The organism is Bifidobacterium rousetti (assembly GCF_008698235.1).
In the GTDB taxonomy this organism is placed as follows: domain Bacteria; phylum Actinomycetota; class Actinomycetes; order Actinomycetales; family Bifidobacteriaceae; genus Bifidobacterium; species Bifidobacterium rousetti.
The window spans coordinates 115,343-173,013 of sequence record NZ_PEBH01000002.1; the positions used below are offsets into that span (position 1 = coordinate 115,343).

Genomic DNA, 57,671 nt, shown 5'->3' on the forward strand with positions numbered 1-57,671 from the left:
TCGTTGATGCTCACCTGCTTGCCGTTGAGCTCGTAGGTGCCCGAATCCGGCTTGTCCGCTCCATAGAGCAGACGGCCGAGCTCGGTGCGGCCGGAACCCAGCAGGCCGGCGAAGCCGACGACCTCGCCCTTGTAGATGTCGAGGTCGACCGGGTTTATGGTGCCCTTCTTGCCGAGGCCCTTGACGTCGACGATCGGCTTCTCGCCCGGGGTGATCTCGCGGCGCGCCTTCTTGGCGCCGATCTGCGAGAGCTCCTCGGCGGACTTGCCGATCATCATGCCGATCAGCTCGTCGCGCGGAGTGTCCTTTGTCATGACCTCCTTGATGAAGTGGCCGTTGCGCAGGATGGTCAGACGGTCGGTGATCTCGTAGATCTGGTCGAGGAAGTGGGAGACGAACAGGATCGCGACGCCGGAGTCGCGCACCTTGCGCATGATGGCGAACAGGTCCTGCACCTCGTTGGCGTCGAGGGAGGAGGTCGGCTCGTCGAGGATCAGCACCTTGGCGTTGATGACCATGGCGCGGGCGATGGCGACCAGCTGCTGCATGGCGATGGAGATCGAGCTCAGCGGGGTGTGGGGGTCGATCTTCTCAAGACCCATCTGCGCGAGGTACTGCTTGGCGGCCTCGTGGGTCTTCTTCCAGTCGATGCCGAAGGGGCCGCGCTTCTCGTGGCCGAGCATCACGTTCTCGCCGACGGAGAGGTTGGTGCACAGGTTGACTTCCTGATACACGGTGGCGATGCCGGCGTTCTGCGCGTCCAGCGTGCCGTTGAACTGCTGCGGCTTGCCGTCGACGACGATGGAGCCGGAGTTGATCTTGTACACGCCCGTCAGCGCCTTGATCATCGTCGACTTGCCGGCGCCGTTCTCACCCATGAGGGCGTGGACCTCACCCGGGTAGAGGGTCAGATCGACACCGTCCAGAGCCTTCACGCCCGGGAACTCGATCGTGATGCCCTTCATCACGACGATAGGGGTTTTGTCTGTCATGTCTTTGCCTTTGGAGAAAGGGGATTGTTACCGTTTTGTGATATTTCGGCCCGACATGGATGATGGTGTGGAGGAAACCCTCGCACACCATCATTCATGTCTTGTCGTCTGTCACAGGTTCGGCCGGAGCCGAATCAGCAGATCGAAAATCCGTAAGGACGGATCAGTACTGGCGCTCGCCGGAGTCGAGAGCGGCCTGAGCCTCGTCCTTGGTGAAGGTCTTGGACTCGATCTCGATGTTCTTCTCGACGTCCTTGCCATCCAGGTAGTCCTTGACGGCCTGGGCGGTCTCCTTGCCGAAGATCGGGTTGTACTCGATGTCGAAGGCGAGGTCGCCGTCGGCGACGGCCTGCAGGGCGGCCTTGGTACCGTCGTTGCCGATGATCGTCACCTTGCCCTTGAGGCCGGCGGCGTCGACGGCCTGGGCGGCGCCGAGGGCCATCTCGTCGTTCTGGGCCCAGATCCAGGAGACACCCTGGGACTTGTACTTGTCGAGCAGGCCGGCGGTGACGGTCTTGGCCTCATCGGTGGACCAGTTGGCGGACTGGGACTCGAGGACCTTCTGCTTGGAGTCGATCTTGGAATCGAAGCCCTTCTGGCGGTCCTTGACGACGGACAGGCCGGCGGGGCCCTCGAGGACCAGACCGTTGGCGCCGTCCGGGTAGGTCTTGTTGAGGAACTCGGCGGCCTGCTGTCCGCACCACTCGTTGGACGGTCCGATGTGGGAGACGATGGCCTTCTTGGCCTCGGCGTCCTTGACGTCCACATTACGGTCGACGGTGAAGACCGGGATCTCGGCCTCGGCGGCCTTCTTCAGGGAGTCGTCCCAGCCGGAGTCCTCGGTGGAGGACAGGATGATGGCGTCGACCTCGTCGTTGACGAACTTGCTGAAGGCCTGGATCTGCTTCTGCTGATCGTTGTTCTGGGTCGGCGAGTAGATCAGGTCGAAGCCGGCCGCCTTGAAGGCGGACTTGATGTCGTTCTCGTTGGCGGTACGGAAGCCACCCTCCGGGCCGACGGCGACGAAGCCGACGGTCTTCTTGCCGGAATCGCTGCTGCCGGAGCCGGACGCGGAACCACAGGCGGCGACGCTGACCAGAGCCGCGGCGGACGCGACGAGCGCGACGGCCTTCTTCCAATTCTTCATGGTGTACTCCTCCTCGAGTGTTTTCGAGTGCGAGGTTCGTTCCTCGCTTTGTTTTCCTTGATGACGTTCTGTCATCGACAGTGACCAGTATGAACCAAACATCACGCCTGTTCAATCTATGGCGATAACGATTCGATAACAGCTTGATAACAAATTGATAACATCGTTTTGTGATCGCCTGATATCGGCGCGGTTATGCGGTTTTCGAGTGATAATGGGGGTGCCGTAACGAGGCGCCGAAGCCCCTACAACGTAAGGGCGATGGCGCCCGTCGAGTGGCGTGGTAACAGTCGGCGTCAGCCGCCGTTACCAGGCAGCATCCAACGCAACATGAAAGGAACCCTTCATGGATACCGTTTTCCTCATCCTCAAGCAGGTCGATGGCATCAAGCATCTGGCCGGCGTCGCCTCCACCATCGGCGACGCAGCCGATCTGCTGGCCAAGTGGGAGCCGGAGTGCCCGGACAACTTCAACTTCCTCGGCACCGAGGAGGTGTATGGCGTCAAGCGCCACCTCTTCAACATCCCGTTCAACATGCAGTACCTCATCTACGAGGTGCCGCTGAATTCCGAGGTTCCCCAGGAGCTCTTCAAGAGCGAGTACGGCGGCATCTGATCCGCCGGGCCGCTTCCGCAGCCCGCCTCCATCAAGCCCCGCACAAAGGCCCCGCGCGCCGTTCGTTCCGGACAGGACAAGCGATGCGCGGGGCTTCTACGTCTACGTCCGCGTCACTGCGCGCGTCACTGCGCGCCCAACGCCGTGACCTGGGAGTCGGCGATGGACCATGAACCGTCAAGCGAGCCGGACACGGAGCGTACGATCCCCAGATCGTCGAGCACGGCGAGACGGCGGTAGAGGGCGATCTGCCCGGAGGCCAGCGCGACCACCGTCGTGTCGGGCAACCGCTGGCTGGTGGCGGGCCCCGGCGCGATCTGCCGGAACGCCTTCTGCGTCCCCTGCCCGTCCGTCGTCGACTCCCGTCCGGCCCCGCGCTCCTGCGTCGCGCCATCGGACGAATCGGACGACGCGGACTGGGACGCCGAGGTCGCGTACACCAGATTGAGATCGTTGTAGAACGTCACCATCGTCACGTCCCCCTGCCCGCTGACCTTCGCCGATTGCGACGACAGGTCGGACGGCGTCTGATCGCCGTCACGCGACACCCCCGCCAGCCTCACGCCGCCATCCGTCGCCACCGCGAGGCGCGCGCCCTCCGGGGACACCGCGATGGCACGGATCGTCTCGTCTCCCAGCCATTGCGGCTTGAGCTCGCGGCTGACGCCGCCGCGCGAGACATGGAGGCTATGGCCGTCCGCCGACACGGCCCAGATCTCGCCGTCCAAGCCGGAGGCGATCGACGACATGGGCGCGCCGGAGAACATGACGCCGCACGACGAGGCGTCCGGTTTCAGACATTCGACGACGCCGTCGGCGCGCAGCACGGCGCCGCCGGACGCGGAGAACGCGAATCCCCTCGCATCGCCGAATCCCCTGGTCTCGCCCACACGCAGCGGGCTCGACGAGCCGAGCGAGACCACGCGGCCGTCGGTGAGCGTGTAGATGCCGATGCTGGGCTGCTGCGTATCGAGGTCGACGCCGCCGTCGATATCCGAGTAGTCGGCGCCGTCGACCGTGAGCGTCAACGGCGTGCTCGCGACCCCGTCCCCCAGGGTCAGCCTGATCAGGTGGACGATGAGGGCCCGCTCCCCCGAGGACAATCCCAGGAACCCGTCGTTCAGCTGCACCTGCGGCTCGTTGTCCGTCATCGGCACGGTGTCGACGGCGAGCGCGACCTTGTTCGTGTCGAGGTCCCTGACGGCGCCGCCAAGCCACGCGGGGCCGTCGGAGAGCACGGCGCGCACCGCCTGCGTGCGCCAGTTGCGCCAGCTGAACCATCTGACGTCGGGGACGAGATGCTTGCCGGAGGCGTCCACACGGTACACGGACACCTGACGGAACACCTGTTCGAAGTCGGCCGACGAGACGGCGACGCCGTCGTCGAGTCCGGAGATGCGCCACTGCCCCGACTCCTTGGTCATCGTGAACGACAGGACCATCGGGTCGCCCTCGGCGGCCGGCGTGAACAGCCCGTTCCTGTCCAACCGTCCGATGACGTTCATCTCGGCCTCGACGGCGAGGGCGGCCGATTCGGCGGAGCTGGTGCGCGGGATCGCCTTTCTGGTGTAGGTGGGCGTGCCGTCGTAGATGATGGCGGAGGCGTCGCCGTTCCATGTGTTCGCCGCCACGTCGGAGAGGTATTCGCGGGCGACCCGGTAGCCGTCCGACTGCACGCCGGCAGGCATGGCGCTGAAGAACCCCTCGACGATGCCTTCCGGCTGGTCGTCCTGCGAGGGGCCTTCGGGGCTGGTGTAGACGCGCCGCGTCTGCTTCTCCGCGGGCGCGCTGGCGTGGACGACACCGGCCGTGGGCAGGCCGATGGGGTTGGAGCAGGCGGTCTGGGCCGAGAGGGCGAGGACGGCGAGCATGGCGGCGAGCGTCCTGCGCGCCCATGTCCGGAAGCGTACGCGGTATGCGTCATGACGCTCATGGTTCCTGCGCATGGTGTTCCCCCTGCTCTTCGAGGTAGTCGGCGCTGCGGTTGTCGGCGACGCCGAATCCGCCGGTGACGACCATGTGGTCGGTGTCGTGCCGGAAGTCGACCGGCAGTTCGGCGTCGGGCACGGGCCCCTTGTCGGGGTCGCGCGGCAGGATCACGAGGAACCAGGTGCCCTCGTCGAGTTCGGAGCGCACGCGGATCGTGCCCTGATGCAGTCTGGCGTCGGTCATCGCGATCGACAGGCCCAGTCCGGTGCCGCCGGTGGTGCGGGCGCGCGAAGGGTCGCCGCGCCAGAAGCGGTCGAAGACGTGCGGCACCTGATCGGGCGACATGCCGACGCCGCGGTCGCGCACGGAGATGACGACGGCGCGTCGGTTGGCGGCGAGCTGCACCTCGATCGGATCGTCCTCGGCGAAGTCGATGGCGTTCGCGAGGAGGTTCCTGACGATGCGGATGATGCGGCGCGCGTCGATGCGGGCGAGGACCTGGATGTTGGGCAGGTACGTGTGGATCGGCACACGCTTGGCCGCGGCGAGTTCGGACACCTGATCCACGGCCTCGTTGATCGGATCGCGCACGTCGGTCTCGACGAGGTCGACGGCCGCGTATCCGGCGTCGTAGCGGGAGATCTCCAGCAGGTCGGCGAGCATGTCCTGAAAGCGGTTGATCTGTCCGCCGAGCAGTTCCACGGTGCGACGGGTCATCGGATCATAGTCGTCCTTGCGGCTGTCGAGCAGGTAGGAGGCCATGCGCATCGTCGTGACCGGGGTCCTCAGCTCGTGGCTCACGTCGGAGACGAACCGCCGCTGCATCGCTCCGGCCTCCTCCAGCTCGTCGATCTTCTGGTTCAGCGCGTCGGCCATCGAGTTGAACGAATGCTGCAGCGAACCGATCTCGTCGTTGCGGTCCTCGGGCACGCGCGCCTCGAGGTCGCCGGAGGCGAAGGTCTCGGCGGCGGCGGCCACTTCGGAGACGGGCCGGACGATGCCGCGCAGCGTGAACCACACCAGCAGTCCCATGAGCACGCTCAGTGCGAGGCAGATGACCAGCAGGTTGAGCTGGATCTGCAGCAGCGACGTCTGCTGCGTCTCGTAGGAGAACAGCGCGAACAGGGCGAGCCCGTCGGTCGCGCCGAAATCGAGGGACGTGCCGAGCACCGCGCCGGGCACCCTGCCGCCGCTGGATCCGGCGATGGAAACGGACTGGTAGAACACGCGGCCGGCGGTGTCGGAGGAGACGGCGACGCGGATGTCGTCGGACACGTCGGACTCGTAGGTCGGATCGGTGGAGACCGGCACGATGAGGCGGTTCGACATGTCCCGGCTCCACAGGTAGACGCCGATGAGGTTGGAGGAGCCCTCGTTCTGCAGGGACGAGGCGATGTCGTTGACCAGCTGCTGGTACTGCACCGAGTCGGACACATCGGCGGAGTCGAGCGAGGTCTGCGCCTGGGAGACCATGTCGGAGAAGTCGGAATGGGCCTGATTGGTGACCTGGTCGAGCATCGAGGAGCGTACGGACAGCATCGAGACCAGCGAGAAGACGACCGCGACGACGAGAGCGACCAGCACGACGAGGGCGACGGTGCGCGCCTGCAGGGACCGTCGCACCTCGGCGCGTCCGCTCCTGAGCAGCCGGCGCCAGCTGAACCGGCGTCTCGGATGCGGGCTGCGGCGCAGCCAGCCGGCGAGGCGGTTGACGCTCTCCGACTTGTCGGTCCGGCGTGTGGGCGCGATCATGCGTCGCCGCGGGGTTCGGGCGGCACGAACTTGTAGCCGATGCCGCGCACGGTGACGACGATGCGCGGATGCTCGGGATCATCCTCGACCTTGGCGCGCAGCCGCTGGATGTGCACGTTGACGAGGCGCGTGTCCCCGGAGGACTCGTACCCCCAGACGCGCTTCAGGAGGCTGGAGCGGCTGATCGCGTCGCCGGCGGAGGCCGCGAGCACGGCGAGCAGCTCGAACTCCATCGGCGTCAGACCCAGATCCCGGCCGTCCTTGGTGGCGGTGTGCGCGAGACGGTCGATGACGATCGCGCCGCGTTCGATGCGGCTCGGATCGCCGTCGCCGTCCTGCGCGACGCCGAACGGACCGTTCTCCCCGTTCGAGGCGGCGCCACGCGGACCGGAAGCGGCTCCGGACGCACCGGACGGCTTGGACTGGATGCGGAACCGGGCGCGGATGCGTGCCAGAAGCTCGACGACCTTGAACGGCTTGGGCACGTAGTCGTCGGCGCCGGCCTCGAGGCCCGCGACCACGTCGACGGTGTCGGATTTCGCGGTGAGCATGATGATCGGCACGTTCGAGGAGGTCGCGCGGATGCGGCGGGCCACCTCAGTGCCGTCAAGGCCGGGCAGCATCACGTCGAGCAGGATGAGATCCGGTTCGACGGTGGGGAACATCTCCACGGCGCGCAGGCCGTCGAGGCATGTGACGGTGCGGAATCCCTCGTTCTCGAGCACGATCGAGAGCATCTCCCCCAGCGCCTGATCGTCGTCGACGATCATGATCGTCCTGCCCTGGAGTTCGTCCTGCGTCATCGCCGGCCCCTTTCTCCCTGTGTTCCGGTGTTCCTCTTCGATGATCCTCACGACCCTCGTGAACGTTCACTTCGCGTTCATTGTAGCCCGCTATTCGCCGCCGTGCAGGATCGGGCGGATGCGCTTCAGATTCGCGGCGACCTCCCGCTCGTAGCCGCGGTCGTTCGGATGGTAGTACTCGCGCCCGCGCAGCTCCTCGGGCATGTACTCCTGCGGGGCGACCGCGCCCGGCCAGTCGTGCGCGTATTTGTACCCCTCGTGGTTGCCCCACTCCTTCATGAGCTTGGTGGGCGCGTTGCGCAGGTACAGCGGCACGGCGCCGATACGCCCCGCGTCGACGTCGGCGAGCGCCTCGTTGATCGCGTTGTAGCTGGCGTTCGATTTGGGGGCGGTGGCCACGGCGATCGTCGCCTCGGCGAGGATGATGCGCGCCTCGGGCATGCCGACCAGAGCCACGGCCTGCGCGGCGGCGACGGTGACCTGCAGGATCTGCGGGGCTGCCATGCCGACCTCCTCGGCGGCGGCGATCATGATGCGACGGGCGATGAAACGCGGGTCCTCGCCGGCTCGGATCATGCGCGCGAGATAGTGGATCGCGGCGTCCGGGTCGGATCCGCGCATCGATTTGATGAACGCGGAGATCACGTCGTAGTGGTCGTCGCCGTCCTTGTCATAGCGCACGGTGGCGGTGTCCATCACGCTGGCCACGACGTCCGGTGTGATGGTCGGGCGGCGTTTGCCCTTCTCGCGGGCCTTGTCGCCGGTGACGGCGCCGGCGGCCGCCTCGAGGATGGTCAGGGACTTGCGCGCGTCGCCCCCGGCCATACGCACGATCTCGGCGACGGCCTCGTCGCTGGCCTTCACCTCGCCTTTGAGCCCATGGTCGGAGTCGAGGGCGCGCCGGACCAGTTCGGTCAGTTGCTCGGGTTCGAGCGATTCGAGTTTGACGACGACGGACCGGCTCAGCAGCGGTTTGATGACGGAGAAGCTGGGGTTCTCGGTGGTGGCGCCGATGAACGTGACGTCCCGGTTCTCGACGGCGGGCAGGAGCGCGTCCTGCTGCGATTTGGAGAAGCGGTGCACCTCATCGATGAACAGGACGGTCTCCTGCCCTCGCGCGACAAGCCGTTCGTGCGCACGCTCGAGCACGGCGCGCACGTCCTTGACGCCGCTGGTCACGGCGGACAGCTCCTCGAACACGCGTCCGGACTGGCGTGCGACGATCGTGGCGAGCGTGGTCTTGCCGACGCCGGGAGGGCCGAACAGGATGATCGAGCTCGGCGCGGTGAGGCTCCCGCGGCTGGCCGGGTTGGCGAGGCGGCGCAGAGGCGAGCCCTCCCCCAGCACATGGGATTGCCCGATCACCTCGTCCAGCGTGCGCGGGCGCATGCGCACCGCGAGCGGGCGCGTCACGTCGTCGGGTGCGTCGGATGCGGCGAACAGGTCGTTATCGGTCATGCCTCCACCCTACTCCACGATTCGAACAGACGTTCTATGCGCCCGCGATCACTCGCCGTCGATCGTGCCGACGCGGTAGTCGACGAAAACGACCTCGCCGGAATCCTGCGTCGCGTCGAGGTCGACGACGCCGGTGATGGCCCAGTCGTGGTCGCCGTCGGAGTCGTCGATGATCTGGCGCACCTTCCACGTGTGCTCGTCCCTCTCGTGGCGTTCGTCGAGGATGAACAGCTCGCCGGAGCGGGCCTTGGCGTCGGTGTTGACGTACTCGTGCTCGTCGTAGTAGTCGTCGAGCGCGTCCTCCCATTCGTGCACGCCGTAGCCCCAGTCCTTGTCGAGCGCGCCGAGCGTGTCAGGATCGTCGAGGTCCATGAGCGTGACGCGGCGGAACAGGGCGTTGCGCACGAGCACGGTGAGGCCGCGGCGGTCCTCGACCACGGCGTCCCTCGCGCCGGGCGCGGCCAGCGAGACGGCCGCCTCGGAGGCGTCGAGCGAGTCGCCGCCGGCGTTCTCCCATTCGTCGACAAGGCTCGAGTCGATCGAGCGCACGAGCACGCGCAGCCACGCGATGATGTCCTTGAGCTGCTCATCGCGCTTCTCCGGCGGCACGGTGCGGGCGAGCGCGCGGTACGCGTCGGACAGGTAGCGCAGGAGCGTACCCTCCGAGCGGGCGATGTTATAGCGGGCGATGTAGCCGGTGAAATCGGAGGCGGTCTCGACCATGTCGCGCACGACCGACTTGGGGCTTAGCCAATAGTCGTTGGCCCACGGCACGTCGTGGCGGTACTGGTCGAACGCGGCCTGGAGCATGTCCTCCAGGGGCTTGGGGTAGGTGATCTCCTGCAGGCGGTCCATACGCTCGTCGTAGTCGAGGCCATCGGCCTTCATGTCGGCCATGGCCTTGTCTCGGGCGGCGCGCTCCTGGGCGCGCAGCACCTGCTTGGGGTCGTCGAGCGTTGCCTCGACCATCGAGATCACATCGAGTGCGTATGTGTCGGACTCGGGGTCGAGCAGTTCCAGCGCGGCGAGCAGGAACGGGCTGAGCGGCTGGTCGAGCGCGAAGTCGTCGGGCATGTCGAGGGTCATCACGTAGTCGTCGCCGCCGTCGCGGGTCTTGAGGATCTCGATCACGTCGGTGTCGAACAGGGTCTGGAAGATCTCGTCGGCCCGCTGGTGCAGGTGCTCCTTCTGCTCGGGGGTCTGCGCGGAGTCGTCGATGAGATCGTCGATGCGCTCGCGCGCGTCGCCGCCCTGCTCGACCTCGTTGAGCACCATCGAATGGGTGATCTTCAGGTGCGGGACGAGGGTTTCGGGCTCCATGTCGATGAGCTTGTCGAACGTGTTCTGGTTCCACGTGACAAAGCCCTCGGGGGCCTTCTTGCGCTTGACCTTCTTGAGCTTCTTCGGGTCTCCCCCGGCCTTGGCGACGGCCTTCTGGTTCTCGATCTCGTATTCGGGCGCCTCCGCGACGACGAGGCCCTCGGTGTCGAAGCCCATGCGCCCGGCGCGCCCGGCGATCTGGTGGAACTCGCGGGCCTTGAGACGGCGCATCTTGGTGCCGTCGAACTTGGTCAGGGCCGTCAGGACCACCGAGTGGATCGGCACGTTGATGCCGACGCCGAGCGTGTCGGTGCCGCAGATGACCGGCAGCAGGCCCTGCTGGGCGAGCTGTTCGACGAGCCTGCGGTAGCGCGGCAGCATGCCGGCGTGGTGGATGCCGACGCCGGTGCGCAGCAGGCGCTGGAGGATCTTGCCGAACGCGGTGGTGAACTTGACTCCCCTGATGGCCTCGGCGATGGCGGCGCGCTGCTCCTTCGAGGAGACGCCGGTGGAGGCGAGCGCCTGCGCGGTGTCGAGGGCCGCGTCCTGCGAGAAGTGGACGACGTAGATCGGGGTCTCGCCGTTCCTGAACGCGAGTTCGACGGTCTTCTCGAGCGGGTCGAGCGTGTACTCGTAGCTCAGCGGCACCGGGCGGGGCGCATCGGCGATCACGTCCACGTCGGGCGTGTCGTTGAGGTCGGCGAGCTTGTCGGCGATCGCGTCGACGTTGCCGAGCGTGGCGCTCATGAGGAGGAACTGGGTCTGCGGCAGGGTCAGCAGCGGCACCTGCCACGCCCAGCCGCGCTCCGGGTCGCCGTAGTAGTGGAACTCGTCCATCGCGACGAGCCCGACGTCGGCGTGCTCGCCCTCGCGCAGCGCCTGGTTGGCGAGGATCTCCGCGGTGCAGCAGATGATCGGCGCGTCGGCGTTGATGTGGCTGTCGCCGGTGACCATGCCGACGTTGTCGCGGCCGAACACCTCGACGAGGTCGAAGAACTTCTCCGAGACGAGCGCCTTGATGGGGGCCGTGTAGTAGGAGCGCCGGCCGGTGCACAGGGCGGCGAAGTGCATGCCGAGGGCGACCAATGACTTGCCGGAGCCGGTGGGCGTGTTGAGGATCACATGGTCGCCGGCGAGGAGGTCCAGAATGGCCTCCTCCTGGTGCGGCCACGGCTCGATGCCCTTGACGTCAGCCACCCAGCCGAAGAATCGCTCGTAGATGTCGTCGTCGGTCAGGTTGCGTTCCCGTTCGCTGCCGTCCCACGCGGGGGCGAGCCGCCCCAGCGACCCGTATGCGTTGTCCTTCTCGTCAGTCATGGTTTCCCAGTCTAGTGCCCATTGGCGTCCGTCGACATGTCCGACTCCGACGGGTTTCGCGCACGGTCGCGTACATAGGTGCTTCGTCCACATCCCTCGCACCACTGGACAAGCAATCCGTCACCTCCCCATGCTGACCATGGACGTTCGCAACGGCGTCTGACGGACACGGTAAGGAGGCATGATGATTCCACGACGATCGATCGCACACACCCGGATCTTGAATTTCGTGCACGAAATAGGTAGACTTATGTGCACGAAAAGGGCGCGGGCATTGGAACGCGCCGCCCGTATGACATCACGATCCTGGACCGAGTCACCGCACGGCACCCCCAGTTCAGTGCTGACGACCTGCGTTCGGCATGGGCCCACGCATGGAAGTACATGACACGGCTGGGCACCGATCCACCACAGACCATGGCCATCGGCTACGACCCGAAAGGACGGAGATGACATCATGAACCAAATCACCACGGCGGACGGCACTGTCGTCACGGAAGCGATGCTCGATCAGTGGGCCGATGACGCCGAACAAGGCGTCTACCACGGCACCCCCGGGAAGGTCATCACCCGCCGGCGTTTCGGCAGACCGCGCACCTATGCCGAACCCATGGGCACAGTGACACTCCGCGTCACCGCCGACACGCTTCACGAGGCCGAGCAGCTGGCGAACCACGACAACGTGAGTCGCGCCACGATGCTGCGCGAGCTGCTGGATCTCGGACTCAGGGAGAAACTGCGTCGCATGGCCGCATGACAGCCGCAATAGCATATCGTCAATCATCGGCCGCGAGCCTGCGCCTCGCCTCGACCGGGTCGACGTTGGACGCGAGCGGGGGCCAGGTCATGTTCATGTTCTTGAGGGTGGTGCGCAACAGCTCGGAGACGACGGCACGCGAGTACCAGCGGTTGTCGGCCGGCACCAGATACCACGGCGCGGCCGTCGTGCTGGTCCTCTCGAACACCTCCTGCCATGCGGCCATGTAGTCGTCCCAGCGGTCACGGGCGTCAAGGTCGGAGGCGTCGAACTTCCAGCGTTTGGTCGGGTCGTCGAGCCGCCCGAGGAAGTGGCGGCGCTGCTCCTCACGCCCGACGACGAGGAAGATCTTGACGACCGCGCATCCGTCGGCGACGAGGCTGCGCTCGAACTCGTTGACGAGGTCGTAGCGGGCCCGCCACACGTCCTCGGGAAGCGTGCCGTACACATGCGGCATGACGATGTCCTCGTAGTGGGATCGGTCGAACACGCCGATCCACCCCGGATCGGGCAGTTCGCGCTCGACCCTCCACAGGAACCCGTGGCTCGCCTCCTCATCGGTGGGTTTGCCGAAACCATGGTAGTGGATGCCCATCGGGTCGCCCTGACGGAAGACGTGACGCACGATCCCGCCCTTGCCGGAGGCGTCCATGCCCTGCAGCACGATGAGCAGCCGCCGGTTCGACCCCTTGACGCCGTTGGCGTACAGCAGCCGCTGGTAGCGGGCGATCTCCGACGAACTCAGCGAAATGAACCGTTCGGCGTCGTACCTGTCGCCGTCGAAACCGGGGGTCGCACCGGACTGCGCGTCGGCCGTCTCGGCGAGATCGACGCCGGGATGGAACATGAGCCGCTGCGCCGGCGGCATCGACCATACAGCGCTCAGCAATTCGCTCGATTTCGCCGCGTTGGCGAGCCGTTCGGCGACGGTCGCGCTCTCCTCGATCAGCCCGATGCGCTCCTCGGCGAGATCCATCACCCGGTCGATGCGCCGTTTGGCAGTCTTGTCGGCCTTGACTCCCCTGTTATCCTTGTCATCCTTGCCCATGCCCCGATTCTACGCCCAGAGAACAGGGTCGCGCGCAAGCACACACGTAGGGCGACGATATTCGCATCGTTGCTTCGTGCACCATGCATGACCAATGTGATCATCAGGTACATACACGACCCACCCACAGTGATACGATTGATCGTGAACGAAAATGATCACGCGTGACATTATGCAAGGATGAGATGATCACTGTCGGTATCGTGGATAACGACCCGTATGCGGTGTCCGTGCTCTCGAAACTGCTCAGGGAGTCCGGCATGGATGCCCAATGGGGAACCACCTCCGCCTCGGCGGCCCTTCGCCGTTGCCTGTTTGAATCGGCAACACCGCAGGTGCTTGTTTCCGACGTGCAGATGGACGACATGAACGGCATGGAGCTTTGCCATCAGATCCGTCAGCGCAAAGCCACGCCGGGCATCGTCATGATCACCGCGTATCCGCCGAAACGTTATCTCGAACAGGCGGTCAGAGCCGGTGCACAGGGGCTCTATCTCAAAACGGATGTGGCCGGCATCCGTACAGGGGTCCGAGCGGCGGCAACGGGAGACACCGCACAATCCGATTCGGGCTTCTTGAACTGCGTCGAGGCACGCAACGCCCTCCTGCGAAATGTCTCATCGAAGAGCGAGCTTTCCGAACGCGAATGTACGGTGATCGCCATGTACGCCGACGGCTTCACCACCGACGACATCATGCGACAGTTGTTCGTGAGCAAAGGCACCGTAGCCACCTACGAGAAATGCGCCTGCGCCAAACTGGGCGCCGCAACCCGCGCACAGGCCGTCGCAAAGTACGTCCGCCTACTGACAACGGGAATGACATGCTAAGCCGATTGCAGCAACAATTCTTGCATCTTATCAAATTACTATCGCGCCATTGGATGGTATCCATATCCTTGGCCACCGCCATCTTCTGTGCAACCGAAATGATCTTCTACGGCATCAATGGATGGCTAGATTCATTAATGCTAGCTTGGGGCACTGCACAAATAATCACTACACTGATAATGTCAAGATGGCATAAAACAGGTGCATGGTCCACTGGAATCATTTGGTCAGCCGGCATGCTATCACCTCAACCGGTCCTGAATTCAGGACTACTTGCCACACTCTGCGCATTAGCAATATTGTCATACTATTATATTACTCAAGGTATACTACTCTGTATAATCAATACAATAACGTTAACAATTTATATTTCAACAAGCAAAACGCTTCCATGGTCGACTCTCTTCAATTTTCTTTCATTATACATATCAGCCATATTACTAGGTTTAGTAATCCATTGGCACACAGAAATAATAGAAAATCGAATACATAGACAGCAAGAACAAGAAAATAATTATATAGCAGCAAAAATACACAATGAGATCGCAAACGGAATAACTACAGCAATTCTTCAGCTACAAACACAAACACAAACAACAACGACCATTACCAACGAACTGGAATCAACACTTAAGAAAGTACATAACGTTATTCATCTATTGGAGAATACACAGACATCAATAGGTAATAGCGAGATCAGCACACCAACACTAGATATAGTCAGCATACAAATAAATACGATATGCAAAAAACAGGAAATGATGCTACATTCATTAGGAATTAAAGGCATAACAATATTGCAAACAAATAATGTCACAATGGACAGAGAAAGAGCATCAATATTATATCAGCTACTTCAAGAGATATACATCAATATAGGGAAGTACGCAGAACACGATCATGGATACGTCATTTCAATTCTACACAATACGAAATCAGTAAGAATAACAGTAAACAATACTCTAAAAAAAGATATCGGAAATCTATCAGGCAAATTTGGCTTGAGACAATTGCAATATGCGATAACAGAGCTCGGAGGCTCTTTGAAATACGGAATAAAAGACAACTCCAATGAGTGGCATTTAGCAGCAACCATACCTTGCTGCTAAAATTTCATAACTCACCGACGCATCTCTTGCGCAACAAGCCATATGCTTCAGCGAATGACCTGGGACGGATCGAGAACGCCACACCGGTGAGGATGACTCCCACCAGCATCACAAGGTTGGAGCCGAACCCGTACGGCAGACCCATTATCCCGTTCACCCACTGCTTGGCGAGCAACGCGACGAGAAACACTGCCACACCCACTATCAGGAAACAGACCTTCAGCACGAAACGCAGCATCGGATTGCGAATCGAATCCTCTTCCTCCTCGCGGTAATGAGACCTTATGACCTTGATCGGTTCCTCTTCACCGTCAGCCGTCCGCATACCATCTCGCCTGTCCATGTCGACTCCTTTCATCGGAGGCGGAAGCACCGTCACTCCCGATATCGGCGATGATACGGCACGCATCCGCAGCCACCAAGAATGCTGTCCTTCTGGGAAGGACAGCATTCCATCATCATCCCTCGCGCCGGCCGCGCAGGTTCATCGCATATCCGGCGATGACGGCGGCGACGGTGCCGATCGCTACGGCGATCAGGGCGCGGCGACGCACGTCGGCGAGCGCAAGGCCCGGGCCGGACGGCTTGAGCGCGTTCTCGCCGGCGGCCGCGTCGGATGCGGGGTGGCCTCCCCTGTCGGCGTACTGCGCGTTAATGACGCTCGGTCCATCGATCGCACCCGACGCGGACTCGGCGGTTTCGACCTTGACGACGTCGCCGTTCTCGTCGAGCGTGACGCGGGCGCACAGGGCCTTGGCCCAGTTGATGCGCTGCCAGCCGTCGCTCGACTGCCACAGGGGGTATCCCGAGTCGAGCGCCGTGGCCTTCAGGATCGCGTTCCTCTGGTCGGCATGCAGTTCGGGGTATGCGAGTCGCAGCACGTCGGCGGCCCCGCGCGGGGCGGTGAACGCCTTGCCGGCCTCGCTCTTGTCCTGCGGGAAGCCGTAGGTCATGCGCGCCGTGTAGACGCGTACGGCGGACGCCTGATCCTTGACCGGCTCGGTGGCCACTGGGTCGAGGAAGTCGTTCGTGTATCCCCCGGTCGAGGTGGCCTTGAGGTTCGCGATGCATTCGGCCAGAGTGGAACCATGTCCATCCGCCTTGCAACGTTCGGTCAGATATCCGCGCAGCTGGTTCGCGGCCGGCACGACGGCGTCGGAGAAGTCGTTGTGCCAGTACTGGCCGTTCTGCGCCGATCCGCCGATGCGCCCGCCCATGATGTCGAGCGGGTAGTGGACGCCGAGCACGATGCGGTTGTTGCCCGCCTCGGAGGTGCGCGCCATGATCTGCGGCGCGAGCTCGGGGATCATGCCGGCGAGCGCCACGCCCCACGAGTAGGCGGAGGTGGTGTGCCCGGACGGGTAGGAGCTGTTCTTCTGCAGGTTCGAGTAGCCGGGGATGTGCTCGAGCCACGAGGGCGATTCCTTGATGTCGAGGGTCGCGGGGAGCCCTGCGAGGTCGTTGGTGCCGTCGTAGGTGCTCACGGAGCGGTCGAGGTAGGGTCTGGGGTGCATGGCGGCGCGTTTCGACTGGTAGGTGGAGGCGACGTTGAACTTGAACAGGTTGACGACCAGCCCCAGCTTGTGCTGGTTGATGCCTTCGCTCATGTATCGACCGAGGACCGGCCCGAGCGCGTCGGGCATCGTCTCGCGCGGGTACAGGTCGGAGTCGATGAGGGCGCGTTTGCGCTGCGGGGTGAGCCCGTTCTCGTCGGCGTTCTCGGCGCCGAGATGGTTGATCTCAACGGCGAGGTCCTCGTCGCGTTTCATCGTGGCAACGTCGAGCACCTTGCCGCCGTTCGCCTTGTCCTTCGGGGCCTGCCAGTAGTCCTTCTCGTAGTCGGACAGCAACGCGACCCAGTCGGGGTTGGGCAGCTGGTCAGCGTGCGCGGCGGGCAACGGCACGGCGAGGGAGGCGAGCGTGAGCGGTGTGATCGTCAGGACGATGCACAGCGCGGCGATCACGCGGGAGGATACGGCAACGGCGGATAGGCTGGGGAACTTCACGTTCCCTAACCTATCCGCCGTTTCGCTACGTAGCACGAGTCCCGATGGAACTCTGGGTGAACTCTTCGTGCCGGGTTAGCGGCGTCCGAGCGTCACCGCAGGTTCATCGCGGCAGCCGCCGAACCGGCCTCAGATCTTCGGCCGACCTCCCAGATCGGGATGCCCCTTGCCGATGTCGCCGTGCGGCTTGAACACGGCGTGATCGTGCTTCTCGCCGTGGCCGTACTGGTCGTGCTGCTCGTGACCGTGCCCGTCGCGTTCGGACTTGGCATCCCTGGCATCCTTGGCATCCTTGGCCTTGCGCGCCTGCTCCTCGCGGAACGGCACGCCGGTCTCCGGGTCCACCTGGCTTTCGGGATGCGTCTCGTCGTAGCCCTGCTCGTAGCGGGTGCGTCGCCAGTTGCGGATCGAGGCGTTGGTGCCGCGGTGGTGCACATGGTACTTGCGCGGCGCGCCGCCGAGCGGCAGCTCGTCGACCTCCTTGGCCACGGCGATCTGGTTGACGTTGGACGGGTCCATGATCGCGATCGGCGCGACCGGCTCCGGCTCGGCGGGCGCAGCCGTGCGCTCCTGCATGCGCTCGGGCAACCATTCGGCGAGGCGCGACAGCAGCCAGCAGGCAATGAAGTATATCACCGAGGCCATGACCAGCGTCTGGAGGATGTTGAAGTACATCGAGCCGAGTCGGCGCGACTCCTGCAGCAGGTCGGTGTACATGATGATCGATCCCAGCGCGGTGTCCTTCAGGACCACGACCAGCTGGGTGACGGCGGCGGGCAGCATCGCGTAGACGGCCTGCGGCACCTCGATCGACAGCAGCGACTGCGTCTCGGTCAGGCCCAACGCGAGGGACGCCTCGCGCTGGCCGTTCGGCAGGTTGCCGACGCCGGAGCGCACCAGCTCGGCGACGACCGAGCCGTTGTACAGGATCAGCGCGATCACGACCGCCCAGTAGGACGGGCTCGGCAGTCCGGCGAACGCGAACCAACGCCAGAAGAAGATCATGAGCAGCAGCACCGGCACGGCGCGGCAGAACTCGACGATCACGCCGGACACGCCGCGCAGCACCACGTTCGGCAGCAGTCGGCCGACGCCGAAGACGAGGCCGAACAGCACGGCGCCGATCACGGCGACGACGGTCGCCTCGAGCGTCATCAGCAGGCCCGGCAGGTAGAAGTCGGTCCACGCCTCCTGGTCGACGGCGGGCTTCCACAGCTCCCAACTCAGCTGGTTCTCACCATCCGGCGGGTTGTGCAGACGCATGAGGATCAGGACGACGATGACGGCGAAGACGGCGGCCGCCACCCAGTTGATGACGCGGATGCGACGACGGCCCTTGGGACCGGGCGCGTCGAAGAGGACGGAATTCGAAGTATCGGCCATGTCGGTCACCTCCTGACCGCGAGCTTGTTGGACAGGTACGTGGTGAGCATGCCGATCGGGATGATCAGGATCACGTAGCCGAACGCGAAGATCAGGAAGATCTGGATGATGACGTCCGGACGGAACTCGATCATCTGGCTCATCAGCGACGACGTCTCGGTGGAGACGGACGCGGCGGCCGCGACGGTCGAGTTCTTGAGCAGCGCGATCAGCGTGTTGCCGAGCGGCGCGACCGAACCGCGGAACGCCTGCGGCAGGATAATCTCAGTGGCCGACTGCATGAAGCCCAGTCCCAGCGCACGCGCCGCCTCGGCCTGGCCGAGCGGGACCGTGTTGATGCCGCTTCGCAGCGACTCGCACACGAACGCCGCCGTGTACAGGCTCAGGCCGGTGACGGCCAGCCAGAAGAAGTTCGTCGCGAACGTGTCGGAGAACGTGAGCTTCAGCTGCGCGTAGGCGCCGAGCACCATGAACACCATGATGATCGTCAGCGGCAGGTTCTTGAACAGCTCCACATAGGCGCCGGCCACGGCGCGCAGGGAGGAGATCGGCGAGATGCGCATCATCACGAGGATGACGCCGAGCACGGTCGAGAACAGGGCCGACCACAGGGTCAGCTCGATGTTGACGAGGAACGCGCCGAGCACGTCATACTGGCTGAACAGTTCGAGGAATCCGTCCATCGTCTACTCCTCCTCCCCTTCGTTCGGCGTCGGCGGGTTGTAGCGCACATCCGGCGTGTACGAGGTGCCCTTGGTGTTGTCCGCGACGGCGCGCTTCCACGAGCCGTCCTGGATCATGTCGACGATCGCGTTGTTGATCTGCGCGGCGAACTTGGCGTCGCCCTTCTTGATGCCGACGCCGTAGTACTCCTGCGTGAACGGCTTGCCCACGACCCTGAGCTTGCCGCGCGAGGCGGATGCGAGGCCGGCGAGGATGATGTCGTCGGTGGTCACGGCGTCGACGATGCCGGAGAACAGGGCGGTCGCGCATTCGGCGTAGCCGGGCTGTTCCATGAGCTGCACCTCGGAGGCGAACTTCTCCTTGACGGTGGCGGCGGATGTCGAACCGGTCACCGAGCACAGGCGCTTGCCGTTCAGGTCCTCCGGGCCGTTGATCGAATGGTCGTCCTTGCGCACCAGCAGGTCCTGTCCGGCGACGAAGTACGGGCCGGCGAAGGAGACGGCCTTCTTGCGCTCGTCGGTGATCGAGTACGTGGCGAGGATCATGTCGACGTCGCCGTTCTGGAGCATCGCCTCGCGCTGCTTGGACGGGGCCTCCTTCCAGACGATCTCGTCCTCGGAGTAGCCGAGCTTCTTGGCGATGTACTTGGCGACGTCCACGTCGAAGCCGACGTACGTGCCGGACTTCTTGAAGCCCAGGCCCGGCTGGTCGAACTTGATGCCGATGCGGATCTTGCCATCCTCGCTTTCGCCGCACGCGGCCAGGGACAGCGTGCAGGCGAGCGCGGCGACGGCGGCGACCACGCGACGCGCCGTCCGTTTCATATGCGTGTTGAATGTGAATGTCATCGTGTCTCTCCTCTCCCCCAATCGGTCCTTATCGGTCAGTGCCAATCGGTCAGTGGGTGAGGATCTTCGACAGGAAGTCCTTGGCGCGTTCGGTCTTCGGATGGTCGAAGAACTCGTCGGGCGTGTTCTCCTCGAGGATCTGGCCGTTGGCCATGAACACGATGCGGTCGGCGGCCTTGCGCGCGAAGCCCATCTCGTGGGTGACGCAGATCATCGTCATGCCCTCGTGGGCGAGCTCGACCATGACGTCGAGCACCTCGTTGACCATCTCGGGGTCGAGCGCGGAGGTCGGCTCGTCGAAGAGCATGACCTTCGGGCGCATGGCGAGGGCGCGGGCGATGGCGACGCGCTGCTGCTGGCCGCCGGAGAGCTGGGACGGCATCTTGTTCGCCTGGCTGTCGACGCCGACGCGGGCCAGCAGGTCCATCGCGAGCTTCTCGGCCTCCTTCTTGTCCATGTGACGGACCTTGATGGGGGCGAGCGTGACGTTGTCGAGGATCGTCTTGTTGGCGAACAGGTTGAACGACTGGAACACCATGCCGACCTCGGCCCTCAGGCTCGCGAGCTCGCGGCCCTCCTGCGGCAGGGCCTTGCCGTCGATGCGGATGTCGCCCGAATCGATGGTCTCGAGGCGGTTGATGGTACGGCACATGGTGGACTTGCCGGAGCCGGACGGTCCGACGACGACGAGCACCTCGCCCTTGTTGACGGTGAGGTTGATGTCCCTCAGGACGTGCAGGTCGCCGAAGTGCTTTTCGACGTGGGTGAGCTCGACGAGGGGTCGGCCGGTGTCGTTGCCCGGCACGAGAGGCGCCACGGGGCGCGTTGCTTCTTCTTGCGTTTCTGACATAGTCGGGCAGTATAACCGCACTGTGTTACCGCCGGAATACCTCCCCCACCCCATCCGTTCACTATGTGAGACCATCGGCGGACGCCGATCGGGGGAAGACGGGGGTGTGACCGCTCACATCCCCCTACTCGCCCGGAACTTCGGCCGCGTCGGCCATCGTCATCATGCCGGCCGCGGCCTGCCGAGCGCCGGCACGAACGTGACGCCGGGGATCTCGGCGAAGATCGACCCGTCGACCACGAGCTTCGACGGGCGGATGCCGGAACCCAGATACAGCTTCGGGATCGACAGGATGTGCTGGTCGACCAGCAACGGCCATCCTTCCGGCAATCCGATCGGCGACATGCCGCCCGATTCCATGCCGGTGGCCTGAACCGCCGCCTCGATCGGTGCGAAGCTCACCTTCGACACCTCGAGCGTGTGCTTGACCACGCCGTTCAGGTCGGCGCGCGTGTCGGCCGTGACGAACGCGGCGGCGAACTCGGGCGGCGCCTTGCGGGTCTTGTGCGTGTGCACGACCACCACGTTGCCGGTGATGCCGAACGGGATACCGTACTTCGGGCACCACAGGTCGGTGTCCGACTCCTCATCCGAGTTGATCGTCACCCCGAGGATCTTGCTCTCCGGCACGCCCGACGCGACCAGCTCGTTCAACTTGTCGAACACGGGCTTGGCGAGCAAGGACCCGTCATGCCAATCCAGAATCTCCAACGCCATGTTTCCCCTCCATACGCTCATGATGTTGCGCCCAAGCATAACGGCGACTCCCCTTGGCTCGCCGCCTCCCCTATAGGGATTGCCTATAGCCGGTTCCCGCGCCGACTCCGTGTCCCACCTGCTCACCCATCACTCACCCCATTACCGCCCCATCCTCCGCCCATTCCCAATCCATCGAGCGGTCTTGCACCCCATCGAGCGGTGATTTGCCCATGGAGCGGTGAGGCGATTTCGAGAAACCGCGGAATAAAGCCGTTTTCCGTCACCGCTCCATGGGCAAGTCACTACTCCATGGGCAAGTCACCGCGCGATGGACACCGTAAGGGCGCGATGGAGGCTCCGGGAACCGCAAGCGGCGGCATCATCGGGGCACCACGCAACCCGCCTCCCCGAGGAACCGTTCGTCATGGGACACGAGGACCAGCGCGCCCGGATACCCGCGCAGCAATCGCGCCAACGCCTCCTTCGACGCCATGTCGAGGTGGTTCGTCGGCTCGTCCATGACGATCAGCCGCGGACGTTCCGGCAGCGCCAGACACAGCAGCAGCTTGCGCAGCTCACCGGGTGACGGGGATCCGCCGGCCAGCAGCCGGTCCGGGTCGGCGTTGAGCCGCGCGTATGCGCCGAGCACCCGGGAGCGATCGGAGGGAAGCAGCGACGCAAGGCGCGTCATGGCTCGCTCCGCATCGGCGTCGGTCGTGTTCTGCGCGATGACCAGTCGAGGTATGTCGCCGGATCGCACGGTCGCATCGGCGAGCATCGCCCGCAGCAACGTCGACTTGCCCGTCCCGTTCGGGCCGGTTATGGCGATATGGTCGCGCGGGCCGATCGAGATCAACGGGATCGCCAGCCCCTTCGACCCGCGAACGGCGCCATCGACGGCCATGTCAATGTCAGGCGGCGATATGCGGATGCGTCCGGCGTCCCATGTCGCCCGGCATATCCCGTCAGGCCCCGTACCCGCAGAAGGGTTCCTCGCGTCCGACCTTCCTGCGATGCCACCGAGATAGCCGTCCTCGCCATGGACGACACCCGTCCGTCCGAACCGGATCACGCCCGCCTCCAGCCGGATGAGCTCGCGGCGGCGGCTCGGCTCGATGTCCATCCAGATGTCGCCGTCGTAGCGTTTCGCCGCGACCGCAAGCCCCACCTCGTGCCGGCGCGCGGCCGCGAGCCGTCCGTCGAGCTGCCCGTAGGCGCGGGTCACGCCGCGGTCGAGTCCAGTCATCTTCGCCAGCTGGCGTCTGTTGCGCGCGTCGCTGTCCTTCGGATCGGCGCGCCGTCCGCCGTCGCGTTTGGCCGCCTCGACCCGCTGCACCTTGGCGAACCGTTGCGCCCTGACCGCCTCCAGTCGGGCGGTCTCGCGCCGCGCCGCGTCCAACCGCACGGCATCGGACTCGCGTTCCTCGTCGATACGCGCCGAAACCTCACCGTACCCGCCCTGATACGTGTCGACGACGGTCACGTTGCGCGAGCCGACGTGCCGACGTGCGAAGACGACGCACCGCCCGCAGGTGCGGTCGATGAGCTCGGCGTCGTGCGAGACGACGATGCCGACGCCGCGATACCGGCGCATCGCCGAGACGATGCGCTCCCGTGTCGCGGCATCGACGTGATTGGTCGGCTCGTCGAGGATCAGCACGTCGGGCCGCAACGCCAGCGCGCATGCGATCTGCACGCGCCTGCGCTCGCCGCCGGACAGCGTGTCGTACCGGTACGGCCAGTCGTCGGCCAGATCGAGATCGTCGCGTATCGCGATCGATTCGGGCGACCAGTCGGCGGCGAACGTCTCGAGATCGGGCGGCGGCACGGCGACATCCTGCGGACAGTACCCGATGACGAGACGTCCGGGATCAGGGGTGATGGTGCCCCTATTGGGGCGGACGACCCCACGTATGATCGCCATCAGCGTCGACTTGCCGATGCCGTTGTCGCCGAGCACCGCGCTCCAGCCGATCGGGAACGACGCGCCGACGCCGTCGAACAGCGGTTCCGGCGCGTCCGGATACGTGAACGTGATGTCGTTGAGGGTGATGATCGATGGTCGTTGCATAAGTCACGCCTTGTCTGCTCGGGCGTGCCGCTTATGTCGTAGGTGACGGGCGATGACGGTATGGAACCTGTGGGATCGGCGAGTGCGACCTTGAAATCCACGGATCGTGGGTGGACCATGATCAGGCAAGAACGCGAGGCCGATGGATGACGCACGGCGGCACGCTTCAACGCGCGCGGCTCCGCTACACTACCGTCATCCCTCACAGACGCAACTTGGGCTGGTTCCTTTCACTTCGGATCCTCGTGGCATATGGGAGGGTCCCGCTTACCGACAGGCTCAATCTAAGGGAAACAGCGGACAGCCTCAGCGCGAACATAATGCTTGCCACCCAGACGTCTCCGATACATGGGTCATCCGGAATCAGGGAGGACCATATGAACCACGGGAAATTCACCTCTCCGCCGGTTTATCCACATTATCGCTTCGGTCATTCGACGCATCCGTCCCGGACGATTACCCTGCTCCATATGAACGGTTACAACGCGGTACCGCAGAACGGCGAGGTGCGTGACTACGTACGCAACGGACTCGAAGCGCAGGCGACGGCCAAACTCGCGCAATGCTGGGAGATCATGTCCCGTTTCCGCACCGACAGGAAGGTCTGGTTCTCATTGCATACCGCGCTCGAGCTGTGCAGGATCGAAAGGCCGAGATACAGCACCCTGCCGAACAGCAGCTTCTACGTCACCGTCAGAAGCGGCAACCAACGCTCCACATTCCCGGACGTCTCGTTCCACATATGGAATCAGCCGTTCAAGGTGCTTACGTTCCCCAACGGGGTGTCCTGCATGCATCCCATCGACGTGTGGATACAGTTCGCGCAGTACCTGAACGTCGACGAGCTGATCGTACTGCTCGAGGCGATCATCAGACGAGGCCGATATCCGATCGACGCCTTCGCCAATCGATTGACTGCTTTCCATAGAATCGTGGGACGCCAACGGTGTGAGGCGGCGCTTCGCATCGCCCAGTCGTCGGATTCGGTGCAGGAGACGCGCGCACGACTCGCACTGCTTCGGTTCGGTCTGTCCGCGCCGACCATCCTGCATGTCATCATCGATCCGAGCAACAGCGCGCGATATACGGTCGACATGGCGTATCCGCGGGGTAAGGTCGCCATCGAATACGACGGTGACCATCATCGCCGGTTCCGCGCCCAGTATGTGCGGGACCAGCAGAAGCGCCGGCGTCTGCGTCAGATGGGATGGACCGTCATCGAGGTGTTCGCCGATGATCTGATGACCGACACGGCTCAACGTGATTTCGCGCAGCAGGTCGCCGACGCCTTGAAAACGCCGTTGCCGGGAAGACCGCAACTCGTGTATCGGTCACTTGCCGATCCGAAACTCGCCATACACGCACGCAAGGGCGAATATGCGAGGATGCAGGCGCGGGAAAACGCACGCAGGAGGTGATGGCATGTCGCCCCGTCCATGCATCCGCCCATGCACACCCGGCAATCACAAAGCGTGATGTATCCATCGCGCGGTCTCGCTCTCCATGGCGCGGTGATTTGCCCATGAAGAGGTGAGGCGATTTTGAGAAACCGCGGAAAATAGCCGTTTCCTGTCACCGCTCCATGGGAAAGTCACTACTTCATGGGACAGTCACCGCGTCATGTATGGGCTACAGGCGCGATGGGCAGCATAGGAACGGACACTGAGGGAGGTATCGGAAGGAGCTGGGATATTGAGTGAGGAAACAGAGGGATGCAAGAGGAAACAGAGGGGCGTAAGAGGAACGCAAGGGATGCAGATGTAACAGGAACGCAAGGGGCAAAGGGACGCAGGGAACACAAGCAAGCACAAGGGGAAACGGGAACAAGGGGGCGCAGGAGGCCGAAATACGAAAAAGGTGAGGTCACGCACTATGGCGTGGCCTCACCTTTCAGCACTTAATGATGCACCAAGATCCTAGATCTCAGTGAAACGATCAGTCCTGATCCTCGTCCGGGTCGTAGTCGACGCCGGTCTCGGCGCGCTGCTCGGCCGAGATCGGGGCCGGGGCGCCGGTCAGCGGGTCACGGCCGCCACCGGCCTTCGGGAAGGCGATGACGTCGCGGATCGAGTCGGCGCCGGCGAGGATCGACACGGTGCGATCCCAGCCGAGGGCGATGCCCGCGTGCGGCGGCGCACCGTACTTGAAGGCGTCGAGCAGGAAGCCGAACTTCTCCTTGGCCTCCTCGGAGCCGATGCCGAGGACGTTCAAGACGCGGTCCTGGATGTCGTCGCGGTGGATACGCACGGAGCCGCCGCCCATCTCCTCGCCGTTGCAGACGATGTCGTAGGAGTCGGACATGGCGTGCTCGGGATCCTTGTCGAACGTGTCGATCCAGTCCTTGCTCGGCATCGTGAACGGGTGGTGCATGGAGGTCCACTTGGAGTGGCCGACCGCCACGTCGTCGTCGTCCGGATCGTCGGTCGGCTTGAACAGCGGGAAGTCGACGACCCAGGTGAACGCGAACTTCTTCGGGTCGAGCAGGCCCTCGCGACGGGCGAGCTCGACGCGCACGGCGCCCAGCAGCAGCTGGGAGGATTCGCGCGATCCGGCGGCGAAGAACACGGCGTCGCCGTTCTCGGCGCCGACGGCCTCCTTGAGGCCGTTGCGTTCCTCATCGGACAGGTTCTTGGCGACGGGGCCCTTGAGCTCGCCGTCCTCGGCGAAGGACACGTACGCCAGTCCCTTGGCGCCGCGCTGCTTGGCCCACTCCTGCCATGCGTCGAACTGGCGACGCGGCGTGGAAGCGCCGCCCTTGAACAGGACCGCGCCCACGTACGGGGCCTGGAACACGCGGAACGGCGTGTTCTTGAAGTAGTCGGTGAGCTCGACGAGCGGGTTGCCGAAGCGCAGGTCCGGCTTGTCGGAGCCGTACTTGTCCATCGCGTCCTGCCAGGTGATGCGCGGCAGCGGCAGGGTGACCTCGTAGCCGGCGGACTTCCAGATCGCGGCGATGACCTTCTCGGCCATGGCCATGACGTCCTCCTGATCGACGAACGCCATCTCCATGTCCAGCTGGGTGAACTCGGGCTGGCGGTCGGCGCGGAAGTCCTCGTCACGGTAGCAGCGGGCCAGCTGGTAGTAGCGCTCGACGCCGGAGACCATGAGCAGCTGCTTCAGCAGCTGCGGGGACTGCGGCAGGGCGTACCAGGAGCCGGGCACGAGGCGGGCCGGCACGACGAAGTCGCGGGCGCCCTCCGGGGTGGACTTGATGAAGGTCGGGGTCTCGACCTCAGTGAAGTCCATCTCCTCAAGCGCGTGGCGCGCGGCCTTGGTCATGTCGGAGCGCAGCTTCAGGTTGTGCTGCATGGACGGGCGGCGCAGGTCGAGGTAGCGGTACTTCAGACGCACGTCCTCGCCGGGCAGCTTGTTCTCGGACTCGTTCTCGAGAGCGGTGGACACCTGGAACGGCAGCGCGTCGGCCTTGGCGAGGATCTCGATGTTCTCGGCCACGACCTCGATCTTGCCGGTGGCGAGGTGGGTGTTCTCGTTGCCGTCCGGGCGCAGGCGGACCTCGCCGGTGACGCGGATGACGAACTCGCTCCTGAGCGGGCGGGCCACCTCCTCGTCGTAGATGACGACCTGCACGAGACCGGTGGAGTCACGCAGGTCGATGAAGGCGACGCCGCCGTGGTCGCGGCGACGGTCGACCCAACCGGCGAGGGTGACCTTCTGACCGACCAGGGCCTCGGTGACCTCGGTGGCATGATGTGTTCTGTAAGCCGTCTGGCTCATGCTTCCTCTTTCAGTGATGCAGTTTCCAATGATCACAACGTTGGTCTTCCGGCAGCACGCACGCGCGCATCGCGCGGGCACCCGGAAAATCAGCCAATGACAACGGTTTGCCGGGCATTAACAGTATCCGGCTCCCACGACGTGGCGTCGGCCGGGGACTGGTCGCCGGTGACGATGTTCTTGACCTCGTCACCTTCGCCCTCCTGACCAGGGAACCACACGTAGGGGATGCCAAGCTTGTCGGCGTACTTGATCTGCTTGCCGAGCTTGGCGGCGGTGGGTGCCACGTCGGCGGCGATGCCGCGGGAGCGCAGGGCGGCGGCGATCCGGTTGGAGCCGGCGCGGTCCTCCTCGTTCCACACGGCGACCAGCACGCTGGCCGGGGAGACTCGGCTGGCGTGCGCGCCCGCGGTGTGCAGCATGTAGCTCACGAGTCGGCTCAGTCCGATGGACAGGCCGACGCCCGGGTACTTGCGGTTGCCCTGAGAGGCGAGGTTGTCATAACGACCGCCGGAGCAGATGGAGCCGAGCGACGCGGCGCCATCGAGGAACGTCTCGTAGACCGAGCCGGTGTAGTAGTCGAGTCCGCGGGCGATCTTCAGATCGGCGATCACCGAGCCGGGGCGGATCGCGGCGGCCTCGTCGACGATCATCGCCAGCGTGTCGAGGCCCTCGCGGGCCAGCGTGTACGCCTCGGAGTCGGTCGCGATGCCGTGCGCCGCGCACAGGACGTCGAACCGGGAGGCGAGCTCGGCGCCGTCGGCGGCGGTGAGCCCCGCCAGCTCGAGGCACGCGGCGGCCTGCGCCTCATCGGCGCCGCAGTTCTCGACAAGCAGACGCGACACCTCGTCGGCGCCGATCTTGTCGAGCTTGTCGATCTCGCGCAGCACGCCCTCGATGTCCGTCAGGCCGAGTCCGCGGTAGAAGCCCTCGGACAGCTTGCGGTTGTTCGCGTGCACGGTCGCCTTGGGCAGGCCGAACTCGCGTAGGCGCTCCAGGGCGGAGACCATGACCAGCGGCAGCTCGACCTCGTAGTGGTCGGGCAGCTCGCCGGCGCCGATCACGTCGATATCGGCCTGGACGAACTCGCGGAAACGGCCCTCCTGCGGGCGCTCGCCACGCCAGACCTTCTGGATCTGCCACCGCTTGAACGGGAACGCCAGCTGGCCCGAGTGCTCGACCACGTACCGGCTGAGCGGCACGGTCAGGTCGAAGTGCAGGCCGAGCCGATCCTCGATCGGGGTGTCGGACTCGTGCCCGACCTCCTGCAGGCGGGACAGCAGGTAGATCTCCTTGCTGGTCTCGCCCTTCTTCAACAGCGAGGCACCGGTTTCGACGGCACGAGTCTCGATGCCGAGGAAGCCGTTGAGCTCGAAAACTTCACGGAGCGTGTCGATGACACGCTGCTCCACAACGCGTTCAGAGGGGAGCCACTCTGGAAATCCTGATATTGATGCGCCTTTAGCCACGAAATCAATATAATAGGTGAGGGTTGCGTCAACGTTGTGGAATTTCTCCATAACGCAGGGGCGCACACCGCACATACTTCCAAGCTGTAAGGAGCTGGCCATGGCCGACGAAAACGCCACCGAACCCGTGAACACCACCGAGACGACCGAGCAGGCAGTGAAGCCTGCGGTTCCCAAGCCGAGCGCCATGCCGAAACCGCATGCGCCCTCCCCGGCCGCCTTCGCGAAGAAGGCTCCGGCGGCACACGTCGCCGCCCCCTCCCCCGCGGGGTTCTCCGAGTCCGACATCAAGCAGGCCGAGGCGTTCGGCCGCGTGGACGACGAGGGCAAGGTGTTCGTCAAGGAGGGCGAGACCGAACGCGAGGTCGGCCAGTTCCCGGACGTCTCCAAGGAGGAGGCGCTGGCGCTGTACGCCCGCCGCTATCTGGACCTCAAAGCGAAACTCGACACGCTCGACGCCCGTCTGAAGTCGCGCAGCATCAAGCCGCGCGAGATCGACGACTCGCTCAAGATGCTCGGCGAGGAGACCGAATCCCCTGCCGTCGTGGGCGACATCGCCGCGCTGAAGGCGCAGTTCGAGGCCCTCGCCGCCGCGGGCGCCGCGAAGAAGACCGAAATCGCCGAGGCGCGCAAGGCCGCCATGGCCAAGGCCATCGAGGGTCGCACCGCGATCGTCGAGAAGGCCGAGGCGCTGGCCGCCTCGCTGGGCGACAACACGAACTGGCGTTCCACCGCCGACAAGTTCCGCGCCCTGTTCGACGAGTGGCAGGCGCATCAGCGCAACAACGTGCGCATCGACAAGAAGGACGCCGACGAGCTGTGGAAGCGTTTCTCCGCCGCCCGCACCACCTTCAACCAGGGCCGTCGCAAGTGGGCGCAGGCCCGCGACAACGAGCGCAAGGAGGCCCGCACCGTCAAGGAGGAGATCATCAAGGAGGCGAACGAGCTCAAGGACTCGACCGCCTGGGGTGAGACCTCCCACCGCTTCAACGAGCTGATGGACCGCTGGAAGCAGGCGGGCCGCGCCGGCCGCAACGAGGATGACGCCCTGTGGGCGCAGTTCCGCGAGGCCGCCGACGCGTTCTTCAACGCCCGTCAGGCCGACCGCGACCAGATCTCCGCCGATGAGAAGCAGAACCTCGCCGCCAAGGAGGAGCTGCTTGTCAAGGCCGAGGCGCTGGTCCCGGTCGCCGACGAGAAGGCCGCCAAGCACGCCCGTCAGGAGCTGGCCAAGATCCAGGAGGAGTGGGATCAGATCGGCTACGTGCCGCGCGACGACATGCGCCGCATCGAGGGCCGTCTGGACGCCGTCGACAAGCAGATCAAGGCCGTCGAGGACGCCGCCTGGAAGCAGTCCGACCCGGAGGCCGACGCCCGCAAGTCCAGCTTCGAGGAGCAGCTCAACGCGCAGCTGGCCGAGCTCGACGAGAAGATCGCCGCCGAGTCCGACCCGAAGAAGAAGGCCAAGCTCGAGGCTGAGAAGGCCACCAAGGAGCAGTGGCTCAACGCGGTGAAGTGATCGCCGTCGATCGGCTGATCGGTTGACACTGACGAAAGGCCCTGACCATCACGTATGGTCAGGGCCTTTTAGCGTCCCCGAGAACAGGACCCCGGAAATTCGCCATCGGTTTTGGACTACCCAGGGGGACCGCGATGGCGTCACACCAGCACGGTGCCGGTGACGGGGGCGGCGAACCCGACCTTCGGGTTCCGGCCGAGGTAGTCGACGAGCGCCTGCCCGTAGCCCTTGTCGAGCTCCTGATAGTCCGCGCCGGAGCGGAAGGCGGTGTAGCGGTCCCCGCCCTGCAGCAGGAAGGAGTTGGAGGCGACGATCACCGGATCGTCGTCGTCGATGATCCGCCCGTCGACTTTGAGATCGACGATCGACACGCCGCCGGCGTCCTCGGCGCTCTCCCCCGGCACGAGCGGCGCCTTGCCGTCGGACGTGTACCGGTAGGAGACGTTGGACGACACGCCGAGGCGGGAGACGACGAGCCTGCCGGCCTTGCCTCGCCACTGCTGGGCGAGCACGGCCTTGAGCTGACGTCCGGTGAGCACGCGCTTGGCGACCTTGAACTGCAGCGCCATCATGCTGTCGACCTCGCGCAGGGTGATCCTGCCGTCGCCGTTCAGATCGAGGTTATCGGTGCGCAGGCTGCCGTCGTTGGAGAAGCCGACCACGGGGATGCGGTCGCCCGCGTAGAAGGCGCGGCGCACGGCGTCGCGTTCGGCGTCGGCGACCAGCATGCCCAGCGCGCTTTCGGTGCCGCGCGACGCCACCTTGCCGAAGTACGCGCCCTTGGCGACGGTGCCGACCACGCGTTCGCCGACCCGGTCGGCGCGTGCGGCGGCGGCCCGGTAGATGCCGTCCGTCCGCCTGACGATGGGCGCGGTGTCGTCGGCGCCGGCCGACCGCCACGCCGCCTGCCCGACACGCGGGCCGCCGAGGCCGGCCAGATCGTAGACGCCCTTCGCGTTGCCGGTTTCGGTCATGCCGTTGCCGAGGTCCACGTCGCGCACGTCGACCTTCGCGTGCCGGCCCGAGCCTGTGATGACCAGATCCTGCACGGCCATCTGCCTGCCGAACGATCCGGCCTCGATCACCGGGGCTCCGGCGGCCGTGCGCCCGCGCTTGATCGCGTGGCTGTGCCCGGTGTAGACGACGTCCACGTTGCGGTCGATCGCCTGATCCGGCTCCCGCGACTCGGCCGCGGTCGCGTCGGCGTGCAGGAGCGCGACGACCGCGTCGGCCTCGCCGTTGGACTCGTCGCCGTCGCTCAGCCGGTCCGCGACGCGGTTGATCGCGTGCACGGCGTCCTCGCCCAGATCGGCGTCGCGGGTGATCTGGGGCGTCGCCACAGCGCCGAGCGCGTCGGTCAGCGCGCCGACGAACGCGATCCGCTTGCCGTTGACCTTGCGGATCACATAGTCCTTCACATGGCTCAGCCTGCCGCCCTCGGCCTTGTTGGCGGCGGACACGTTGGCGCACAGCCAGTCGATGCCGTTGGCCGGGTCCGCGATGCGGTCGTTGAAGTCCTTGACGCCGCGGTCGAGCTCGTGGTTGCCCATCGCGGAGATGGCGAGCCCCCACGCGCGGGCCATCTCAAGGGTCGGGCGATCCTTCTCGAACGCGGACTCGTAGGGGCTGCCGCCGACGAGATCGCCCGCGGAGACCGGCACCATGTTGCCGGGGTTGTGCGCGCCGGCGAGCGCGAAGGCGGAGGCGTTGTCCTCGCCGCGTTCGACGTGTCCGTGGAAATCGGTGATGTCGGCGATGGTGACGGTGCGCGTGTCGTCCGCGCCGGTGCCGGAGAAGGGCACTGCACCCGGGTTCGTCGCCGAGGCGTTGGGCACCGCGAACGCGGCGACGACCATGGCGATCATGACTGCGATGGCGACCCCCGGTCGCCTGCCGGCCATCGTGCGCCGGCCCAACTTCATCCTGCTCACGCCTTCACGCTATGCCCGCAGGTTGAACGCACACGGTGCCGTCATCGACATGAAGATGAACTTACGCCTACGCGTCGGTATGCGGGTATGCGGGATACACGAGGACGTAACATTGCCCGCTTAGATTCCACCTCATGAGTCACACAGCAAACGCAACGTCCCGGCAACGCGCACAGGACACGCCGAACACACCTGCGGCGAAGCCGCCACAGCCGCATGTCCGCACGGTCGCGGACCTGTTCGTCGAATGTCTCGTCAACGAGGGCGTGGAGACGATGTACGGCATCCCCGGCGAGGAGAACATCCCGCTGATGGAGGCGATCGCGCGCGACGGGCGCATCCGCTTCATCCTGACGCGCCACGAGCAGGGCGCCGGCTTCATGGCGGCCACGCAGGGGCATCTGACCGGCAAACCGGGCGTGTGCCTGGCGACGCTCGGCCCGGGCGCGCTGAACCTGACGCTGCCGGTCGCGCAGGCGAACGCGAGCACCGTGCCGCTGGTCGCGATCTGCGCGCAGGGCAATGTGACGCGCCTGTACAAGGAGTCGCACCAGATCATCGATCTGGTCTCCGTGTTCCGCCCGCTCACCCAGTGGACGTCGATGGTGATGGAGCCGGCGTCGGTGCCGGAGATGGTGCGCAAGGCGTTCTCGATCGCCCAGCGCAACCGTCCGGGCGCGACCTGCCTGATCCTGCCCGAGGATGTGGCCGAGATGCCGGCGCCCGTCGACGCGCATCCGCTGCCGCTGCCCGAACGCATGGAGTTCGCGCCGACGACGGGCACGATCCGCAAGGCGGTCGACATCATCCGCTCCGCGAGGCACCCGATCATCCTCGCGGGCAACGGCGTGGCGCGCGGGCACGCCGAGAACCGGCTGCTGGAGCTGGCGGAGCAGCTCAACGTGCCGGTCGCCACGACGTTCGAGGGCAAGGGCGTGATCTCGGACCGCATCCCGCTGGCGCTCGGCGTGGTGGGCTTCATGCGGCACGACTACGAGAACTTCGCGTTCGACGAGTCGGACCTCATCATCGCGGTCGGCTTCTCGATCCAGCAGTTCGATCCGAGGAAGATCAACCCGAACGACGACAAGACGATCATCCACATCAACACGTTCATCGAGGACACGGACGCGCACTATTCGACGGCGCTGAACATCATGGGCGACATCGACGCGACGCTCGAGGCGCTGATCGGCGCGCTCAAGCTGGAACGCGTCTCGTTCGGTGTGTCGCATCCGAGGATCCACGAGCTGCTCACGGACGAGTACGACGCGTATCTGGACGACGACTCGTTCCCGATGAAGCCGCAGCGCATCGTCGCGGACACGCGCCGCGCGATGGAGACGGACACCGACATCGCGCTGGTCGACACGGGCGCGCTGAAGATGTGGATGGCCCGTCTCTACCCCACCTACTATTCGAACACCTGCGTGATCGACAACTCCCTGTCGACGATGGCGTGGACGCTGCCGGGCGCGGTGTCCGCCTCGCTGGAGCATCCGGGTCGTCCGGTGCTCGCGGTGATGGGCGACGGCTCGTTCATGATGAACGTGCAGGAGATCGAGACCGCGGTGCGTGTGGGCGCCCGCATCGTGATCCTCGTGTGGGTGGACGAGGCGTACGGCCTGATCAAGTGGAAGATGGACCTGCACGACGGCTCGCACGAGTACGTGGACTTCAACAACCCGGACGTGGTGGCGCTCGGCATGAGCTTCGGCGCGAAGGGGCATCTCATCGAGTCCGCCGACGAGCTCTACCCCACCCTGCGCTCGGCGTTGCGCTCCGGCTCGGGCATCGACATCATCGCCTGCCCGGTCGACTACTCGGAGAACATGAAGCTCATCGACAAGCTCGGCGAGGTCGACTTCAGCGGCTGAGCGACGGAGTCGACTGAAAGGTTCCGAAACGACATGAGGTCCCTGATTCCGAAGAATCAGGGACCTCATCGGTTATCTGGAAGCGTCACTCCTGCGGGGTGTCGGTGCCTTCGGACTCGGCCGGGGCGGACGCGGACGCGCCGACCAGCTCGGGCTTGTCGCCGTCGGCGGCCGCGGCGCCGGCGTCACCGCCGTCCGCCGGCTTCGGCTCCTCGAACGTCTCCCCCTTGAAGGTGAACTCGCCGAGGATGCCCTCGCCCTCCGAGTCGACGACGACGCGCTGGCCGTCCTTGAGGTCGCCCATCAGGATCTTCTCCGAGATGGCGTCCTCGATGTCGCGCTGGATCACGCGACGCAGCGGACGGGCGCCGAGCAGCGGGTCGAAGCCCTTCTGTGCGAGCAGGTCCTTCGCCTTGTCGGTGAGCTCGAGCGACATGTGGCGGTCGAACAGGCGGTCGTTGAGCTGCTTGATGTCGAGGTCGACGATCTGGCGCACCTGCGGCTCGGTGAGCTGCTTGAACACGATGATGTCGTCCAGACGGTTGAGGAACTCGGGGCGGAACTGCTGCTTGAGCTCGGCGCTCACCTGCTCCTTCATGCGCTGGTAGCTGGACTCGGTGTTGGAGCCGAGGTTGAAGCCGGTGTTGGCCGCCTTGGCGATGTCGCGCGTACCGAGGTTGGTCGTCAGGATGATGATCGTGTTCTTGAAGTCGACCTTGCGGCCCTGGCCGTCGGTCAGATGGCCGTCGTCCAGCACCTGCAGCAGCGTGTTGAAGATGTCCGGATGGGCCTTCTCGATCTCGTCGAACAGGACCACGGAGAACGGCTTGCGGCGCACCTTCTCGGTGAGCTCGCCGCCCTCCTCGTAGCCGACGTACCCCGGGGGCGCGCCGAAGAGGCGCGAGGCGGCGTACTTCTCGGAGAACTCGGACATGTCGACGCGGATCAGCGCGTCCTCGTCGTCGAACAGGAACTCGGCGAGGGTCTTGGCCAGCTCGGTCTTGCCCACGCCGGTCGGGCCGGCGAAGATGAACGAACCGGACGGGCGCTTCGGGTCCTTGAGGCCCACGCGCGTGCGGCGGATCGAACGGGACAGGGCGGAGACCGCCTCATCCTGGCCGATGATGCGCTTGTGCAGCTCGGCCTCCATGTTGAGCAGCTTCTTCGACTCGGCCTGGGTGAGCTTGAACACCGGGATGCCGGTGGTCGAGGAGATGACCTCGGCGATCACGTCCTCGTCCACGACCATCTTGGCGTTGGACTCGCCCTCCTGCCATGCGGTCTGCCTGGCCTTGAGGTCGGCCTGCATCTTCTCGAGGCTGTCTCGCAGCGAGGCGGCCTTCTCGAAGTCCTGGTCCTTGACGGCCTGCTCCTTCTCGGCGGAGACCTTGGCGACCTTGTCCTCGAGCTCCTTCAGCTCCGGGGGCGTGGTCAGGCGCTTGATGCGCAGGCGCGCGCCGGCCTCGTCGATCAGATCGATGGCCTTGTCCGGCAGGTTGCGGTCCTGGATGTAACGCGCCGACAGCTCGGCGGCCGACTGCAGGGCGCCGTCGGTGATGGTGACGTGATGGTGGTTCTCGTAGCGGCCGCGCAGACCCTTAAGGATCTCGATGGTCTCGGCGACGGTCGGCTCGTGCACCTGGATCGGCTGGAAGCGGCGTTCGAGCGCCGCGTCCTTCTCGATGTACTTGCGGTACTCGTCGGTCGTGGTCGCGCCGATGGTCTGGAGCTCGCCGCGGGCGAGCATCGGCTTCAACATGTCGGAGGCGCCGAGCGCGCCGTCGGCCGAACCGGCGCCGACGATCGTGTGGATCTCGTCGATGAACAGCACGATGTCGCCGCGGGTCTTGATCTCCTTCAAGACCTTCTTGAGGCGCTCCTCGAAGTCGCCGCGGTAGCGGGAGCCGGCCACCATCGAGCCGAGGTCCAGCGAGTAGACCTGCTTGCCCTTCAGGGTCTCCGGCACGTCGCCGGCCTGAATCTTCTGCGCGAGGCCCTCGACGACGGCGGTCTTGCCGACGCCGGGCTCGCCGATCAGTACGGGGTTGTTCTTCGTGCGGCGGCTTAGGACGACCATCACGCGCTCGATCTCCTTCGAGCGGCCGATGACCGGGTCGAGCTTGCCCTCGGCGGCCTCCTGCGTCAGGTTGCGGCCGAACTGGTCGAGGATCGCGGAGCCGGTCTTGTTGGTCTTGTCCGCCACGCCGCCGGCGTTCGCCAGATCGCCCTTGGCGTCGGCGGTGCCGGAGTTGCCGCGGATCATGTCGATGGTGGTCGAGCGCAGCTCGCCCAGATCGACGTCCATCTTGATGAGCACCTGGGTGCCGACGCCCTCGCCCTCGCGGATCAGACCCAACAGGATGTGTTCGGTGCCGATGTAGCTGTGGCCGAGCTGCAGCGCCTCGCGCAGGCTCAGTTCGAGCACCTGCTTGGCGTGCGTGGTGAAGGGGATGTGGCCGTTGGACGTCGCGTTGCCCTTGCCGATCATCTCCTCGACCTGCTTGCGGGTGGCGTCCAGCTCGACGCCCTTCGCGGCGAGCGCCTTGGCCGCCACGCCCTCACCCTCGCGGATCAGGCCGAGCAACAGATGTTCGGTGCCGATGTAGTTGTGCTGGAGGGCTCGCGCCTCTTCCTGCGCCAACACGATCACGCGCCGCGCACGGTCTGTGAACCGTTCGAACATACTTGTCCTTCCTCAATTGACACTGTGCTTCACTCTAGCGATTCGCGGTGACGTTTGGCGACTTTCCGCCCATATTCCGCTCAAAACGTATCCGGGAACGTTATGCTTGAGGTAGCCGGAGGTATCAGGCATGGTTTCCCAGGCCACAAATTAAGGAGGCATATGATGACCGGACAGCAGTTTGACGCCGACATCGTGGTCGGGGTCGACGGCTCCGACGAATCGTTCGCGGCGTTGAAGTGGGCGATGCGCGAGGCGGCCCTGACCGGGCAGACGATCAACGCGGTGTTCGGTTGGACGCATTCGTGGGACATGGGCTCCGAACCGGACAGCGAGGAGGCGTGGGCCCAGATGCGCCACGACATCGCCGTCCAGTTGCGCCAGTGGGTGGACAAGGCGTCGGAAGGCATCGATTTCGATCCCGAGCATCTGAAGCTCACGTCGGTGAAGGCGTCGGGCACGTCCGCGCTGCTGCAGATCGGCAAGAACTCGCAGCAGATCGTGGTCGGACGCCGTTCGCTGGGGCGCGTGGCCCGCTGGTTCATGGGCTCCCTGTCCGCTTCGCTCGCCGAGGAGGCGGAGGTGCCGGTGACGGTGGTGCGCATCGCGGGCAGCGAGGACGAGACCGTGACCGACGACATCGCCAACGCCCTGACGCCGGTCGACGAGAAGGTGCATTACGTGCCCAGCGAGGGCGTGGTCGAGGAGTCCCGCCGTCCGGTCGTGGTCGGCGTGGACGGTTCCGAGACCTCGCGGCGCGCGTTGGACTTCGCGATGCACGAGGCGATGATCCACGATGCGCCGCTGCATGTGCTGTTCTGCTGGCAGCTGCGCGATCTGGGCGTGATCGAGGGCTACGAGAACTCGGTGGCCCCGATCGAGGTGGGCCAGCGCCGCGCCGAGGAGCTGCTCTCGGGGCTTCTGGCCGACACCGCGGTGCCGGAGGGGCTCGCCGTCAAGGCGCACGCGTTCCACATCCCCGCCTCGAAGGGCCTGATCGCCGCGTCCCGCTACGCGAGCCATCTGGTGGTCGGCTCGCGTGGTTTGAGCGGCCTCGACGCGCACTTCCTCGGCTCGGTCTCGAAGCAGATCGTCAACTTCGCCGAGTCGACGATCACCGTCGTCCACTGATCTTCCGCGGATTTGAGCGCATATGAGTGATCCCCCACCCGTGGGTTTCCACGGATGGGGGATCACTCATATCGGACCGTCAGTCCGCGACCGCCCGGACCGCGGTCAACCCGCGGTCGGCGGCACGGCGAATCAATCAGTCGCAGGCGCCCACGGTGTGGACGTAGATGGAGTCGGTGCTGCCCGGCTGGTGCTCACCCTGGGCGGAGCTCAGGATGACGATCTTGTCGCCGTTGGCGACCTTGCCGGCCTCACGCAGGATCTTGTCGGTGAAGACCATCAGGTCCTTGCGGGACTTGTCATGGTAGTCCTCGTCGAGCAGGAACGCCTCGGTGCCCCAGGACAGGGCCAGCCAGTGGTAGGTGTGCTCGTTGTTGGTGATGCCGTAGATCGGGGCGGCCGGACGCTCGCGGGAGACGCGGTGCACGGTGTTGCCGGTCTGGGTGTAGGCGACGATGGCCTTGGCGTTGAGCTTGTCGGCCAGGTCGACGGCGGCGGAGGAGACGGCGCCGGTGGAGGACATGTCCAGGTTCTTCAGGGCCGGGATGCGGTCGAAGCCGTGCTCGGTGGCGAAGCCGGAGATGCGGGCCATCGTGGAGACGGTGACGGCCGGGTACTCGCCGACGGCGGTCTCGTTGGAGGTCATCGTGGCGTCGGCGCCGTCGAGGACGGCGTTGGCGCAGTCGGAGGCCTCGGCGCGGGACGGGACCGGGGAGTGGACCATGGAGCCCAGGACCTCGGTGGCCACGATGACCGGCTTGGCGTACTGGCGGGACAGCTCGATGATGCGCTTGGTGGCCAGCGGGACCTCCTCGAGCGGGCACTCGACGGCCATGTCGCCACGGGCGGCCATGATGCCGTCGAAGGTCTTGACGATGTCCTCGAGGTTCTCGAGGGCCTGCGGCTTCTCGATCTTGGCGACGATCGGGATGCGGCGGCCTTCCTCGTCCATGATCTCGTGGGCGCGGTCGATGTCGGTGGCGAAGCGCACGAAGGACATGGCGATGATGTCGGCGCCGGTGCGGATGGCCCAGCGCAGGTCCTCCTCGTCCTTCTCGGTCAGGGCCGGCAGGGAGACGGCGACGCCCGGCAGGTTGATGCCCTTGTGGGAGGACACGGGGCCGGCGACGACGACCTTGGTGTGGACGTTGTTGCCCTCGACCTTGGTGACCTCGAGGCGGACCTTGCCGTCATCGATCAGGATCGGGTCGCCCGGGTGGCAGTCGCCCGGCAGGCCCTTGAAGGTGGTGGAGGTGATGTGCTCGTCGCCCTCGATGTCATCGGTGGTGATGACGAACTCCTGGCCTTCCTTGAGCTCGACCTTGTCCTCGCCCTCGGCGTTCTTCTTGAACCAGCCGCAGCGGATCTTCGGGCCCTGCAGGTCGACCAGCACGGCCACGTTGCGGCCGGCGGCCTTGGAGGCCTGACGCACGTTGTTGTAGACCTTGAGGTGGTCCTCCGGAGTACCGTGGGAACGGTTCAGACGGGCCACATCCATGCCGGCCTCGACGAGGCTGGTGATGCCTTCGAGGGACTCGCTGGCGGGTCCGATGGTGTCGACGATCTTGGCTTTGCGCATGTTGCCTATTCCTAACTTTGCAACGGACGGAACCGGATTGGCTCCGTTTTCCATGAGACAGTGTACTAGGTTCGCGTCGCGTAATCCAGTTTTTCCGCCGGTGTGTTGTTAGCGCTCACAACCCAATGCCCCCAGTAATGAGAACGCTCACGGAATCAGCCTTTCCAAGGCAATTCCGTGAGCGTTCCCATATCGTTCACACAGCGGTAAACATCGCGGCGGCACATGCCGGGCGGCGGGCAAAGCCGCTCCGCCCACCGCCCCGTCCGTCACCTGTCCGCGGCAGACCCCCCGTCGGGCTTGCCCGCCTCGACCTGCCTCATCTTGAGGACGGAGGCGAGCGCGGCGCCGCCGATCGCGACGACGATCACCGCCAGCGACAGCCATGTCGGCACCTCCGGCACCCAATGCACGCCCTCGCCGCCGTTGATGAACGGCAGGGTGTTGCCGTGCAGCGCCTCCATGATGAGCTTGACGCCGATGAAGCCGAGCACGACCGACAGGCCGGCCGGCAGGTAGACGAGCTTGTCGAGCAGGGCGCCGAGCAGGAAGTAGAGCTGCTGGAGACCCAGCAGGGCGAACACGTTCGACGTGAACACAAGGAACGGGTCCTTGGTCAGGCCGAAGATCGCGGGGATCGAGTCGAACGCGAACATCACATCGGTGGTGCCGATCGCGAGGAAGACGATGAGCATCGGGGTCCAGTAGCGCACGCCGTTTTTGGTGGTGCGCAGCTTCTCGCCGTCGTATTCGTTGGAGATGCGGATCACCTTGCGCAGCATGCGGATCACGCCGTTCTCCTTGTACTCCTCGTCGTCGTCGCCGCCGGTGACCAGCTTGACGGCAGTGTAGATGAGGAACGCGCCGAAGATGAAGAACACCCAGGTGAAGCGGGTGATGAGCGCGGCGCCGATGAGGATGAAGATGCCGCGGAAGACCAGCGCGACGGTGATGCCGACCGACAGCACGAACTTCTGCAGCTGCTTCGGCACGGCGAAGTTCGACATGATGATGACGAAGACGAACAGGTTGTCGACCGACAATGAGTATTCGGTGAGCCATCCGGAGTAGAACTCGATGGCGGGCTTGGACCCGGCGAAATACCAGATGAACCCGCCGAAGATCAGCGCCATCACCACGAAGAAGGCGATGTGCTGCACGCACTCCTTCGTGGAGGGCACGTGCGGTCGCCGACCGATCACGAACAGATCGACGATGAAGAACAGGGCGAGCACCACGAACGTGGCGATTTCAAAAGCAAGAGGGGTTTCGGCCATGATTCAGTAGCGTATCCCATCACTTTGACGCGGCTGTTTCCTCTTCCCCGATCCCCTACTTCTTCGCCTCGGTCATCTGCCGCAGCTCCTTCTTCAAATCCCGGATCTCGTCGCGCAGCCGCGCGGCGAGCTCGAACTGGAGCTGCTCGGCGGCGGTGTGCATCTGCTCGCTCAGCTGGCGGATCAGGCCGGCGAGGTCCTGCGCGGGCAGTCCGGCCTTCAGGATCTCCTCGTGGCGCTTGTCCGCCTCGGTCGGGTCGTAGACCGGCACCCCGAGATGCGTGTTGCCGGCCTTGCCGGCGTTGCGGTAGCCGCCCTCGAGCAGGGTCGCGGTGTCGACGTCCTCCTTGGCGAGCATGTCGTTGACGTCGCTGATCTTCTTGATCAGCGGCTTGGGGTCGATGTGGTGTTCCCTGTTGTAGGCGATCTGCTTGGCGCGGCGGCGTTCGGTCTCGTCGATGGCCTTGCGCATCGCGTCGGTGGTCTCGTCGGCGTACATGATGACGGTGCCGGACACGTTGCGGGCGGCGCGGCCGATCGTCTGGATGAGCGAGCGGTAGGAGCGCAGGAAGCCCTCCTTGTCGGCGTCGAGGATCGCGACGAGCGACACCTCGGGCAGGTCGAGGCCCTCGCGCAGCAGGTTGATGCCGACGATCACGTCGATCTTGCCCTCGCGCAGCATGCGCAGCAGCTCGACGCGGCGCAGCGTGTCCACGTCGGAGTGCAGGTATTCGACCTTGATGCCGCGTTCGAGCAAGTAGTCGGTCAGGTCCTCGGCCATCTTCTTGGTGAGGGTCGTGACCAGCGCGCGCTCGTTGCGCGAGACGCGGTCCTTGATCTCGGCGAGCAGGTCGTCGATCTGCCCCTTGGTGGGTCGCACCTCGACCTTCGGGTCCAGCAGGCCCGTCGGGCGGATGATCTGCTCGACCACCCCGTCGGACAGTCCCAGCTCGTAGTCGCCGGGCGTCGCGGACAGGTAGACGGTCTGGCCGACGCGTTCAAGAAACTCCGGCCATTTGAGCGGCCGGTTGTCCATCGCGGACGGCAGGCGGAACCCGTGTTCGACGAGCGTGCGCTTGCGGGAGGCGTCGCCCTCGTACATCGCGCCGATCTGCGGGACCGTCACATGGCTTTCGTCGATGACGAGCAGGAAGTCGTCGGGGAAGAAGTCGAGCAGCGTGTGCGGCGGGGTGCCGGGGGCGCGGCCGTCGAAGTGCCGCGAGTAGTTCTCGACGCCGGAGCACACGCCCACCTGCGTGAGCATCTCCAGATCGTAGGTGGTACGCATCGTGAGCCGCTGCGCCTCGAGGTCCTTGCCCTGCTTCTTCAATTCGGCGACGCGCTCGTCGAGCTCCTCGCGGATGGTTTTGAGGGCCCGTTCCATACGCTGCGGCCCGGCCACGTAGTGCGATGCGGGGAAGATGTGGACCTGTTCCTCGTGCGCGATGACGTCGCCGGTCAGCGGATGGAGCGTGGAGATGCGGTCGATCTCGTCGCCGAAGAACTCGATGCGCACCGCGAGCTCCTCGTAGACGGGGATGATCTCGACGGTGTCGCCGCGCACGCGGAACGTGCCGCGCGTGAACGCGATGTCGTTGCGCTTGTACTGCATGTCGACGAACCGGCGCAGCAGCTGGTCGCGGTCGATCTGCATGCCCTCCCTGAGCAGGAGCATGCGGCCGGCGTACTCCTCGGGCGTGCCGAGGCCGTAGATGCAGGAGACGGTGGCGACGACGACGCAGTCGCGCCGGGTGAGCAGGTTCGCGGTGGCGGCGTGGCGCAGACGCTCCACGTCGTCGTTGATGTTGGAGTCCTTCTCGATGTACGTGTCGGTCTGCGGGATGTAGGCTTCGGGCTGGTAGTAGTCGTAGTAGCTGACGAAGTAGCTCACCGCGTTGTCGGGCATGAGCTCGCGGAATTCGGCGCACAGCTGCGCGGCGAGCGTCTTGTTCGGCTCGATGATCAGGGTGGGGCGCTGCAGGCGTTCGATGAGCCACGCGGTGGTGGCGGTCTTGCCGGTGCCGGTCGCGCCCATGAGCACGACGTCGTTCTCGCCGTCCTCGATGCGGCGGGCGAGCTCCTCGATGGCCTGCGGCTGGTCGCCGGACGGCTTGTACGGCGATTTGACGACGAACGGACGGTTCGTGCGCTCGATGTTGAAACCCATGAGGCCCTATCTTAGCCATCCCGGCGTTCGCCGCTGAGCGAACGGTAGAACCGGTCGACCTCGGCCATCATCGCGGCCACAGGCAGCGTCGAGTCGATGACGACGTCGGCGATCGCCTCGCGCCGCTCGCGGGAGGGCTGGCTGCGAATGCGCGCCTCGGCCTCGACGCGCGTCATGCCGCGCGTGGCGATCATGCGCTCGATCCTGGTCTCGGCCGGGGCCTCGACGGTGATGACATGGTCGAAGCGGAACGGGATCTCGTCGATGACCTCGGCCAGCAGCGGCACGTCGTGCACGATGATGCGTGCCTCGGGGTGGGCGCGTTCGACGCGCGCCGCCTCGGCGTAGATCAGCGGATGCTCGATGGCGTCGAGCCGCTCCCGCGCGCCCGGCGCGGCGTCGGGCCCGAAGACGTGGGCGGCGACCCACGCCCGGTCCATCGTGCCGTCCGGTCCGATCGCGCCGGGCCCGAACGCCCGCGCGATCTCGGGCAGCGCCGCTCCCCCGGGCGCGACGACCGCACGGGCCAGCGCGTCGTAGTCGATGTGCAGCGCGCCCAGCCCGGCGAGATGCGCGGCGACGGTGCTTTTGCCCGCGGCGATGCCGCCGGTCAGTCCGAGTCGTATCATGACACGCCATTCTACGACAGTCAGGCAGTCGGTACGGGAATACGGAATACGGGAAGACCCCGGCTCCCTTCACGGGAGACCGGGGTCTGTCCTGTCAGGCGTTACGCCGTGAGTCCGACGACTGCGAAACGACGCGGCCGGGCCTTAAATCACTTGCCGAGCAGCTGGTCGCGCAGGGCGGCGAGCTGGTCGGAGTCGGCGAGGGTGCCGTTGGAAGTGGACTCGGAGGAGTAGTTGGACACCTCTTCGACCTTCTCTTCCTTCGGGGCCTGGCCGTCGGCAGCGGCGGACTCGTCCGCGTGCTCGAGCTCCTTGGCGACGAACTCCTTGTGCTCCTCCCACAGCTGGTGGGCGGCCGCGTACTGGGCCTCCCACTCCTCGCGCTGCTTCTCGTAGCCGGCGATCCACTCGTTGGTGTTCGGGTCGAAGCCTTCGGGGTACTTGTAGTTGCCCTGCTCGTCGTACTCGGCCGGCATGCCGTACAGCGCCGGATCGAAGTCCTCGGAGGCCGGGTCGACGGAGTCGTTGGCCTGCTTGAGGGACAGGGAGATGCGGCGACGATCGAGGTCGACGTCGATCACCTTGACGAACACGATCTCGCCCGGCTTGACGACGGTCTCCGGGTTCTCGACGTGACGGTTGGCGAGCTCGGAGATGTGCACCAGGCCCTCGATGCCGTCCTCGACGGAGATGAACACACCGAACTGGACGATCTTGGTGACCTTGCCCTTGACGATCTGGCCGGGGACGTGGGTGCGGGCGAAGCGCTGCCACGGATCCTCCTGGGTGGCCTTGAGCGACAGGGAGATGCGCTCGCGGTCCAGATCGACGTCGAGGACCTCGACGGTGACCTTGTCACCGACCTTGACGACCTCGGACGGGTGGTCGATGTGCTTCCAAGACAGCTCGGAGACGTGGATGAGGCCGTCGACACCGCCGAGATCGACGAAGGCGCCGAAGTTGACGATGGAGGACACGACACCCTCGCGGATCTGGCCCTTCTTGAGCTGGGACAGGAAGGTCTCGCGGACCTCGGACTGGGTCTCCTCGAGGTACTGGCGACGGGACAGGACCACGTTGTTGCGGTTCTTGTCGAGCTCCAGGATCTTGGCCTGGATCTTCTGGCCGATGTACGGGGACAGGTCGCGCACGCGACGCATCTCGACCAGGGAGGCCGGCAGGAAGCCACGCAGACCGATGTCGACGATGAGGCCGCCCTTGACGGCTTCGATGACGGTGCCCTCGACAACGCCGTCGGCTTCCTTGATCTTCTCGATGTCGCCCCAGGCGCGCTCGTACTGGGCGCGCTTCTTGGACAGGATCAGACGGCCTTCCTTGTCTTCCTTGGTGACGACAAGGGCCTCGACGGAGTCGCCGACCTTGACGACCTCGTCGGGATCGACGTCCTTCTTGATGGAAAGCTCGCGGGAGGGGATGACGCCCTCGGTCTTGTAGCCGATATCCAGGAGGACCTCGTCGTGATCGATCTTGACGACGGTACCCTCGACCAGATCACCATCATCGAAGTTCTTGATGGTGGAATCGACTGCCTTGATGAAGTCCTCTTCGGTGCCGATGTCGTTGATGGCGACCTTGGTGACCTCAGTGTTGTTCTCTGCCATGTAAATATATGGTTTCTAATAGATGGATGGATAATTACTCGTTGTTAAGTTATTCGCGCACCCCTAAAGGCACACAAATGTCTACAATACCGACAGCCATGCCCAAAATATGAGCGAAATCCTAGGCGTGTCGCACCTGGCGTTCGGCCATCTCGACGACGTTGGCCAGGAGCATGGCGCGGGTCATCGGGCCCACGCCTCCGGGGTTGGGCGAGTACGCGGAGGCCTTGTCGTAGCAGGCCTTGTCGATGTCGCCCCTGACGCGCCAGCGGCCGGCCTCGTCGTCGTAGACGCGCGAGACGCCGACGTCGAGCAGCACGGCGCCGTCGGCGATCATGTCGGGTTTGACGAATCCGGCGGAGCCCATCGCGGCGATGATCACGTCGGCCCGGCGCATGTGCTCGACGACGTCGCGCGTGCCGGTGTGGCACAGCGTGACGGTGGCGTTGACGGCGCGGCGGGTGAGTATGAGCCCGATCGTGCGGCCGATGGTGATGCCGCGGCCGAGCACGCACACCTCCTTGCCGTCCAAGTCGATGTCGTAGGCGCCGAGCAGCTCGATGACGCCGCGAGGGGTGCACGGCAGCGGCGTCGTGACGTCCTCGCGCACATGCAGGACGAGCTCGCCCAGGTTGTACGGGTGCATGCCGTCGGCGTCCTTGGCCGGGTCGATCAGGTCGATGATCGCGTTCTCGTCGACGCCGCGGGGCAGCGGCAGCTGGACGATGTAGCCGGTGCACGCCGGGTCCTCGTTCATCTCGCGCACGACGGCGGCGATGTCGTCGAACGTGGCGTCGGCGGGCAGCTCGCGCTTGATCGAGCGGATGCCGACCTCGGCGCAGTCGGCGTGCTTGCCGGCCACGTACTTGACCGAACCGGGGTCCTCCCCCACCAGCAGCGTGCCGAGCCCCGGCTCGACGCCGGCGGCCTTCAGCCGCTCCACGCGCTCCTTCAACCCCGCCTTGATCGTCGCGGACACCGCCTTGCCGTCGAGTCTGATGGCCATCGTGCTCCTTCGTCCCTTCACATTCGGTCTGCTGGATTCATCGGGAAACTCCGTCGAACGGGCCCGGATGCTATTACGATAAAGACCATAAGGTAAAGAATCGGTTTCGTCGAAGCGGACTTCACGGATTGGAAGCGCATCACGCGGAAAGGGCGGGCGGACATGACCACGAATCATCGCACACGGGCTGTGAGGGGCGCGCTGGCGGCGCTGGCCGCGACGGCCCTGCTGCTGGCGGCCGGCGCGTGCGGCGCGACGAACGACACCGACACGCAGCAGTCGGACTCCCAGACGAAGACGCAGGAGAAGACCGGCGTGATCACGGTGGTCGCCTCGATCAACCAGTGGGGGTCGCTCGCCCAGGAGATCGGCGGCGACGACGTGAAGGTCACCTCGGTGCTGAGCTCGACCGGCGTCGACGCGCACGACTTCGAGCCGAAGACGTCCGACCTCGCGACGCTGAGCAAGGCGGAGATCGTCGTGGCGAACGGCGCCGGGTACGACACCTGGGCCACGAAGTCGCGCTCCGCCGACTCCACGCTCGTCTCGGCGGCGCAGATCGTCGGCGCGATGGACGGCGACAACCCGCATCTGTGGTTCTCGAAGGACGCGCGCAGCGGCATGGCCAAGGAGCTCGCCAACGCGTTCTCCAAGGCGCGGCCGAAGAAGAAGGCCGAATTCGCCGAGCGTCTCAAGGACTGGCAGGAGAGCGAGGACGAGCTCGACGCGGCGATGACGAAGTTCGCCAAGGCGCATCCGGACGCGACCTACGGCGCGACCGAGGCGGTGGTCTACTACCTGATGAGCGACATGTCGTTCAAGGACGTCACCCCCGAGGGCTACGCGCAGGCGGTGGCCAACGGCGGCGAGATCGCCCCGGCCGACCTGCAGACCTTCCAGAAGCTCGTCGAGGGCAGGAAGCTCGACGTGCTGATCAACAACACGCAGGAGTCGACCGACGCGACGAACATGCTCACCGGCGCCGCCGGCCGCGCCGACGTGCCGGTCGTGGAGGTCAGCGAGCAGATGCCCTCCAAGTACGACACGCTCGACGACTGGATCGGGGATCTGGTCAAGTCGATCTTCACGGCCGTCGACCCCGAGTACGACGACTCCAACGACGGACAGACCGATCCGGACGCACCGGACGCCTCCACGGGTCAGGACCAGTCGCAGGACGGGCAGTCCGATCAGAACCAGTCCGACGGTTCGGGCGTGACCGGATGCTCGAACGGCGACGGCACGGGCGACTGCACCGGCACCGGCGACGGCTCGAACGCCGGTCAGCAGGACCCTGGCAAGTAAGGCGTCAAGTAAGGCATAGTGCAGTACATATTGAGAACGGTTGTCAACATCATTTGCGATAATCCCCTCTCGTAAGGCCGGCCGTGCGAACCGCCACGGCCACCCATGGCATGCGGGAGGAAGGAATCGGCATGAACAACCGGCAGCGCGCCGCCGATGAGGCGGACGCCATCGTGTTCCGCGACGCCGCCATCAGGCGCGGCGAGCGGATGATCTGGCAGCACGGCGACTTCGCCATCCCCGCCGGGTCGGTCACCGCGATCGTCGGCACGAACGGCACCGGCAAGACCACGATGATGAAGGCCGAGCTGGGACTGCTCCCCCTCGCCTCCGGATCGGTCACGGTGCTCGGTCGCCCGGCCGGCGAGGCGAACCGCCTCATCGGATACGTGCCGCAGAGCTACACGTCGGACATCGACTCGAACCTCACCGCCGAGCAGTCGGTGCTGCTGGGACTGACCGGCACGCGGTTCGGCATCCACCCGATCACCCGCGCGCAGCGGACGCGCGCACGCGAGGCGATGGCGTTCGTCGGCATCGACGACAAGGCCGGATACCGGCTCTCCGAGCTGTCGGGCGGCCTGCGCCAGCGCGTGGCGATCGCGCAGGCCATCGTCTCCGACCCGAAGCTGCTCATGCTCGACGAGCCGCTCGCCAACCTCGATCTGGCGTCGCAGCGCTCGGTGGCGCACCTGCTCGCCCGACTCAACCAGGAGCTCGGCATGACGATCCAGGTCGTGGCGCACGACCTCAACATGCTCCTGCCGATCCTCACCGGCGCGGTGTACCTGCTCGACGGCCACCCACACTACGCGGACATGCGCAAGGTGCTCGACTCGAAGCTGCTCACCCACCTGTACGGCACGAACGTGCAGGTCGTCACCACCCCGCAGGGCGACATGTTCGTCACCCCCTCGCCGGACGAGCCGGAGGGACAGCCGATGGACATGCATACCGTCGACGAGGTCGCCGAGCTGCACCATCACGCGCACACGCCGGCCATGCACCACACGCACGGCGATCACACCGATCGCACCGAGGAGGAGGCAGCCCGATGAGCCACATCGACTTCAGCTTCGACCCCAACTGGATGGACACGCTCACCGCCCCGTTCATGGCGAACGCGTTCCTCGCGGGCCTGTGCATCGCGTTCGCGGCCGGCGTGATGGGCTACTTCACGATCGCCCGCCATTCGACGTTCGCCGCGCACGCGCTGGCGCACATCGGCCTGCCCGGAGCGACCGGCGCGGTGCTGCTCGGCCTGCCCGTCTCGCTCGGCCTCGGCGCGTTCGCGCTCGGCGGCGCGCTCGTCATCGGCGCCCTCGGCAAGCGGGTCTCGGAACGCGAGATCGCCACCGGCACCGTGCTCGCGTTCGCGACGGGCCTCGGCCTGTTCTTCGCGAGGCTCTCGTCGTCGGCCTCCCAGCAGATGCAGTCGATCCTGTTCGGCTCGATCCTGACGATCACCGACGGGCAGATCGTCGGGTTCGCGATCTTCGACGCGGTGCTCATCGCCGTGCTTGCGGTGATCTACCGCCCGCTGCTGTTCAGCTCGCTCGACGAGCAGGTGGCGCAGGCCAAGGGCGTGCCGATCGGATGGATGAACGTCGCGTTCATGGCGATCATGGCGGGCGTCATCACCATCGCCGTGCCCGCCGTGGGCACGCTGCTGATCTTCGCGCTGGTGATCACGCCGGCGGCCGCGGCGAACATCCTCGTCGCCTCGCCGCTCAAGGCGATGGTCATCTCCGGCGTGATCTGCCTGGTCTCGATCTGGGGAGGACTCGTGCTCGCGGCGATGTTCCCCGCTCCCCCGAGCTTCATCATCGTGACGATCTCCACGCTGATCTGGGCCGTGGCCAAGGCGGTGGAGGCAGCGAGGCACAGGTAGCCGACAGGGGAGCCGCAAATAGTGCGTTATCGGCGCATCTCGACCAGGGCGGAGGCGACGGCGGCGATGCCCTCGCCCCGGCCCGTGAAGCCCATATGGTCCGTGGTGGTGGCGGTCACGGAGACCGGGCATCCGACCGCTTCGGACAACGCGCGAACCGCCTCGGAGCGACGGCGCCCGACCTTGGGGCGGTTGCCGATGATCGCGACGGACGCCGACACCGGCTCGAACCCGTGATCCCGCAGGTGCGCGATGGTCTCGCGCAGCATCGCCTCGCCGTGCATGCCGGCGCCGTGCGCGTCCCGGCCCACGCCGAACAGCGAACCGATGTCGCCGAGGCCCGCCGCGGCGAGCAACGCGTCGATCAGGGCGTGCGCGGCGACGTCGCCGTCGGAATCGCCCTCGATGCCGGGGCCCTCGCCGTCCCATTCGATCCCGGCGAGCCACAGCGGCCGCCCCGATCCGGGGGCGGCGAAGCGGTGGGCGTCGAATCCCTGTCCGATGAGCATCTCAGAGTGTTGCGGAGGGTCTTGCAGACGAGCGTTCCGGCGCCGTTTCAGCGCTTGCGCGTCTTCTTCTTCTCGGCGTTGAGACGGGCCATCGTGTCCGAGGCCGCCTCCTCGGGGGCCTCGGTGTGATGCTTGTCATCCCCGGGCTTGGGGGCCTCGTAGCCGAGGTTCACGTCGAGCAGGCGCTGCGCCTCCTCCTCGTCGATCTTCTCGGACAGGGCGATCTCCGAGGTGAGGATGGAACGCGCCTTGGTGAGCATGCGCTTCTCGCCGGCCGACAGACCGTACTCGTCGACGTCGCGCTGCGCCAGATCGCGCACGACCTCGGCGATCTTGTTGACGTCGCCGGTGGCGATCTTCTCGACGTTGAGCTTGTAGCGCCTCGACCAGTTCATCTCCTTCTCGATGATCGGGGTGCGCAGGATCTCGAACACCGTGGCGACCTCGTTCGCGTCGACGATGTCTCGAACGCCGACCTTCTTCGCGTTCTCGACCGGCACGTTGATCACCAGGCCGTCGGAGGACAGCACCGACAGCTGCAGGTATTCGCGGGTGACCCCTCTCACGGTTCGTTCGGTGACCGCCTCGACCCTCGCCGCGCCATGACGCGGATAGACGACCATATCGCCGACCTTGTAACCCATGAAACCTCCGCTGGAGCAGACTCACAAAAAACCTGTAAGAGTATGCCATGACCCGTGGACGTCCATTTCTGACCGAAATCGTCCACGATACGACGCGCCAAAGCCGCGATGCTAACGTTTGTGGCCGTACACTATGGGCATGGCTACTAACACAAACATCAATGACGATTCCTTTGCCGTGCCTGTCGACCAGGGTGCCCTCACCCAGGTCAGCAACGCGGAGTACTACAACCCCCACGAGGTCCTCGGCGGCCATCTGGGCGAGGACAAGTTCGCCGCGTACACGACGATCCGCGTGCTGTGCCCGATGGCCGAATCGGTCGCGGTCCTCACGTCCAACGGCGAGTTCCCGGCCGTCCACGAGTACAACGGCGTGTTCGTCGCCGTGGTCCCCTCCGAGAAGACCGACGACGGCTACGCCGTGCCCGACTACCGCATCAAGTACTCCTACGAGGACGGCGTCGAGCACGTCGAGGACGACCCGTACCGCTATCTGCCCACCGTCGGCGACGTCGACATGTACCTGTTCGGCGAGGGCCGCCACGAGCGCCTGTGGGAGATGCTCGGCGCGCATGTGATCCGCCACGACGACCCGATGGGCGGCGCCGACGGCACGCCCGGCGAGCAGGTCGTGGGCACGTCCTTCGCCGTGTGGGCGCCGAACGCCCACGCCGTGCGCGTGATCGGCAACTTCAACGGCTGGAACGGCGTGCGTCACGCGATGCGCGAGCTCGGCTCCTCCGGCGTGTGGGAGATCTTCATCCCGGGCGTCAAGGCCGGCGAGGTGTACAAGTACCAGATCCTCAACGCCAACCACGAGTGGGTCGAGAAGGCCGACCCGATGGAGCGCTCCCACGAGGTGACGCCGGCGACCGGCTCGATCGTCGTCGAATCGAAGCACGAATGGGCCGATCAGGCGTGGATGGACCACCGCCGCTCCACCGACCCAACCGCCGGCCCGGTCGCCATCTACGAGATGAACGCGCACAGCTGGCGCAAGGACGTCTCGAACTACCGCGAGCTGGCGGACAAGCTCGTCCCCTACATCAAGAGGCTCGGATTCACCCACGTCGAGTTCATGCCGCTGACGCAGTACCCGTTCACCGGCTCCTGGGGCTACCAGGTCACCGGCTACTACGCGGTCGACTCGCGCCTCGGCTCCCCCGACGACTTCAAGTACCTCGTCGACAGGCTGCACGAGGCAGGCATCGGCGTGATCATGGACTGGGTCCCGGCGCACTTCCCGAAGGACGCGTTCGCGCTGGGCCGCTTCGACGGCACCCCGCTGTACGAGGACCCGGATCCGACCCGCGGCGAGCACCCGGACTGGGGCACCTACATCTTCAACTTCGGCCGCAACGAGGTGAAGAACTTCCTCGTGGCCGACGCCTGCTTCTGGCTCGGCGAATACCATGTGGACGCCCTGCGCGTCGACGCGGTGAGCTCGATGCTCTACCTCGATTACAGCCGCCAGCCCGGCCAGTGGCACCCGAACATCTACGGCGGACGCGAGCACCTCGAGGCCATCGAGTTCCTCAAGGAGGCCAACGCCACCGCGTACAAGAACAACCCGGGCATCATGATGATCGCCGAGGAATCCACCGCGTACGCCGGCATCACCGCGCCGACGAGCGCCGGCGGCATCGGCTTCGGCCTCAAGTGGAACATGGGCTGGATGCACGACACGCTCGAGTACCTGCACGAGACGCCGATCAACCGCAAGTGGCACCACAACGAGATCACGTTCTCGATGGTCTACGCCTACTCCGAGCACTACGTGCTGCCGCTGAGCCACGACGAGGTCGTCTACGGCAAGGGCTCCCTGTACGGCAAGATGCCGGGCGACGGCTGGGACAAGTACGCGGGCGTGCGCGCCCTGTTCGCCTACCAGTGGGCGCACCCGGGCAAGAAGCTCACGTTCATGGGCAACGAGCTCGCGCAGTGGGGCGAGTGGGACTACAACAACTCGATCGACTGGGCGTGCCTCGACTGGCAGGACCACGTCGAGGTGCAGACGCTGGTCGCCGACCTCAACGCGTTCTACAAGCGCACGCCGGCCATCTGGAGTCAGGACTTCACGCCCGACGGCTTCCAGTGGCTCACCAGCGACGACGCCGACCACAACACGCTGAGCTTCCTGCGCATCGGCACGAATGGCGAGCAGTGCGTCGTGGTCGTCAACTTCGCCGGCGAGGCGTGGCAGGACTACCAGGTGCCGCTGCCCAAGGGCGGCCGCTGGAAGGAGGTCCTCACCACCGACGACAAGAAGTACGGCGGTTCGGGCATCTCCAACGGCACCTTCGAGGCGGACGCCGGCGAGTACCACTCCCGTCCGGCCTCGGCGAAACTCACCATCCCCGCGCTCGGCGCTGTATTCTTGGAGCCTGAAGACTGATTTTCGCATCCAGTCGAAAGGCGGAACAAGAACATGCTCAATACCACGGCACGTCAGCAGGTCGCGCCGCGAACCGTGCTGGTCGTCGAGGACGAACCGACGCTGGCGACCGCCATCGCGCAACGCATCACTGCCGAAGGGTGGACCGCACGCGTTGCCGGTGACGGCGCCAGCGCCGTTCAGGCGGCCGGCCAGCTCAAGCCCGATCTGGTGATCATGGACATCATGCTGCCGGTGATGGATGGTCTCGAGGCCACCAAGCGCATCGTGGCCGCCCGTCCTGTGCCGGTGCTCATCCTCACCGCCCGCGACGACGAGGCGGACAAGGTCATTGGCCTTGGTGCCGGCGCCGACGACTACATGACCAAGCCGTTCTCGATGCGTGAGCTCATCGCCCGCTGCAAGGCGCTGTTGCGCCGCGTGGAGCGCGCGAAGGTCATCGCCAAGAACGCCGAGAACGAGAAGATCCTCGACTTCGGCTCCCTCGTCATCGACCCGGCCCAGCGCACGGTGAGCGTGGACGGCGAGTTCGTCCACCTGACCCCCACCGAGTTCGACCTGCTCGCCACCCTCGCGCGCAAACCCAAGTCGGTGCTGACTCGCGAGAAGCTCCTCGAGGAGGTGTGGGACTGGGTCGACGCCTCGGGAACCCGCACCGTCGACAGCCATGTCAAGGCCCTGCGCCACAAGCTCGGCCCCAGCATGATCCGCACCGTGCACGGCGTGGGCTACGCCTTCGAGCCGCCGGCGCCGGACCATGCGGGTCCCGCGGGCCACACGGACGGCGAGTGAGCCGACATCCATGACCGCACTACGCAGGCCATCGCCCCCGGCGCAGCGTCCGGGGGCCTCCAACCGAGCGGGCGCACGCATCAGCCGCGTGCGCCCGCTCGGCGTGTTCTCCTCGCTCAAGCTCGAACTGGGCGTCCTGATCGTCATCGCCACCGCCATCGCGTTCGCGATGTGCTGGTTCCTGCTCAAGTTCGGCTGGAGCGGATGGATCGCGATGCCCGTCGCGCTGGCCGTCGCGCTCGGCATCACCTACTACTTCTCGCGCGGGCTGACCGCGCGCCTGCGCCAGCTGCGCGACGCCGCGAAGGTCATGGCCGCGGGCGACTACACCGTGCGCGTGCCCACCGACGACTCCAGCCATGACGAGGTGGACCAGCTCGCCCGCTCGTTCAACGAGATGGCGGCCGAGCTCCAGCACGCCGACCAGATGCGCCGCGATCTCATCGCCAACGTCAGCCACGAGCTGCGCACGCCGGTCTCGGCCCTGCAGGCGCAGGTCGAGAACATGGCCGACGGCGTCACCGACCCCACGCCCGCGAACCTCGAGGGCATCCTCGACCAGACGCAGCGCCTGACCGACCTCATCGCGTTCCTGCTCGACCTGAGCCGCATGGAGGCCGGCGCCGCGAGTCTCGAGATCGAACGGTTCAACTTCGCCGACTTCCTCGACGACACGATCGAGCCGCTGGAGCTCGCCGACGGCGGCCACGCCCACGACATCCACGTACGCGTCGACGACGGCATCGAGATGGAGGGCGATCAGGACCGTCTGCGCCAGCTGTTCACCAACATCATCGGCAACGCGCTCAAGCATTCCCCCGACGGCACGACCGTGCTCATCGAGGTGCATGAGGACCTCGATCACGGCACGGTGGTGACCAACGTGGTCAACTTCGGCTCGCAGATCGACCCCGAGGCCCGCTCCGACATCTTCCGCCGCTTCGTCAAGGGCAAGTCCGGCCCCGGCACCGAGTCGGGCGGCACCGGTCTGGGCCTGTCGATCGCCCGCTGGGCCGCGGAGCTCCACGGAGGCACCGTGCAGGTCGTCGACGACGTGCGTGGCGCCGACTTCGAGATCATCCTTCCGAAGCGTCATACCGCGGCGTAGCGGCCAGAGCCAGCGCCGCGACGACCGTGCCGCCCGCGTCGCGCAATGCGTCGGCGCAGGCGCGCATCGTCGCGCCGGTGGTGATGATGTCGTCGATGACGATGACGTCGCACCCGCGCACCGTCCCACCGGTGCCGCGCCGCCCGGAGCGCACCGCCAGGCCGCCGCCCGTCCGGGAGGCGCGCTGGTCCGCGCCGGCGGTCTCGACGGCCTTGTTCCCGGCGGCGAACGCGAGCGCATGCGTCGTATGCGCGTCGATCCCCCGCGAGCGGTAGTACGACGTCAACGCCTTCGCCAGCGGCGTCAGGTGGCGTCGCCCGCGCGCGGCGAGCGATGCCGGGGACGAGGGCGCGGGCACGATGATCAGGCGTTTGCCCACATCCGCCGCCGGCAGCGCGCGTTCGGCGAGCGAGACGATGAGGCGGGCGAACTCGCCGTCGCACTCCTCGTCGCCATGGTCCTTCCACGCGAGGATCGCGCGGCGGACGCACCGGCCGTACGAGGCGCACGCGTAGGCGCGGCCGGACGTGGATTCGGGCAGCGGAAGGGCGATGACGCGGTCGAACAGGCGCCGGCAGGACGGGCAGAGCACGACGTCGGGGGCGTCGCAGCCGGCGCATCCGCGTGGCAGCAGGACGCCGATCATGGCGTCGAGGAGCGGGATGCGCGGCCGTGCCCGTGTCATGGGCGGGGCGTGCCGGCAGCGTCGGCCGCGGCAGCGTCGGGCAGCCGCGCGAGCAGCTCGTCGATGAGCCGCAACGTGTCGGCGGGACTGGTGACGGCGACGCCCATCGCGCCGGCCTGCGCGGCCGGGTAGTCGTTGCCGCCGGGGGTCATGCGGTCGCCGACGAAGATCATGTCCGCCACGTCGATGCCGGTGTAGGAGGCGAGTTGGGCGATCGCGAACGCCTTGTCGATGCCGCGCCCGGCCACGTCGACGCTGTTGTATCCGGCCGCATGCACCTTGAGGTCGGGCAGGTCGGCGGCCACCGCCCGGGCGAGACGCTCCTTCAACTCGCCGGTCGGGTCGAACGCCTGCTTGGCCTCGAGCGGCGCCTGCTGGCCGAGGACGGAGAACGTGACCTGCGAGCCGCGGTCCTCGATGCGCTCGCCCCACACCTCATCGAACCACAGACCCTGCTCGCGCGCACGGCGTTCGAGGCTCGCGGCCGCGCGGGCGCGCTGGTCGGCGTCGAGGTCGTGACTGAAGACGCGACGCCATGCGCCGTCCGCCCAGCGTCGGTAGCAGGTGCCGGAGGTGGGCATGAGATGGAGGTTGGCGAGGTCGGCGTCCGGCGTGAGCACGTCGAGGATCTGGCTGACGACGAGGGAGTAGCGCCCTCCGGTGATGACCGCCACGGGGATGCGCCGGGTGAGCGCGCTGAACAGCTCGGCCATGCGCGGCTTCATCGGCAGCTTGGAGTTGGCGAGCGTGTTGTCGAGGTCGAATCCGACGAGCCGGACACGGGCGCACAGGAGATCCGTATCCCATTCGTTCCATGGCTTGATCATCGGTTCGATCATCGGTCCCTCCATCCGGTCGTGCAGACGGCTCCCAACGCCAATCCTAGCGTATGCGCCCCCATATGGGCCGTTGCTCGCCTTCCTCGCCGCCTTGACCTACAGTGGAAGGCATGCTTGAAGCCCCTTGGAATGCACGAGTCTACCGCAATCGCCACGGCCGTGGCATGCGCACCCCGATGTTCGGCACACGTTTGCCACGATACCGCACCCGTTCGGGCATGTTCGACGATCTGGTGGCCGCCCATATCCGCAGGCTGGCCGAGGCGTGGCCGGAGCTGGTCAAGCCGGTGCAGTTCGCGGTGGAGGACGTGCCTCCGTCCGACCCGGTGCCGTGGGAGACGGAGCCGAGCCTCAACTCGCGGGCGTTCCCAGCCGACCACGGAGCGCCGGCGCGCATCGTGCTGTACCGCATGCCGCTGCAGTCGCGCACGCGCGGCCGAGAGGAGCTGCAGTGGGCGATCCGCGACGAGCTGGTCATCCGCCTGTCGGAGCTGTATGGTCGCCGTCCCGAGGAGATCGACCCGGATTTCGAGTGGTGATCGATGACGGTTGACTACCGCTAGCGCACGATGGTGTTGTCCTGCGAGGAGCGGATCGTCTCCTCGCGCACGCTGAGCGCGGTGGGGCCGTAGGCGGCGAGGCCCGCGACCTTGGCCGGGTCGAGCCCGCCGCCGGTGAGCCTGACGCCCCATGAGACGGCGTGGTCCGCATCCTCGACGAGGACGGCGCGGCCCTCGCCCTTGACGGTCACTGCGCTGTTGGCCTTGATCGTCACGTCCTTCGCCTCGCCGGCCTCGCCGTTGTCGTCCATCATGGTCAGGGTGACCTCGGCCTCACGGGTCGTGGTGTTGACGAGGGTGACCGTCGCGTCGAGCCCGTCGGGCAGCGCGGCGCCCGAGGAACCGGACGGCGTGGTCGCGGACACGAGGGCGAAGTCCTCCTGCCCGTCGGCGCCGGATCTGACGACGCGCGCCGCGGCGGTGAAGTCGTCGCCGCCGGTGGCAAGCACGCCGTGGGCGCCCTTGGGCGCCTTGCCGAGATCGAACACCGTGACGCGGTCGGCGCGGATGCTTTTCCTGCCGATCGACGACAGTCCGTCGTCGGTGACCCACGAGAGGGTCACGTCACCGGACGTCTTCCCGTACGCATACAGCGTGACGGCGTCGCCCTCCTCGACGGAGGGGATGGCGTTGAGGGTCGAGGCGTCCGCCGCGGGCATCATGAAGTCGGAGCCCTTGGGCGTCAGGCCGTCGGCGTCC

At 65.7% G+C, this 57,671-nt stretch carries 46 protein-coding genes (2 of these 46 running past the window's edge); 15 read left to right on the top strand and 31 right to left on the bottom strand.

What is annotated here, in order from left to right:
• Together CSQ85_RS03010 and CSQ85_RS03015 are read right to left on the bottom strand one after the other, a co-directional pair.
• A protein-coding gene (locus CSQ85_RS03010; protein WP_150382804.1) for a sugar ABC transporter ATP-binding protein crosses the window boundary here: on the bottom strand, positions 1-992 show its 5' portion. Its footprint begins 550 nt before the window's first position; 992 of the gene's 1,542 nt are visible here — the first part of the coding sequence; its start codon is at positions 990-992; its stop codon lies beyond the left edge, outside the window.
• Positions 993-1,155: 163 nt separating this feature from the next.
• Positions 1,156-2,139, bottom strand: a complete 984-nt coding sequence (locus tag CSQ85_RS03015; protein ID WP_150382805.1) for an ABC transporter substrate-binding protein — start codon at positions 2,137-2,139, stop codon at positions 1,156-1,158.
• 346 nt (positions 2,140-2,485) lie between these two features.
• On the opposite strand from CSQ85_RS03015, the gene CSQ85_RS03020 reads away from it, so the two are divergent.
• Entirely contained in the window at positions 2,486-2,755 is a 270-nt protein-coding gene (locus CSQ85_RS03020; protein ID WP_150382806.1) for a hypothetical protein, read from the top strand.
• A gap of 125 nt (positions 2,756-2,880) precedes the next feature.
• On the opposite strand, the gene CSQ85_RS13005 is transcribed toward CSQ85_RS03020, so the two are convergent.
• The 5 genes from CSQ85_RS13005 to CSQ85_RS03045 all read right to left on the bottom strand — a co-directional run bounded on the left by CSQ85_RS13005 (position 2,881) and on the right by CSQ85_RS03045 (position 11,334).
• Positions 2,881-4,701: an LpqB family beta-propeller domain-containing protein gene (locus CSQ85_RS13005; RefSeq protein WP_223846799.1), complete on the bottom strand. Its 1,821-nt coding sequence runs from the start codon at positions 4,699-4,701 to the stop codon at positions 2,881-2,883.
• A complete protein-coding gene (mtrB, locus tag CSQ85_RS03030; RefSeq protein ID WP_150382807.1) occupies positions 4,685-6,436 on the bottom strand; it encodes an MtrAB system histidine kinase MtrB in 1,752 nt (583 codons plus the stop codon). Before mtrB ends, CSQ85_RS13005 begins: the two co-directional genes overlap by 17 nt.
• Positions 6,433-7,239 (bottom strand): MtrAB system response regulator MtrA, encoded by an 807-nt coding sequence (gene mtrA / locus CSQ85_RS03035; RefSeq protein ID WP_150382808.1) that lies wholly within the window; start codon positions 7,237-7,239, stop codon positions 6,433-6,435. The genes mtrB and mtrA overlap by 4 nt, the downstream gene beginning before the upstream one ends.
• Positions 7,240-7,329: 90 nt before the next feature.
• A complete protein-coding gene (locus CSQ85_RS03040) occupies positions 7,330-8,697 on the bottom strand; it encodes a replication-associated recombination protein A (RefSeq protein WP_150382809.1) in 1,368 nt (455 codons plus the stop codon).
• A gap of 48 nt (positions 8,698-8,745) precedes the next feature.
• On the bottom strand, positions 8,746-11,334 hold the full coding sequence (locus tag CSQ85_RS03045) for a DEAD/DEAH box helicase (RefSeq protein WP_150382810.1): 2,589 nt from the start codon (positions 11,332-11,334) through the stop codon (positions 8,746-8,748).
• 457 nt (positions 11,335-11,791) lie between these two features.
• Here CSQ85_RS03045 and CSQ85_RS03050 point away from each other — a divergent pair, with 457 nt between their 5' ends.
• Complete coding sequence (locus CSQ85_RS03050) at positions 11,792-12,091, top strand: hypothetical protein (RefSeq protein WP_150382811.1); 300 nt, start codon at positions 11,792-11,794, stop codon at positions 12,089-12,091.
• Positions 12,092-12,110: 19 nt separating this feature from the next.
• Here the strand turns inward: CSQ85_RS03050 and CSQ85_RS03055 are convergent, their stop codons facing one another.
• Positions 12,111-13,139, bottom strand: a complete 1,029-nt coding sequence (locus CSQ85_RS03055; protein WP_150382812.1) for a PPK2 family polyphosphate kinase — start codon at positions 13,137-13,139, stop codon at positions 12,111-12,113.
• Positions 13,140-13,324: 185 nt separating this feature from the next.
• Here CSQ85_RS03055 and CSQ85_RS03060 point away from each other — a divergent pair, with 185 nt between their 5' ends.
• Positions 13,325-13,969 carry a response regulator transcription factor gene (locus CSQ85_RS03060; protein WP_150382813.1) on the top strand — a complete coding sequence of 215 codons (645 nt, stop codon included), beginning with the start codon at positions 13,325-13,327 and terminating at the stop codon, positions 13,967-13,969.
• Between the two features lie 68 nt (positions 13,970-14,037).
• Positions 14,038-15,078 carry a sensor histidine kinase gene (locus tag CSQ85_RS03065; RefSeq protein WP_150382814.1) on the top strand — a complete coding sequence of 347 codons (1,041 nt, stop codon included), beginning with the start codon at positions 14,038-14,040 and terminating at the stop codon, positions 15,076-15,078.
• 4 nt (positions 15,079-15,082) lie between these two features.
• Here CSQ85_RS03065 and CSQ85_RS03070 read toward each other — a convergent pair whose 3' ends face one another.
• From CSQ85_RS03070 to CSQ85_RS03105, 8 genes are all read right to left on the bottom strand, one after another.
• Positions 15,083-15,421, bottom strand: a complete 339-nt coding sequence (locus tag CSQ85_RS03070; RefSeq protein ID WP_107042653.1) for a hypothetical protein — start codon at positions 15,419-15,421, stop codon at positions 15,083-15,085.
• A 115-nt stretch (positions 15,422-15,536) separates the two neighbouring features.
• Positions 15,537-17,042, bottom strand: coding sequence for a phosphatase PAP2 family protein (locus CSQ85_RS03075; RefSeq protein WP_395956278.1), 1,506 nt, complete (start codon positions 17,040-17,042; stop codon positions 15,537-15,539).
• A 171-nt stretch (positions 17,043-17,213) separates the two neighbouring features.
• Positions 17,214-18,467 carry an amino acid ABC transporter permease gene (locus CSQ85_RS03080; RefSeq protein WP_150382816.1) on the bottom strand — a complete coding sequence of 418 codons (1,254 nt, stop codon included), beginning with the start codon at positions 18,465-18,467 and terminating at the stop codon, positions 17,214-17,216.
• A gap of 5 nt (positions 18,468-18,472) precedes the next feature.
• Positions 18,473-19,150 carry an amino acid ABC transporter permease gene (locus CSQ85_RS03085; RefSeq protein WP_150382817.1) on the bottom strand — a complete coding sequence of 226 codons (678 nt, stop codon included), beginning with the start codon at positions 19,148-19,150 and terminating at the stop codon, positions 18,473-18,475.
• A gap of 3 nt (positions 19,151-19,153) precedes the next feature.
• Positions 19,154-19,999, bottom strand: coding sequence for a glutamate ABC transporter substrate-binding protein (locus tag CSQ85_RS03090; protein WP_150382818.1), 846 nt, complete (start codon positions 19,997-19,999; stop codon positions 19,154-19,156).
• Positions 20,000-20,048: 49 nt separating this feature from the next.
• On the bottom strand, positions 20,049-20,849 hold the full coding sequence (locus tag CSQ85_RS03095) for an amino acid ABC transporter ATP-binding protein (RefSeq protein WP_223846800.1): 801 nt from the start codon (positions 20,847-20,849) through the stop codon (positions 20,049-20,051).
• Positions 20,850-21,011: 162 nt separating this feature from the next.
• On the bottom strand, positions 21,012-21,566 hold the full coding sequence (locus CSQ85_RS03100; protein ID WP_150382819.1) for a YbaK/EbsC family protein: 555 nt from the start codon (positions 21,564-21,566) through the stop codon (positions 21,012-21,014).
• A gap of 361 nt (positions 21,567-21,927) precedes the next feature.
• Positions 21,928-23,619 (bottom strand): ATP-binding cassette domain-containing protein, encoded by a 1,692-nt coding sequence (locus CSQ85_RS03105; RefSeq protein ID WP_150382820.1) that lies wholly within the window; start codon positions 23,617-23,619, stop codon positions 21,928-21,930.
• A gap of 470 nt (positions 23,620-24,089) precedes the next feature.
• On the opposite strand from CSQ85_RS03105, the gene CSQ85_RS03110 reads away from it, so the two are divergent.
• A complete protein-coding gene (locus CSQ85_RS03110; RefSeq protein ID WP_150382821.1) occupies positions 24,090-25,037 on the top strand; it encodes an endonuclease domain-containing protein in 948 nt (315 codons plus the stop codon).
• 517 nt (positions 25,038-25,554) lie between these two features.
• On the opposite strand, the gene aspS is transcribed toward CSQ85_RS03110, so the two are convergent.
• Together aspS and hisS are read right to left on the bottom strand one after the other, a co-directional pair.
• Positions 25,555-27,354, bottom strand: a complete 1,800-nt coding sequence (aspS, locus tag CSQ85_RS03115) for an aspartate--tRNA ligase (protein WP_150382822.1) — start codon at positions 27,352-27,354, stop codon at positions 25,555-25,557.
• Between the two features lie 89 nt (positions 27,355-27,443).
• Complete coding sequence (gene hisS / locus CSQ85_RS03120; RefSeq protein ID WP_150382823.1) at positions 27,444-28,823, bottom strand: histidine--tRNA ligase; 1,380 nt, start codon at positions 28,821-28,823, stop codon at positions 27,444-27,446.
• 100 nt (positions 28,824-28,923) lie between these two features.
• On the opposite strand from hisS, the gene CSQ85_RS03125 reads away from it, so the two are divergent.
• The gene (locus tag CSQ85_RS03125; RefSeq protein WP_150382824.1) at positions 28,924-30,342 is read left to right on the top strand and encodes a DUF349 domain-containing protein; all 1,419 of its coding nucleotides are present in this window, start codon (positions 28,924-28,926) and stop codon (positions 30,340-30,342) included.
• Positions 30,343-30,482: 140 nt separating this feature from the next.
• Here CSQ85_RS03125 and CSQ85_RS03130 read toward each other — a convergent pair whose 3' ends face one another.
• Complete coding sequence (locus tag CSQ85_RS03130) at positions 30,483-32,264, bottom strand: bifunctional metallophosphatase/5'-nucleotidase (protein WP_150383023.1); 1,782 nt, start codon at positions 32,262-32,264, stop codon at positions 30,483-30,485.
• Between the two features lie 143 nt (positions 32,265-32,407).
• Between CSQ85_RS03130 and CSQ85_RS03135 the strand changes: the two genes are divergently transcribed.
• Positions 32,408-34,150 (top strand): acetolactate synthase large subunit, encoded by a 1,743-nt coding sequence (locus tag CSQ85_RS03135; RefSeq protein ID WP_150382825.1) that lies wholly within the window; start codon positions 32,408-32,410, stop codon positions 34,148-34,150.
• A gap of 85 nt (positions 34,151-34,235) precedes the next feature.
• Here the strand turns inward: CSQ85_RS03135 and CSQ85_RS03140 are convergent, their stop codons facing one another.
• Positions 34,236-36,833: an ATP-dependent Clp protease ATP-binding subunit gene (locus CSQ85_RS03140; protein WP_150382826.1), complete on the bottom strand. Its 2,598-nt coding sequence runs from the start codon at positions 36,831-36,833 to the stop codon at positions 34,236-34,238.
• A 165-nt stretch (positions 36,834-36,998) separates the two neighbouring features.
• On the opposite strand from CSQ85_RS03140, the gene CSQ85_RS03145 reads away from it, so the two are divergent.
• Positions 36,999-37,964 (top strand): universal stress protein, encoded by a 966-nt coding sequence (locus tag CSQ85_RS03145; protein ID WP_150383024.1) that lies wholly within the window; start codon positions 36,999-37,001, stop codon positions 37,962-37,964.
• Between the two features lie 136 nt (positions 37,965-38,100).
• Here CSQ85_RS03145 and pyk read toward each other — a convergent pair whose 3' ends face one another.
• From pyk to CSQ85_RS03175, 6 genes are all read right to left on the bottom strand, one after another.
• Complete coding sequence (gene pyk / locus CSQ85_RS03150; protein WP_107041122.1) at positions 38,101-39,543, bottom strand: pyruvate kinase; 1,443 nt, start codon at positions 39,541-39,543, stop codon at positions 38,101-38,103.
• 269 nt (positions 39,544-39,812) lie between these two features.
• On the bottom strand, positions 39,813-40,820 hold the full coding sequence (locus tag CSQ85_RS03155) for a TerC family protein (protein WP_150382827.1): 1,008 nt from the start codon (positions 40,818-40,820) through the stop codon (positions 39,813-39,815).
• Between the two features lie 55 nt (positions 40,821-40,875).
• Positions 40,876-42,987: an excinuclease ABC subunit UvrB gene (gene uvrB / locus CSQ85_RS03160; RefSeq protein WP_150382828.1), complete on the bottom strand. Its 2,112-nt coding sequence runs from the start codon at positions 42,985-42,987 to the stop codon at positions 40,876-40,878.
• 11 nt (positions 42,988-42,998) lie between these two features.
• Positions 42,999-43,616: a dephospho-CoA kinase gene (gene coaE, locus CSQ85_RS03165; RefSeq protein WP_150382829.1), complete on the bottom strand. Its 618-nt coding sequence runs from the start codon at positions 43,614-43,616 to the stop codon at positions 42,999-43,001.
• Positions 43,617-43,765: 149 nt separating this feature from the next.
• Positions 43,766-45,238, bottom strand: coding sequence for a 30S ribosomal protein S1 (gene rpsA / locus CSQ85_RS03170; protein WP_107041118.1), 1,473 nt, complete (start codon positions 45,236-45,238; stop codon positions 43,766-43,768).
• A gap of 121 nt (positions 45,239-45,359) precedes the next feature.
• Positions 45,360-46,244, bottom strand: coding sequence for a bifunctional methylenetetrahydrofolate dehydrogenase/methenyltetrahydrofolate cyclohydrolase (locus tag CSQ85_RS03175; RefSeq protein WP_150382830.1), 885 nt, complete (start codon positions 46,242-46,244; stop codon positions 45,360-45,362).
• 162 nt (positions 46,245-46,406) lie between these two features.
• On the opposite strand from CSQ85_RS03175, the gene CSQ85_RS03180 reads away from it, so the two are divergent.
• The 3 genes from CSQ85_RS03180 (at position 46,407) to CSQ85_RS03190 (ending at position 49,440) form a co-directional block, all read left to right on the top strand.
• Positions 46,407-47,549, top strand: a complete 1,143-nt coding sequence (locus CSQ85_RS03180; protein WP_150382831.1) for a metal ABC transporter solute-binding protein, Zn/Mn family — start codon at positions 46,407-46,409, stop codon at positions 47,547-47,549.
• Positions 47,550-47,680: 131 nt separating this feature from the next.
• Entirely contained in the window at positions 47,681-48,607 is a 927-nt protein-coding gene (locus CSQ85_RS03185; RefSeq protein ID WP_150382832.1) for an ABC transporter ATP-binding protein, read from the top strand.
• On the top strand, positions 48,604-49,440 hold the full coding sequence (locus CSQ85_RS03190) for a metal ABC transporter permease (RefSeq protein ID WP_107041114.1): 837 nt from the start codon (positions 48,604-48,606) through the stop codon (positions 49,438-49,440). The genes CSQ85_RS03185 and CSQ85_RS03190 overlap by 4 nt, the downstream gene beginning before the upstream one ends.
• Before the next feature lie 26 nt (positions 49,441-49,466).
• On the opposite strand, the gene ispF is transcribed toward CSQ85_RS03190, so the two are convergent.
• Positions 49,467-49,949 (bottom strand): 2-C-methyl-D-erythritol 2,4-cyclodiphosphate synthase, encoded by a 483-nt coding sequence (gene ispF, locus CSQ85_RS03195; protein WP_150382833.1) that lies wholly within the window; start codon positions 49,947-49,949, stop codon positions 49,467-49,469.
• A gap of 47 nt (positions 49,950-49,996) precedes the next feature.
• Complete coding sequence (locus CSQ85_RS03200; RefSeq protein WP_107041112.1) at positions 49,997-50,593, bottom strand: CarD family transcriptional regulator; 597 nt, start codon at positions 50,591-50,593, stop codon at positions 49,997-49,999.
• Between the two features lie 139 nt (positions 50,594-50,732).
• On the opposite strand from CSQ85_RS03200, the gene glgB reads away from it, so the two are divergent.
• The 3 genes from glgB to CSQ85_RS03215 are packed head-to-tail and all read left to right on the top strand — an operon-like array spanning position 50,733 to position 54,888.
• Positions 50,733-52,988, top strand: coding sequence for a 1,4-alpha-glucan branching protein GlgB (gene glgB / locus CSQ85_RS03205; protein WP_150382834.1), 2,256 nt, complete (start codon positions 50,733-50,735; stop codon positions 52,986-52,988).
• 33 nt (positions 52,989-53,021) lie between these two features.
• Positions 53,022-53,780 (top strand): response regulator transcription factor, encoded by a 759-nt coding sequence (locus CSQ85_RS03210; protein WP_107041111.1) that lies wholly within the window; start codon positions 53,022-53,024, stop codon positions 53,778-53,780.
• 10 nt (positions 53,781-53,790) lie between these two features.
• On the top strand, positions 53,791-54,888 hold the full coding sequence (locus CSQ85_RS03215; RefSeq protein ID WP_150382835.1) for a sensor histidine kinase: 1,098 nt from the start codon (positions 53,791-53,793) through the stop codon (positions 54,886-54,888).
• Here CSQ85_RS03215 and CSQ85_RS03220 read toward each other — a convergent pair.
• The gene (locus tag CSQ85_RS03220; protein WP_223846801.1) at positions 54,857-55,573 is read right to left on the bottom strand and encodes a ComF family protein; all 717 of its coding nucleotides are present in this window, start codon (positions 55,571-55,573) and stop codon (positions 54,857-54,859) included. The genes CSQ85_RS03215 and CSQ85_RS03220 overlap by 32 nt on opposite strands.
• A complete protein-coding gene (locus CSQ85_RS03225) occupies positions 55,570-56,412 on the bottom strand; it encodes an HAD-IIB family hydrolase (RefSeq protein ID WP_190972868.1) in 843 nt (280 codons plus the stop codon). Before CSQ85_RS03225 ends, CSQ85_RS03220 begins: the two co-directional genes overlap by 4 nt.
• A 110-nt stretch (positions 56,413-56,522) precedes the next feature.
• On the opposite strand from CSQ85_RS03225, the gene CSQ85_RS03230 reads away from it, so the two are divergent.
• Positions 56,523-56,951: a metallopeptidase family protein gene (locus CSQ85_RS03230; protein ID WP_107041108.1), complete on the top strand. Its 429-nt coding sequence runs from the start codon at positions 56,523-56,525 to the stop codon at positions 56,949-56,951.
• A 20-nt stretch (positions 56,952-56,971) separates the two neighbouring features.
• Here CSQ85_RS03230 and CSQ85_RS03235 read toward each other — a convergent pair whose 3' ends face one another.
• Positions 56,972-57,671, bottom strand: the 3' portion of a protein-coding gene (locus CSQ85_RS03235) for a DUF5719 family protein (protein WP_150382836.1). 827 nt of this gene lie beyond the right edge of the window; 700 of the gene's 1,527 nt are visible here — the last part of the coding sequence; its start codon lies beyond the right edge, outside the window — the gene reads right to left on this strand; its stop codon occupies positions 56,972-56,974.

What these genes read in the sequence shown, in the direction of transcription:
- CSQ85_RS03015 (WP_150382805.1), bottom strand. Translation starts at nt 2,139, where the DNA reads ATGAAGAATTGGAAGAAGGCCGTCGCGCTCGTCGCGTCCGCCGCGGCT.
- CSQ85_RS03020 (WP_150382806.1), top strand. Translation starts at nt 2,486, where the DNA reads ATGGATACCGTTTTCCTCATCCTCAAGCAGGTCGATGGCATCAAGCAT.
- CSQ85_RS13005 (WP_223846799.1), bottom strand. Translation starts at nt 4,701, where the DNA reads ATGCGCAGGAACCATGAGCGTCATGACGCATACCGCGTACGCTTCCGG.
- mtrB (WP_150382807.1), bottom strand. Translation starts at nt 6,436, where the DNA reads ATGATCGCGCCCACACGCCGGACCGACAAGTCGGAGAGCGTCAACCGC.
- mtrA (WP_150382808.1), bottom strand. Translation starts at nt 7,239, where the DNA reads ATGACGCAGGACGAACTCCAGGGCAGGACGATCATGATCGTCGACGAC.
- CSQ85_RS03040 (WP_150382809.1), bottom strand. Translation starts at nt 8,697, where the DNA reads ATGACCGATAACGACCTGTTCGCCGCATCCGACGCACCCGACGACGTG.
- CSQ85_RS03045 (WP_150382810.1), bottom strand. Translation starts at nt 11,334, where the DNA reads ATGACTGACGAGAAGGACAACGCATACGGGTCGCTGGGGCGGCTCGCC.
- CSQ85_RS03050 (WP_150382811.1), top strand. Translation starts at nt 11,792, where the DNA reads ATGAACCAAATCACCACGGCGGACGGCACTGTCGTCACGGAAGCGATG.
- CSQ85_RS03055 (WP_150382812.1), bottom strand. Translation starts at nt 13,139, where the DNA reads ATGGGCAAGGATGACAAGGATAACAGGGGAGTCAAGGCCGACAAGACT.
- CSQ85_RS03060 (WP_150382813.1), top strand. Translation starts at nt 13,325, where the DNA reads ATGATCACTGTCGGTATCGTGGATAACGACCCGTATGCGGTGTCCGTG.
- CSQ85_RS03070 (WP_107042653.1), bottom strand. Translation starts at nt 15,421, where the DNA reads ATGGACAGGCGAGATGGTATGCGGACGGCTGACGGTGAAGAGGAACCG.
- CSQ85_RS03080 (WP_150382816.1), bottom strand. Translation starts at nt 18,467, where the DNA reads ATGGCCGATACTTCGAATTCCGTCCTCTTCGACGCGCCCGGTCCCAAG.
- CSQ85_RS03085 (WP_150382817.1), bottom strand. Translation starts at nt 19,150, where the DNA reads ATGGACGGATTCCTCGAACTGTTCAGCCAGTATGACGTGCTCGGCGCG.
- CSQ85_RS03090 (WP_150382818.1), bottom strand. Translation starts at nt 19,999, where the DNA reads ATGACATTCACATTCAACACGCATATGAAACGGACGGCGCGTCGCGTG.
- CSQ85_RS03095 (WP_223846800.1), bottom strand. Translation starts at nt 20,849, where the DNA reads ATGTCAGAAACGCAAGAAGAAGCAACGCGCCCCGTGGCGCCTCTCGTG.
- CSQ85_RS03100 (WP_150382819.1), bottom strand. Translation starts at nt 21,566, where the DNA reads ATGGCGTTGGAGATTCTGGATTGGCATGACGGGTCCTTGCTCGCCAAG.
- CSQ85_RS03105 (WP_150382820.1), bottom strand. Translation starts at nt 23,619, where the DNA reads ATGCAACGACCATCGATCATCACCCTCAACGACATCACGTTCACGTAT.
- CSQ85_RS03110 (WP_150382821.1), top strand. Translation starts at nt 24,090, where the DNA reads ATGAACGGTTACAACGCGGTACCGCAGAACGGCGAGGTGCGTGACTAC.
- aspS (WP_150382822.1), bottom strand. Translation starts at nt 27,354, where the DNA reads ATGAGCCAGACGGCTTACAGAACACATCATGCCACCGAGGTCACCGAG.
- CSQ85_RS03125 (WP_150382824.1), top strand. Translation starts at nt 28,924, where the DNA reads ATGGCCGACGAAAACGCCACCGAACCCGTGAACACCACCGAGACGACC.
- CSQ85_RS03130 (WP_150383023.1), bottom strand. Translation starts at nt 32,264, where the DNA reads ATGAAGTTGGGCCGGCGCACGATGGCCGGCAGGCGACCGGGGGTCGCC.
- CSQ85_RS03135 (WP_150382825.1), top strand. Translation starts at nt 32,408, where the DNA reads ATGAGTCACACAGCAAACGCAACGTCCCGGCAACGCGCACAGGACACG.
- CSQ85_RS03140 (WP_150382826.1), bottom strand. Translation starts at nt 36,833, where the DNA reads ATGTTCGAACGGTTCACAGACCGTGCGCGGCGCGTGATCGTGTTGGCG.
- CSQ85_RS03145 (WP_150383024.1), top strand. Translation starts at nt 36,999, where the DNA reads ATGACCGGACAGCAGTTTGACGCCGACATCGTGGTCGGGGTCGACGGC.
- pyk (WP_107041122.1), bottom strand. Translation starts at nt 39,543, where the DNA reads ATGCGCAAAGCCAAGATCGTCGACACCATCGGACCCGCCAGCGAGTCC.
- CSQ85_RS03155 (WP_150382827.1), bottom strand. Translation starts at nt 40,820, where the DNA reads ATGGCCGAAACCCCTCTTGCTTTTGAAATCGCCACGTTCGTGGTGCTC.
- uvrB (WP_150382828.1), bottom strand. Translation starts at nt 42,987, where the DNA reads ATGGGTTTCAACATCGAGCGCACGAACCGTCCGTTCGTCGTCAAATCG.
- coaE (WP_150382829.1), bottom strand. Translation starts at nt 43,616, where the DNA reads ATGATACGACTCGGACTGACCGGCGGCATCGCCGCGGGCAAAAGCACC.
- rpsA (WP_107041118.1), bottom strand. Translation starts at nt 45,238, where the DNA reads ATGGCAGAGAACAACACTGAGGTCACCAAGGTCGCCATCAACGACATC.
- CSQ85_RS03175 (WP_150382830.1), bottom strand. Translation starts at nt 46,244, where the DNA reads ATGGCCATCAGACTCGACGGCAAGGCGGTGTCCGCGACGATCAAGGCG.
- CSQ85_RS03180 (WP_150382831.1), top strand. Translation starts at nt 46,407, where the DNA reads ATGACCACGAATCATCGCACACGGGCTGTGAGGGGCGCGCTGGCGGCG.
- CSQ85_RS03185 (WP_150382832.1), top strand. Translation starts at nt 47,681, where the DNA reads ATGAACAACCGGCAGCGCGCCGCCGATGAGGCGGACGCCATCGTGTTC.
- CSQ85_RS03190 (WP_107041114.1), top strand. Translation starts at nt 48,604, where the DNA reads ATGAGCCACATCGACTTCAGCTTCGACCCCAACTGGATGGACACGCTC.
- ispF (WP_150382833.1), bottom strand. Translation starts at nt 49,949, where the DNA reads ATGCTCATCGGACAGGGATTCGACGCCCACCGCTTCGCCGCCCCCGGA.
- CSQ85_RS03200 (WP_107041112.1), bottom strand. Translation starts at nt 50,593, where the DNA reads ATGGGTTACAAGGTCGGCGATATGGTCGTCTATCCGCGTCATGGCGCG.
- glgB (WP_150382834.1), top strand. Translation starts at nt 50,733, where the DNA reads ATGGCTACTAACACAAACATCAATGACGATTCCTTTGCCGTGCCTGTC.
- CSQ85_RS03210 (WP_107041111.1), top strand. Translation starts at nt 53,022, where the DNA reads ATGCTCAATACCACGGCACGTCAGCAGGTCGCGCCGCGAACCGTGCTG.
- CSQ85_RS03215 (WP_150382835.1), top strand. Translation starts at nt 53,791, where the DNA reads ATGACCGCACTACGCAGGCCATCGCCCCCGGCGCAGCGTCCGGGGGCC.
- CSQ85_RS03220 (WP_223846801.1), bottom strand. Translation starts at nt 55,573, where the DNA reads ATGACACGGGCACGGCCGCGCATCCCGCTCCTCGACGCCATGATCGGC.
- CSQ85_RS03225 (WP_190972868.1), bottom strand. Translation starts at nt 56,412, where the DNA reads ATGATCGAACCGATGATCAAGCCATGGAACGAATGGGATACGGATCTC.
- CSQ85_RS03230 (WP_107041108.1), top strand. Translation starts at nt 56,523, where the DNA reads ATGCTTGAAGCCCCTTGGAATGCACGAGTCTACCGCAATCGCCACGGC.